The 57,671-nt window shown below is 55.7% G+C and carries 49 protein-coding genes (2 of these 49 cut by a window edge); 29 read left to right on the top strand and 20 right to left on the bottom strand.

Annotated elements, in window-relative coordinates; genetic code table 11:
- From rpsA to N7V53_RS02780, 9 genes are all read left to right on the top strand, one after another.
- Positions 1-156: the end of a 30S ribosomal protein S1 gene (rpsA, locus tag N7V53_RS02820; RefSeq protein ID WP_023481457.1), read on the top strand. It extends 1,518 nt beyond the left edge of the window; the window shows 156 of its 1,674 coding nt (coding positions 1,519-1,674); the start codon falls outside the window, past its left edge; its stop codon occupies positions 154-156.
- A gap of 179 nt (positions 157-335) precedes the next feature.
- Positions 336-620: an integration host factor subunit beta gene (gene ihfB, locus N7V53_RS02815; protein ID WP_007374142.1), complete on the top strand. Its 285-nt coding sequence runs from the start codon at positions 336-338 to the stop codon at positions 618-620.
- A gap of 215 nt (positions 621-835) precedes the next feature.
- Positions 836-3,100, top strand: a complete 2,265-nt coding sequence (locus N7V53_RS02810) for a ComEC family protein (protein ID WP_279791956.1) — start codon at positions 836-838, stop codon at positions 3,098-3,100.
- A 36-nt stretch (positions 3,101-3,136) separates the two neighbouring features.
- Positions 3,137-4,885 carry a lipid A ABC transporter ATP-binding protein/permease MsbA gene (gene msbA / locus N7V53_RS02805; protein ID WP_023481332.1) on the top strand — a complete coding sequence of 583 codons (1,749 nt, stop codon included), beginning with the start codon at positions 3,137-3,139 and terminating at the stop codon, positions 4,883-4,885.
- The gene (gene lpxK / locus N7V53_RS02800) at positions 4,882-5,859 is read left to right on the top strand and encodes a tetraacyldisaccharide 4'-kinase (protein ID WP_279791954.1); all 978 of its coding nucleotides are present in this window, start codon (positions 4,882-4,884) and stop codon (positions 5,857-5,859) included. Before msbA ends, lpxK begins: the two co-directional genes overlap by 4 nt.
- 45 nt (positions 5,860-5,904) lie before the next feature.
- Positions 5,905-7,137, top strand: coding sequence for a winged helix-turn-helix domain-containing protein (locus N7V53_RS02795; RefSeq protein WP_279791952.1), 1,233 nt, complete (start codon positions 5,905-5,907; stop codon positions 7,135-7,137).
- 50 nt (positions 7,138-7,187) lie between these two features.
- Positions 7,188-7,370: a Trm112 family protein gene (locus N7V53_RS02790; RefSeq protein ID WP_124968863.1), complete on the top strand. Its 183-nt coding sequence runs from the start codon at positions 7,188-7,190 to the stop codon at positions 7,368-7,370.
- Complete coding sequence (gene kdsB / locus N7V53_RS02785; RefSeq protein ID WP_279791948.1) at positions 7,367-8,116, top strand: 3-deoxy-manno-octulosonate cytidylyltransferase; 750 nt, start codon at positions 7,367-7,369, stop codon at positions 8,114-8,116. The genes N7V53_RS02790 and kdsB overlap by 4 nt, the downstream gene beginning before the upstream one ends.
- 133 nt (positions 8,117-8,249) lie before the next feature.
- On the top strand, positions 8,250-9,143 hold the full coding sequence (locus N7V53_RS02780) for a YcbJ family phosphotransferase (RefSeq protein WP_124968859.1): 894 nt from the start codon (positions 8,250-8,252) through the stop codon (positions 9,141-9,143).
- On the opposite strand, the gene elyC is transcribed toward N7V53_RS02780, so the two are convergent.
- Complete coding sequence (gene elyC, locus N7V53_RS02775; protein WP_279791947.1) at positions 9,120-9,899, bottom strand: envelope biogenesis factor ElyC; 780 nt, start codon at positions 9,897-9,899, stop codon at positions 9,120-9,122. The two genes, N7V53_RS02780 and elyC, sit on opposite strands and share 24 nt — an antisense overlap.
- Before the next feature lie 118 nt (positions 9,900-10,017).
- Here elyC and cmoM point away from each other — a divergent pair, with 118 nt between their 5' ends.
- From cmoM to N7V53_RS02740, 7 genes are all read left to right on the top strand, one after another.
- On the top strand, positions 10,018-10,812 hold the full coding sequence (cmoM, locus tag N7V53_RS02770; protein ID WP_023481626.1) for a tRNA uridine 5-oxyacetic acid(34) methyltransferase CmoM: 795 nt from the start codon (positions 10,018-10,020) through the stop codon (positions 10,810-10,812).
- Positions 10,805-12,127: a chromosome partition protein MukF gene (mukF, locus tag N7V53_RS02765; protein WP_023481712.1), complete on the top strand. Its 1,323-nt coding sequence runs from the start codon at positions 10,805-10,807 to the stop codon at positions 12,125-12,127. The genes cmoM and mukF overlap by 8 nt, the downstream gene beginning before the upstream one ends.
- The gene (gene mukE / locus N7V53_RS02760) at positions 12,108-12,812 is read left to right on the top strand and encodes a chromosome partition protein MukE (protein WP_023481680.1); all 705 of its coding nucleotides are present in this window, start codon (positions 12,108-12,110) and stop codon (positions 12,810-12,812) included. The genes mukF and mukE overlap by 20 nt, the downstream gene beginning before the upstream one ends.
- Positions 12,812-17,260, top strand: a complete 4,449-nt coding sequence (mukB, locus tag N7V53_RS02755; RefSeq protein WP_279791945.1) for a chromosome partition protein MukB — start codon at positions 12,812-12,814, stop codon at positions 17,258-17,260. The genes mukE and mukB overlap by 1 nt, the downstream gene beginning before the upstream one ends.
- A gap of 181 nt (positions 17,261-17,441) precedes the next feature.
- Positions 17,442-19,247 carry a L,D-transpeptidase gene (gene ldtD, locus N7V53_RS02750; RefSeq protein ID WP_279791943.1) on the top strand — a complete coding sequence of 602 codons (1,806 nt, stop codon included), beginning with the start codon at positions 17,442-17,444 and terminating at the stop codon, positions 19,245-19,247.
- Positions 19,248-19,435: 188 nt separating this feature from the next.
- Positions 19,436-19,984: a YcbK family protein gene (locus N7V53_RS02745; protein ID WP_124968849.1), complete on the top strand. Its 549-nt coding sequence runs from the start codon at positions 19,436-19,438 to the stop codon at positions 19,982-19,984.
- Between the two features lie 26 nt (positions 19,985-20,010).
- On the top strand, positions 20,011-20,658 hold the full coding sequence (locus tag N7V53_RS02740; RefSeq protein ID WP_279791942.1) for an MBL fold metallo-hydrolase: 648 nt from the start codon (positions 20,011-20,013) through the stop codon (positions 20,656-20,658).
- Positions 20,659-20,704: 46 nt separating this feature from the next.
- On the opposite strand, the gene N7V53_RS02735 is transcribed toward N7V53_RS02740, so the two are convergent.
- The 4 genes from N7V53_RS02735 to pncB all read right to left on the bottom strand — a co-directional run bounded on the left by N7V53_RS02735 (position 20,705) and on the right by pncB (position 26,557).
- Positions 20,705-21,895, bottom strand: a complete 1,191-nt coding sequence (locus N7V53_RS02735; RefSeq protein ID WP_279791940.1) for an amino acid aminotransferase — start codon at positions 21,893-21,895, stop codon at positions 20,705-20,707.
- Positions 21,896-22,081: 186 nt separating this feature from the next.
- Positions 22,082-23,188 carry a porin OmpF gene (gene ompF / locus N7V53_RS02730; RefSeq protein WP_279791938.1) on the bottom strand — a complete coding sequence of 369 codons (1,107 nt, stop codon included), beginning with the start codon at positions 23,186-23,188 and terminating at the stop codon, positions 22,082-22,084.
- A gap of 606 nt (positions 23,189-23,794) precedes the next feature.
- Positions 23,795-25,195, bottom strand: a complete 1,401-nt coding sequence (gene asnS / locus N7V53_RS02725; RefSeq protein WP_023481622.1) for an asparagine--tRNA ligase — start codon at positions 25,193-25,195, stop codon at positions 23,795-23,797.
- A 159-nt stretch (positions 25,196-25,354) separates the two neighbouring features.
- The gene (pncB, locus tag N7V53_RS02720; protein WP_023481456.1) at positions 25,355-26,557 is read right to left on the bottom strand and encodes a nicotinate phosphoribosyltransferase; all 1,203 of its coding nucleotides are present in this window, start codon (positions 26,555-26,557) and stop codon (positions 25,355-25,357) included.
- A gap of 263 nt (positions 26,558-26,820) precedes the next feature.
- Here pncB and pepN point away from each other — a divergent pair, with 263 nt between their 5' ends.
- Positions 26,821-29,433 carry an aminopeptidase N gene (gene pepN / locus N7V53_RS02715; protein ID WP_023481358.1) on the top strand — a complete coding sequence of 871 codons (2,613 nt, stop codon included), beginning with the start codon at positions 26,821-26,823 and terminating at the stop codon, positions 29,431-29,433.
- A 355-nt stretch (positions 29,434-29,788) separates the two neighbouring features.
- Here the strand turns inward: pepN and ssuB are convergent, their stop codons facing one another.
- The 5 genes from ssuB to ssuE are packed head-to-tail and all read right to left on the bottom strand — an operon-like array spanning position 29,789 to position 34,039.
- Complete coding sequence (gene ssuB / locus N7V53_RS02710) at positions 29,789-30,565, bottom strand: aliphatic sulfonates ABC transporter ATP-binding protein (protein ID WP_279791937.1); 777 nt, start codon at positions 30,563-30,565, stop codon at positions 29,789-29,791.
- Positions 30,562-31,350, bottom strand: coding sequence for an aliphatic sulfonate ABC transporter permease SsuC (gene ssuC, locus N7V53_RS02705; protein WP_279791936.1), 789 nt, complete (start codon positions 31,348-31,350; stop codon positions 30,562-30,564). Before ssuC ends, ssuB begins: the two co-directional genes overlap by 4 nt.
- A gap of 7 nt (positions 31,351-31,357) precedes the next feature.
- Positions 31,358-32,503: an FMNH2-dependent alkanesulfonate monooxygenase gene (gene ssuD, locus N7V53_RS02700; RefSeq protein WP_279791935.1), complete on the bottom strand. Its 1,146-nt coding sequence runs from the start codon at positions 32,501-32,503 to the stop codon at positions 31,358-31,360.
- Complete coding sequence (locus N7V53_RS02695) at positions 32,500-33,471, bottom strand: sulfonate ABC transporter substrate-binding protein (protein WP_279791934.1); 972 nt, start codon at positions 33,469-33,471, stop codon at positions 32,500-32,502. The genes ssuD and N7V53_RS02695 overlap by 4 nt, the downstream gene beginning before the upstream one ends.
- A complete protein-coding gene (gene ssuE, locus N7V53_RS02690; protein ID WP_279791932.1) occupies positions 33,464-34,039 on the bottom strand; it encodes an NADPH-dependent FMN reductase in 576 nt (191 codons plus the stop codon). Before ssuE ends, N7V53_RS02695 begins: the two co-directional genes overlap by 8 nt.
- A gap of 249 nt (positions 34,040-34,288) precedes the next feature.
- On the opposite strand from ssuE, the gene pyrD reads away from it, so the two are divergent.
- The gene (gene pyrD / locus N7V53_RS02685; protein WP_023481354.1) at positions 34,289-35,299 is read left to right on the top strand and encodes a quinone-dependent dihydroorotate dehydrogenase; all 1,011 of its coding nucleotides are present in this window, start codon (positions 34,289-34,291) and stop codon (positions 35,297-35,299) included.
- Between the two features lie 167 nt (positions 35,300-35,466).
- Entirely contained in the window at positions 35,467-36,009 is a 543-nt protein-coding gene (zapC, locus tag N7V53_RS02680) for a cell division protein ZapC (protein ID WP_023481804.1), read from the top strand.
- Here zapC and N7V53_RS02675 read toward each other — a convergent pair.
- Positions 36,006-37,115 carry a YcbX family protein gene (locus N7V53_RS02675; protein ID WP_279791930.1) on the bottom strand — a complete coding sequence of 370 codons (1,110 nt, stop codon included), beginning with the start codon at positions 37,113-37,115 and terminating at the stop codon, positions 36,006-36,008. The genes zapC and N7V53_RS02675 overlap by 4 nt on opposite strands.
- 100 nt (positions 37,116-37,215) lie before the next feature.
- Between N7V53_RS02675 and rlmKL the strand changes: the two genes are divergently transcribed.
- From rlmKL to rmf, 6 genes are all read left to right on the top strand, one after another.
- Complete coding sequence (rlmKL, locus tag N7V53_RS02670) at positions 37,216-39,324, top strand: bifunctional 23S rRNA (guanine(2069)-N(7))-methyltransferase RlmK/23S rRNA (guanine(2445)-N(2))-methyltransferase RlmL (RefSeq protein WP_279791929.1); 2,109 nt, start codon at positions 37,216-37,218, stop codon at positions 39,322-39,324.
- A gap of 12 nt (positions 39,325-39,336) precedes the next feature.
- The gene (locus tag N7V53_RS02665) at positions 39,337-41,244 is read left to right on the top strand and encodes an ABC transporter ATP-binding protein (protein ID WP_279791928.1); all 1,908 of its coding nucleotides are present in this window, start codon (positions 39,337-39,339) and stop codon (positions 41,242-41,244) included.
- Positions 41,245-41,255: 11 nt separating this feature from the next.
- Positions 41,256-42,527, top strand: coding sequence for a membrane integrity-associated transporter subunit PqiA (pqiA, locus tag N7V53_RS02660; protein ID WP_023481363.1), 1,272 nt, complete (start codon positions 41,256-41,258; stop codon positions 42,525-42,527).
- On the top strand, positions 42,517-44,157 hold the full coding sequence (gene pqiB, locus N7V53_RS02655; RefSeq protein WP_270220624.1) for an intermembrane transport protein PqiB: 1,641 nt from the start codon (positions 42,517-42,519) through the stop codon (positions 44,155-44,157). Before pqiA ends, pqiB begins: the two co-directional genes overlap by 11 nt.
- Entirely contained in the window at positions 44,154-44,726 is a 573-nt protein-coding gene (gene pqiC / locus N7V53_RS02650) for a membrane integrity-associated transporter subunit PqiC (protein WP_094420316.1), read from the top strand. The genes pqiB and pqiC overlap by 4 nt, the downstream gene beginning before the upstream one ends.
- Before the next feature lie 255 nt (positions 44,727-44,981).
- Positions 44,982-45,149: a ribosome modulation factor gene (gene rmf, locus N7V53_RS02645; RefSeq protein ID WP_023481470.1), complete on the top strand. Its 168-nt coding sequence runs from the start codon at positions 44,982-44,984 to the stop codon at positions 45,147-45,149.
- A gap of 69 nt (positions 45,150-45,218) precedes the next feature.
- Here the strand turns inward: rmf and fabA are convergent, their stop codons facing one another.
- A complete protein-coding gene (gene fabA, locus N7V53_RS02640) occupies positions 45,219-45,737 on the bottom strand; it encodes a bifunctional 3-hydroxydecanoyl-ACP dehydratase/trans-2-decenoyl-ACP isomerase (protein WP_023481591.1) in 519 nt (172 codons plus the stop codon).
- Positions 45,738-45,822: 85 nt separating this feature from the next.
- A complete protein-coding gene (locus N7V53_RS02635; protein ID WP_279791924.1) occupies positions 45,823-47,568 on the bottom strand; it encodes a Lon protease family protein in 1,746 nt (581 codons plus the stop codon).
- A gap of 182 nt (positions 47,569-47,750) precedes the next feature.
- Between N7V53_RS02635 and matP the strand changes: the two genes are divergently transcribed.
- Positions 47,751-48,203, top strand: coding sequence for a macrodomain Ter protein MatP (gene matP / locus N7V53_RS02630; protein WP_023481810.1), 453 nt, complete (start codon positions 47,751-47,753; stop codon positions 48,201-48,203).
- Positions 48,204-48,289: 86 nt separating this feature from the next.
- Here matP and ompA read toward each other — a convergent pair whose 3' ends face one another.
- Together ompA and sulA are read right to left on the bottom strand one after the other, a co-directional pair.
- A complete protein-coding gene (ompA, locus tag N7V53_RS02625; RefSeq protein WP_023481315.1) occupies positions 48,290-49,339 on the bottom strand; it encodes a porin OmpA in 1,050 nt (349 codons plus the stop codon).
- Positions 49,340-49,706: 367 nt separating this feature from the next.
- On the bottom strand, positions 49,707-50,216 hold the full coding sequence (gene sulA, locus N7V53_RS02620; protein ID WP_279791922.1) for an SOS-induced cell division inhibitor SulA: 510 nt from the start codon (positions 50,214-50,216) through the stop codon (positions 49,707-49,709).
- Positions 50,217-50,432: 216 nt separating this feature from the next.
- On the opposite strand from sulA, the gene N7V53_RS02615 reads away from it, so the two are divergent.
- Positions 50,433-51,053: a TfoX/Sxy family DNA transformation protein gene (locus tag N7V53_RS02615; protein WP_279791920.1), complete on the top strand. Its 621-nt coding sequence runs from the start codon at positions 50,433-50,435 to the stop codon at positions 51,051-51,053.
- On the opposite strand, the gene yccS is transcribed toward N7V53_RS02615, so the two are convergent.
- Positions 51,050-53,176 (bottom strand): YccS family putative transporter, encoded by a 2,127-nt coding sequence (yccS, locus tag N7V53_RS02610; protein WP_279791918.1) that lies wholly within the window; start codon positions 53,174-53,176, stop codon positions 51,050-51,052. The genes N7V53_RS02615 and yccS overlap by 4 nt on opposite strands.
- Before the next feature lie 14 nt (positions 53,177-53,190).
- Positions 53,191-53,637, bottom strand: a complete 447-nt coding sequence (locus N7V53_RS02605; protein ID WP_279791917.1) for a YccF domain-containing protein — start codon at positions 53,635-53,637, stop codon at positions 53,191-53,193.
- Positions 53,638-53,759: 122 nt separating this feature from the next.
- On the opposite strand from N7V53_RS02605, the gene helD reads away from it, so the two are divergent.
- The gene (gene helD / locus N7V53_RS02600; RefSeq protein WP_279791915.1) at positions 53,760-55,814 is read left to right on the top strand and encodes a DNA helicase IV; all 2,055 of its coding nucleotides are present in this window, start codon (positions 53,760-53,762) and stop codon (positions 55,812-55,814) included.
- Between the two features lie 25 nt (positions 55,815-55,839).
- On the opposite strand, the gene mgsA is transcribed toward helD, so the two are convergent.
- Entirely contained in the window at positions 55,840-56,298 is a 459-nt protein-coding gene (mgsA, locus tag N7V53_RS02595; RefSeq protein ID WP_023481788.1) for a methylglyoxal synthase, read from the bottom strand.
- 136 nt (positions 56,299-56,434) lie between these two features.
- Here mgsA and N7V53_RS02590 point away from each other — a divergent pair, with 136 nt between their 5' ends.
- Positions 56,435-56,848 (top strand): CoA-binding protein, encoded by a 414-nt coding sequence (locus N7V53_RS02590; protein ID WP_279792713.1) that lies wholly within the window; start codon positions 56,435-56,437, stop codon positions 56,846-56,848.
- A gap of 29 nt (positions 56,849-56,877) precedes the next feature.
- Here N7V53_RS02590 and hspQ read toward each other — a convergent pair whose 3' ends face one another.
- Positions 56,878-57,195, bottom strand: a complete 318-nt coding sequence (gene hspQ / locus N7V53_RS02585) for a heat shock protein HspQ (RefSeq protein WP_023481608.1) — start codon at positions 57,193-57,195, stop codon at positions 56,878-56,880.
- Between the two features lie 60 nt (positions 57,196-57,255).
- Positions 57,256-57,671, bottom strand: partial view of a 23S rRNA (cytosine(1962)-C(5))-methyltransferase RlmI gene (rlmI, locus tag N7V53_RS02580; protein WP_279791911.1) — the final stretch only. The gene runs 775 nt beyond the window's last position; the window shows 416 of its 1,191 coding nt (coding positions 776-1,191); its start codon lies beyond the right edge, outside the window; the stop codon is at positions 57,256-57,258.

Raw genomic sequence — 57,671 nt, 5'->3', positions numbered from 1 at the left:
GGCGTTGACCGTAAAAACCGCGTAGTTAGCCTGTCTGTTCGTGCGAAAGACGAAGCTGACGAGAAAGATGCAATCGCTTCTGTTAACAACAAACAGGAAGAAGGCAACTTCTCTAACGCTATGGCTGAAGCTTTCAAAGCAGCTAAAGGCGAGTAATCAAGTACGCTGTCTCATTTGCGCTGTAGCGCGACGTAAGTCGCCCGTTATAGCGCAATTGATGATGAGCAACTTGACAGATTACAAGATTCGTCCTGTAATCAATGACAAAGGGCGGCTACGGCCGCCCTTGTTCAAGCTACTAAGCTAACCTTGCGTTGAAGGAGACCGGAGCAATCATGACCAAGTCAGAATTGATCGAAAGACTTGCAAGCCAGCAATCGCATATTCCGGCTAAAGCTGTTGAAGATGCAGTGAAAGAGATGCTGGAGCATATGGCCTCTACTCTTGCCCAGGGCGAGCGCATTGAGATCCGCGGTTTCGGCAGTTTCTCCCTGCACTATCGTGCACCACGCACCGGGCGTAACCCAAAAACAGGCGACAAAGTGGATCTGGAAGGTAAATACGTTCCGCACTTTAAGCCGGGTAAAGAATTACGTGACCGCGCCAATATTTATGAATAAGCCTTAGCCAACGCTAACGTTTACTCGTCGAAAGAGCACCCTTTGGGTGCTTTTTTCGTTTTCAGCATTGCTGACTTTTTCGACCCGCCTCGCAAAAATCTGTCGCTGTAGCGTAACGCTGTAAACAACCCCCGACGCGCGCCGCAAACCGCGGAAAACGCGCCTGACATCCCTATCGCTGCGTCTCATATTGCGCCCATAACACGGAGGTGGAGATGAGACTGACCGCGCTGGCCGCCTGTATTACGCTCGGAATTTTGCCGCTTGCATGGCTGCCTGCGCTGCCGGGTATGAGAACACTCTGGTGCGTCATCATTGCAGGATCTCTGCTGGGCTGCCAACGCAGCCTCGCTTTGCGCTACGCAGGCATCACGCTGCTTGTTTTTGCGTGGGGGATCCTTGCCGCAATGCAGGCAATCTGGCCAGCTCAGCATCTGCCAGCAGCGCATCGCCAGATCGAGTTTGAAATTACCCACACTGATAACGCGACCCGTCACCAGGGGAAAATCCTGCGTCTTGATGGTAAGCGGCTTCTTGCCGCACCAGGCATTACGCTTTACGGGCAATATCTGCCCGCTCCGGCCTGTGCGGGACAACGCTGGGCAATGGCCATCCGCGCGCGGGCCGTTCACGGGCAACTGAATGAAGGGGGCTTTGATGCACAGCGCTATGCGCTGGCTTCGCATCAACCGCTCACCGGTCGCTTTATCGATGCCAGCTTACTGCAAGCGCGCTGCAGTTGGCGTGCAGACTACCTTCACTCACTGGGCGAAGTACTGGCTGAACGGCAGTGGAAAGGCGTTATTCTTGCGCTCGGTATGGGGGAGCGCGCAGCGCTTAGCCCGGAGATAAAGGAGACTTTCCGCCAGACCGGAACCGCGCATTTAATGGCGATTTCCGGCTTACACATCGCGCTGGCCGCTATGCTTGGCTGGCTCTTTGCCAGAGTGGCACAGCTTCTGTTACCTGCGCACTGGATTAACTGGCGCTTTCCACTCTTAACCGGGTTAGTTTGCGCGGTCTGCTACGCCTGGCTTACGGGGTTACAACCGCCAGCGCTGCGTACAGCAATATCGCTTTGCGTCTGGGCGCTGCTGCGTCTTTCCGGCAGGCAGTGGTCACCCTGGCAAGTATGGATATGCTGCGTGGCCGCGATTCTGTTTATCGATCCGCTTGCGGTGCTCTCCGATAGCCTCTGGCTCTCCGCTTTTGCCGTCGCAGCCTTGCTGTTCTGGTTTCAGTGGTTTCCAGTGCCGGTTAAGGTGCGCACGTGGTTCGGGCGGGGGGCGCTTAACCTGCTGCATTTGCAGGTCGGGATGCTGTTTCTTTTGCTGCCAATGCAGCTCGCTATCTTTCATGGTATGAGCCTGAGCGCGCTGGTGGCGAATCTGATTGCCGTCCCGCTGGTGACGTTTGTGACAGTGCCGCTTATTCTGGCCGGGATGCTGCTGCATCTGGCCAGCTCCACGGTTTTGCAGTCCCTCTGCTGGGCGCTGGCGGATATGAGCCTTGAGGCGCTGTTTACATTTTTACGCGGGCTGCCGTCCGGCTGGGTCAATATTGATACGCGTTGGCAATGGCTCGCCTGGGCACCGTGGCTGTTACTGGTTGCGCTACGTTTTCGCCTGTGGCGCACGCTGCCTGCTATCTCTCTGGCTTGCCTGACGCTGCTCGCTTATCCCGTCTGGCGCAGCGCGCGGCCTGATAACTGGTCAGTGCATATGCTGGATGTCGGGCAGGGCCTGGCAATCGTGATAGAGCGTCGGGGAAAAGCGCTATTGTATGACACCGGCACCGCGTGGCCGGGCGGCGACAGTGGCGCACAGTTGATCGCGCCCTGGCTGCGCTGGCATGGACTGCAGCCGGAGGGAATTATTCTCAGTCACGATCATCTCGATCATCGCGGTGGTCTGGATTCGTTGCTGAAGGTCTGGCCGCAGTTGTGGATCAGAAGCCCTCTTGGCTGGGCAGGGCATGCGCCCTGTTTTCGCGGCGAGCGTTGGCAATGGCAGGGGTTAACCTTTACCGCGCACTGGCCCCTAAAAGAGACGCGTACGCAGGGCAATAATCGCTCCTGCGTGGTGAAAGTCGAGGATGGTCGCTATAGCGTGCTGCTCACCGGAGATATCGAAGGGCAGGGGGAGATGGCGATGCTCAGCCATTACTGGGCGCGTTTGCAGGCTACACTGATGCAGGTGCCTCACCATGGAAGCCAGAGTTCGTCGATATTGCCTTTTGTACAGCGTGTCGGCGGCGCGGCGGCACTGGCGTCAGCCTCGCGTTATAACGCCTGGCGCTTGCCCTCGGCGAAGGTAAAAAAACGCTACCAGCAGCAGGGCTATCAGTGGTACGACACGCCTCACCAGGGGCAGATTACCGTCTCATTTTCGCCTCAGGGCTGGGAAATCCACAGCTTACGCGATCAACTTTTACCACGTTGGTATCATCAGTGGTTTGGCGTCCCCCAAGATAACGGGTAGAATATGCGGCTATTTCAACAAGTGCTGGTTTTTTGAATGCATAACGACAAAGATCTCTCTACATGGCAGACATTCCGCCGTCTATGGCCGACTATTGCGCCTTTTAAAGCGGGGCTGATCGTGTCGGCGATCGCGTTAATCCTCAACGCAGCCAGCGATACCTTCATGTTATCGCTCCTCAAACCGTTACTGGACGATGGTTTTGGTAAAACGGATCGCTCAGTGCTGCTATGGATGCCGCTGGTGGTAATTGGCCTGATGATCCTGCGCGGTATCACCAGCTACATTTCGAGTTACTGCATCTCCTGGGTTTCCGGCAAAGTGGTGATGACCATTCGCCGTCGCCTGTTCAGCCATATGATGGGCATGCCGGTCTCCTTCTTCGACAAGCAGTCCACCGGCACCTTGCTCTCACGCATCACTTACGACTCAGAGCAGGTGGCGTCATCTTCGTCCGGCGCGTTGATCACCGTGGTGCGCGAAGGTGCCTCAATCATCGGCCTGTTTATCATGATGTTCTGGTACAGCTGGCAGCTGTCGCTGATTCTGATCGTGCTGGCACCGATCGTGTCGATCGCCATTCGCGTCGTCTCCAAACGTTTTCGCAATATCAGTAAGAATATGCAAAACACCATGGGGCAGGTGACTACCAGCGCAGAGCAGATGCTTAAAGGGCACAAAGAGGTGCTGATGTTCGGCGGCCAGGAAGTGGAAGCAAGCCGCTTTGACAAAGTCAGCAACAGAATGCGCCTGCAGGGGATGAAAATGGTTTCGGCCTCCTCCATCTCCGACCCGATCATTCAGCTTATCGCTTCTCTGGCGCTGGCCTTTGTGCTCTACGCCGCGAGCTTCCCGAGCGTCATGGCGACGCTGACCGCCGGTACTATCACCGTGGTCTTCTCGTCAATGATTGCGCTGATGCGCCCGCTGAAATCGCTGACCAACGTCAACGCGCAGTTCCAGCGCGGAATGGCGGCCTGCCAGACGCTGTTTGCGATCCTCGATAGCGAGCAAGAGAAAGATGAAGGCACCCGCAACGTGGAACGCGCGCGTGGCGATCTTGAGTTCCGCAATGTGACCTTTACCTACCCCGGGCGTGAAACCCCGGCGCTGCGTAATATCAATCTCACTATTCCGGCCGGTAAAACCGTCGCACTGGTGGGGCGCTCTGGCTCAGGTAAAACCACTATGGCCAGCCTGATTACGCGCTTCTACGATATTGATGAGGGTGAAATCCTGCTCGATGGTCACGACCTGCGCGAGTATACGCTCTCCTCACTGCGTAATCAGGTCGCACTGGTTTCGCAAAACGTCCACCTCTTCAACGATACCGTGGCGAACAACATCGCCTATGCGCGTACGGAAGAGTACAGCCGTGAAGAGATTGAACGTGCCGCTGAGATGGCCTATGCCCTCGACTTTATCAATAAGATGGATAACGGTCTCGATACCATCATTGGCGAAAATGGTGTCCTGCTCTCCGGCGGCCAGCGTCAGCGTATCGCCATTGCGCGCGCGCTGCTGCGCGACAGCCCGATCCTGATCCTTGATGAGGCGACCTCTGCACTCGATACCGAGTCCGAGCGCGCTATTCAGGCGGCGCTGAACGAGCTGCAGAAAAACCGCACCTCGATGGTCATCGCGCACCGTTTGTCGACCATCGAACAGGCCGACGAAATTGTGGTGGTGGAAGATGGCCGCATCGTCGAGCGCGGTAGCCACACCGAGCTGCTGGCGCAGCGCGGGGCGTATGCGCAGCTTCATAAGATGCAGTTTGGCGAATGATCGCGCGCATCTGGTCCGGTGAATCCCCGCTGTGGCTGTTGCTGCTGCCGCTCTCCTGGCTCTATGGCCTGGTGAGCGGCGCGATCCGTTTTGCTTATCGTATCGGATTAAAAAAAGCCTGGCGCGCCCCGGTGCCAGTGGTTGTTGTCGGTAACCTGACGGCGGGCGGCAATGGTAAAACGCCGGTGGTTATCTGGCTGGTCGAGCAGCTACAGCAGCGCGGTGTCCGCGTTGGGGTAGTTTCGCGCGGCTACGGCGGCAAAGCCGATCGCTATCCGCTGCTGCTGACGCCTGAAACCTCAACAGAGCAGGCGGGAGATGAGCCGGTGCTGATCTATCAGCGTACCGGCGCGCCGGTAGCGGTTTCACCTGACAGATGTGAAGCGGTCAACGCTTTATTGTCGCAGCATCCGCTGCAGCTGATCGTCACCGACGATGGTTTACAGCACTATCGGCTGGCGCGTGATAAAGAGATTGTGGTAGTAGACGGCGTGCGGCGCTTCGGCAACGGCTGGTGGCTGCCGGCGGGTCCGATGCGCGAACGTGCGTCGCGCCTGAAAAGCGTCGATGCGGTGATCGCCAACGGCGGCGCGCCACAGGCAGGCGAAATCGCCATGCGTCTGCGCCCGGGTCTGGCGGTCAACCTGCTGACGGGCGAACGCCGTGCGGTAAACGAGCTTGACCAGATTGTTGCAATGGCCGGGATTGGCCATCCTCCACGCTTTTTCGCCACCCTTGCCGAGTGTGGGGCGACGCTTAAGCGCAGCGTAGCGCTGGCGGATCACCAGGCGCTGGCACAGAAGGATGTCGACGCGCTGCTTCAGCCTGGAGAAACGCTGGTGATGACGGAAAAGGATGCCGTTAAGTGTCGTCCTTTTGCCCAGCCTGACTGGTGGTATCTGCCGGTTGATGCCGAGCTTGCGGGCGACGCGGCCGAAAAATTATTGCTGGATCTGCTCACACTGGTGCGCTGAGGATAGCCGCCTCGGCTGCGCCCTGTTTGATTAACAGGAACGCCTATGTCTGTGCCGCAACTTTCGCTTACCGCCGCTCGCCATCTTCATCTCGCCGCGCAGGGCCTGCTGCGAAAACCTTCCCGACGTGCAAAACCGGAGGATATCCTCTCGACCATCCGGCGCATGTCGCTGTTGCAGATCGATACCATTAATATCGTCGCCCGAAGCCCTTATCTGGTGTTGTTCAGCCGTCTCGGCGCATTTGAGCCGCGCTGGCTGGATGATGCCCTGCGCAACGGCGAGCTGATGGAGTACTGGGCGCATGAAGCCTGCTTTCTGCCGCGCGAGGATTTTGCCCTCGTCCGTCACCGCATGCTGGCACCCGACAAAATGGGGTGGAAGTATCGCCAGGCGTGGATGCAGGAGCACGAGGCTGAGATTGAACAGCTTATCGCGCACATCGAAGAACATGGTCCGGTGCGCTCCGCTGATTTTGAACATCCGCGTAAAGGCACCAGCGGCTGGTGGGAGTGGAAACCCCATAAGCGTCATCTGGAGGGGCTGTTCACCGCCGGCAAAGTGATGGTCATCGAGCGGCGTAATTTCCAGCGCGTCTACGATCTGACGCAGCGCGTGATGCCGCAGTGGGACGATGTGCGCGATCTGCTCTCTCAGGAGCAGGCCGAAGCTATCATGCTGGAAAAGAGCGCCCGCAGCCTTGGCCTGTTTCGTGCGCAGTGGCTGGCGGATTACTATCGCCTGCGTCGCCCCGCGCTTGCTCAGGCGCTGGCGCAGATGCAAGAGGCGCAAACCATTTTACCGGTTAATGTCGAGGGGCTTGGCCCGGCGTGGCTCCACGCCTCTCTGCTGCCGCTGCTGGAACAGGCGCAGGCGGATAAACTCACCGCTACCCACAGCGCGGTGCTCTCGCCGTTTGATCCGGTGGTCTGGGATCGCAAGCGTGCAGAACAACTATTTGGCTTCAGCTATCGGCTGGAGTGCTATACCCCGGCGCCGAAGCGGCAATATGGCTATTTTGTCCTGCCTTTGCTGCACCGGGGGCAGCTGGTCGGGCGGATGGATGCGAAAATGCACCGCAAAACCGGCGTGCTGGAGGTGATTGCGCTGTTTCTCGAAGAGGGCGTTGCGCCGTCGCTTCAGCTGGAGAAGGGGTTACAGCGTGCGATTACCGACTTCGCGCGCTGGCAAGGTGCGCAGCGCATCACATTTTCCCATCTGCCCGATGGACTGTTTTCATCATCGCGTGCCGGTCTGGAGATAGACGCGGCGTCATAATTGCCTATGATAAGTTCAATCTGCTCATCATCGGTTTCTCAGGAGGAAAGATGGATCACCGTTTACTCGAAATAGTTGCCTGCCCGGTCTGCAACGGCAAACTCAATTACACCCAGGATAAGCAGGAACTGATCTGCAAAGTCGACAGCCTCGCATTCCCGGTACGCGAAGGCATTCCGGTGCTGCTGGAAAACGAAGCCCGCGCTTTAACCCCAGAAGAGAGCCGTCCATGAGCTTTGTGGTGATTATCCCCGCGCGCTACGCCTCGACGCGTCTGCCGGGTAAGCCGCTGGTCGACATCAACGGTAAACCGATGGTGGTGCACGTGCTGGAGCGTGCCCGTGAATCTGGCGCAGAGCGCATTATCGTAGCGACCGATAACGAAGAGGTGATGGCGGCGGTGCAGGCGGTGGGGGGGGAAGTGTGCATGACCCGCGCCGATCACCAGTCCGGCACCGAACGTCTTGCTGAAGTCGTAGAAAAATGCGGTTTCAGCGATGAGACGGTGATTGTTAACGTGCAGGGCGATGAGCCGATGATCCCGCCAGCGATCATTCGCCAGGTCGCAGACAATCTGGCTGCGCGCCGCGATGTCGGTATGGCGACGCTGGCTGTGCCGATTGAGAGTGCGGAAGAGGCCTTTAACCCCAATGCGGTGAAAGTGGTGATGGATGCGCAGGGCTATGCGCTCTACTTCTCGCGCGCCACCATTCCGTGGGATCGCGACCGTTTTGCCGCCTCGCGTGAGACCATCGGCGACAGCTTCCTGCGTCATATCGGCATCTACGGCTATCGTGCCGACTTTATTCGCCGCTATGTCAGCTGGCAAACCAGCCCGCTGGAGCAGATCGAAATGCTCGAGCAGTTGCGCGTGTTGTGGTACGGCGAAAAAATTCACGTCGATGTGGCAAGCGTGGTGCCCGGCACCGGTGTCGATACGCCAGAGGATCTCGAACGCGTCCGCCAGGCGATGCGTTAATCCTTTCATCCCCTCCGGCCGGAGGGGATTTTCTGTATCTCGTCAAATAATCACCCTGATTTGATCTCATTGGGGTGACATCTTCCGGTATGGCGCTCATTATAAAAGCAGTCGTTTTTGTAGGGGCATTGCTATGGAACAACTTCGCGCCGAACTCAGTCATCTGCTGGGAGAGAAATTAAGCCGCATGGAGTGCGTCAGTGAAAAACCTGATTCGGCGCTCTGGTCTCTGTATGACAGCCGGGGAAACCCGATGCCGCTGATGGCAAGAAGCTTTACCACCCCGGGGCTGGCGCAGCAGCTGGCATGGAAAATCTCGATGCTCGCCCGCAGCGGCACGGTGCGCATGCCGGTGGTGTATGGCGTGATGACCCACGAAGAGCACCCCGGGCCTGACGTGTTGCTGATTGAGCGCCTGCGCGGCGTGCCGGTTGAAGCACCTGCGCGCACGCCGGAGCGCTGGGAGCAGCTCAAAGATCAAATTGTCGAGGGGCTGCTCTCCTGGCATCGTCAGGATAGTCACGGCTGCGTGGGCACTGTCGACAGTACTCAGGAAAATATCTGGCCCTCCTGGTATCGTCAGCGCGTCGAAGTGCTCTGGACCACCCTCAATCAATATCAAAATACCGGGCTGACGATGCAGGATAAGCGCCTGCTGTTTCGCACCCGCGAATGCCTGCCGGCGCTGTTTGAAGGATTTAACGATAATTGCGTGCTGGTGCACGGCAGTTTTAACCTGCGCAGCATGCTGAAAGATGCCCGCAGCGATCAGCTACTGGCGATGGTTGGCCCCGGCATTATGCTGTGGGCACCGCGAGAGTATGAACTCTTCCGCCTGGTGGATGGCCCGCAGGCGGAAGGGTTGCTGTGGCACTATTTACAGCGCGCGCCGGTTGCCGAGTCGTTTATCTGGCGGCGCTGGCTCTATCTGCTGTGGGACGAAGTGGCGCAACTGGTAAATACCGGTCGGTTTAACCGCGCCAATGTCGATCTGGCCTCGAAATCACTGCTCCCCTGGCTGGCCTGAACTGCCTTTTAGCCACTGCCAGATGCGCCCCAGCGTCTCATATCCCACCCGGTCGCTGTGCATCAGCCACACCGGGGAAGGGATCGCACGCTCCCATGGGTTAAGCGGTGAGTCGATGGCCAGCTGGTTTGCGGGAGCGGGCAGCGGTTTTAACCCGACGTGCTGGAAGAAGATCATCGCCCGCGGCAGATGCGACGCGGAGGTGACCAGCAGGAAAGGCGCATCGCCAATCGCCTGTTTCACCGCAGCCGCTTCCTCTTCGGTATCCTTAGGCTGATCGAGGGTGATGATATCGCTACGCGGTACGCCGAGGCTCTCGGCGACTCTGGCACCCGCTTCAGCGGTGCTGACCGGGTTGGTGGTGGCCGCCGCGCCGGTAAAGATCATTTTGGCTCCGGGATTAGCCCGCCATAAGCGGATCCCTTCATTAAGCCGCGGCAAGCTGTTACTAATCAGGTTCGAACTCGGTGCCCATGCGTCATTCCACGTATAGCCACCCCCCAGCACAACGATGTACTGCACCCGCTGGCTACCGTGCCAGGTGGGGTAGCTCTCCTCAATTGGTTTCAGCAGGCGATCCGCCACCGGCTGGAGGCTTAAAAGCAGCAGTATCAGCCAGCCGACGCTGATAAAAACCTTGCCGGTTTTCTGCCAGCGACTAAACCAGACCAGCGCAATTCCTGCCCCGATAACCAAAAGTAAAAGTGGCAATGGCAGCAGCAGGCCGCCAGTGATTTTTTTTAGTATGAAAAGCACTGTATCCGTCTCCTTTTTGAGCATACAGCAGGCGATTTCCGCGGATCTTACACCAGATAGGTTCATTATCGGCACGGCTGTGACAAAATAGCGCTTTTGCCAGGAGCGTAGGGCGGCCATGCAGGATCGCAATTTCGACGATATCGCCGAGAAATTCTCGCGCAACATTTACGGCACGACAAAAGGTCTGCTGCGTCAGGCGATCCTGTGGCAGGATCTTGATATATTACTGGCAGAAATGAATGACGGCCCGTTGCACGTGCTTGACGCGGGCGGCGGCGAGGGGCAAACGGCGATCCGTATGGCGCAGCTTGGTCACCATGTGACCCTCTGCGATGTGTCCCAGGAGATGCTTAAACGCGCGCAGGCCGCGGCGGAAGAGAAAGGCGTCAGCGGTAACATGCATTTTGTACACTGCGCGGTTCAGGATATTGCTCAGCATTTGGCATCGCCGGTTGATCTGATATTGTTCCATGCGGTTCTTGAATGGGTCGCCGATCCCGTCGCCGTGCTGCAAAAATTGTGGTCGGTATTAAGGCCGGGCGGTGCGCTGTCGCTGATGTTTTACAATGCTGACGGCCTGCTGATGCATAACATGGTGGCAGGGAACTTTGACTATGTGCAGGTGGGAATGCCGAAGCGGAAGAAGCGTACGCTCTCCCCGGATCACCCGCGTGCGCCCGCCGAGGTTTACCGCTGGCTTGAGCAGATTGGCTGGCAGATAACCGGCAAAACCGGCGTGCGTGTCTTCCATGACTATCTGCGCGACAAAACTCAGCAGCAGCGCAGTTTCGAGATGCTGCTGGAGCTGGAAACCCGCTACTGCCGGCAGGAACCCTATATTAGCCTCGGCCGTTATATTCACGTGACAGCCCGTAAGCCGCAAATCGATGGAAGGACAAACGATGAGTGAATTTTCCCAGACAGTCCCCGAACTGGTTGCCTGGGCCAGAAAAAATGATTTCTCCATCTCGCTGCCGGTCGACAGGCTCTCCTTTTTGCTGGCTGTCGCCACCCTGAACGGCGAGCGTCTTGATGGCGAAATGAGTGAAGGCGAGCTGGTGGATGCCTTTCGTCATGTGAGTGAAGCGTTTGAGCAAACCAGCGAAACCGTTAACCAGCGTGCGAACAACGCGATTAACGATATGGTGCGCCAGCGTTTGTTGAACCGCTTTACCAGCGAGCAGGCAGAGGGCAACGCCATCTACCGCCTGACGCCGCTGGGCATCGGTATTACCGATTACTATATTCGCCAGCGCGAGTTCTCCACGCTGCGCCTCTCGATGCAGCTCTCTATTGTGGCGGCTGAGTTGAAGCGCGCCGCCGATGCGGCAGAAGAGGGCGGGGATGAGTTTCACTGGCACCGTAACGTGTTTGCACCGCTGAAATACTCTGTTGCAGAGATTTTCGACAGCATCGATCTCACGCAGCGCATCATGGATGAGCAGCAGCAGCAGGTGAAAGATGATATCGCTCAGTTGCTGAACAAGGACTGGCGCGCCGCTATATCCAGCTGTGAGCTACTGCTCTCTGAAACCTCCGGAACGCTGCGCGAACTGCAGGATACGCTCGAAGCGGCCGGTGATAAGTTGCAGACCAACTTGTTGAGCATCCAGGAAGCAACAATGGGACGCGACGATCTCGAGTTCCTCGATCAGCTGGTCTTTAACCTGCAAAGCAAGCTCGACCGTATTGTCAGCTGGGGGCAGCAGTCCATCGATCTGTGGATCGGTTACGACCGCCACGTGCATAAATTTATCCGTACCGCGATTGATATGGATAAAAACCGCGTCTTTGCCCAGCGTTTGCGCCAGTCGGTGCAGAGCTATTTCGATGCGCCGTGGGCATTAACCCACGCCAGCGCCGACCGCTTGCTGGATATGCGCGATGAAGAGATGGCGCTGCGCGACGAAGAGGTGACCGGTGAGCTGCCGAGCGAGATGGAGTTCGAGGAGTTTAACGAGATTCGCGAACAGCTCGCGGCGCTGATCGAACAGCAGCTGGCTATCTATAAAACCAAAGGTGTGCCGCTCGATCTCGGCCTTGTGGCCCGCGAGTATCTGGCGCAATACCCGCGCGCGCGTCATTTTGACATCGCGCGCATCGTAGTTGATCAGGCGGTACGCCTCGGCGTAGCGCAAGCAGATTTCACCGGCCTGCCACCGAAATGGCAGCCGATTAATGATTACGGAGCCAAGGTACAGGCGCATGTCATCGACAAATATTGAACAAGTGATGCCGGTTAAACTGGCACAAGCGTTGGCAAACCCGCTGTTTCCGGCGCTGGACAGCGCACTGCGCTCAGGGCGGCATATTGGCCTCGACGAGCTGGATAATCACGCCTTTTTGATGGATTTCCAGGAGTATCTTGAGGAGTTTTACGCCCGTTATAACGTGGAGCTGATTCGCGCGCCGGAAGGTTTCTTCTATCTGCGCCCGCGCTCCACCACCCTGATCCCGCGCTCGGTGCTCTCTGAGCTGGATATGATGGTTGGCAAAATTCTGTGCTACCTCTATCTCAGCCCGGAGCGTCTGGCTAACGAGGGGATTTTTACCCAGCAGGAGCTCTATGACGAACTGCTGTCGCTGGCGGATGAAAACAAGCTGTTGAAGCTGGTGAATAACCGCTCAACCGGCTCCGATCTCGACCGTCAGAAGCTGCAGGAAAAGGTGCGCTCTTCCCTTAACCGTCTGCGCCGTCTCGGCATGATCTGGTTTATGGGCAATGACAGTAGCAAGTTCCGCATCACCGAATCGGTGTTCCGCTTTGGTGCCGATGTGCGTTCGGGTGACGATGCGCGTGAAGCGCAGCTGCGCATGATCCGCGACGGTGAAGCGATGCCTGTGGAAAATCACCTGCAGCTCAATGATGAGCCTGAAGAGAACCAGCCGGATAGCTCGGAGGATGAGTAATGATTGATCGCGGTAAATTTCGTTCGCTTACGCTGATTAACTGGAACGGCTTTTTTGCCCGCACCTTTGATCTCGATGAGCTGGTTACCACCCTTTCAGGCGGTAACGGAGCCGGGAAATCGACCACCATGGCGGCGTTTGTCACAGCGCTGATCCCGGATCTGACGCTGCTGCACTTCCGTAACACCACCGAAGCGGGCGCAACGTCCGGCTCACGCGATAAGGGTCTGCACGGCAAACTGAAAGCCGGGGTCTGTTATTCAGTGCTGGATGTGATCAACTCCCGCAACCAGCGCGTGCTGGTTGGCGTGCGTTTGCAGCAGGTCGCCGGTCGCGATCGCAAAGTGGATATTAAACCCTTTGCGATTCAGGGCTTACCGACCGCTGTGCTGCCAACGCAGCTGCTGACGGAAACCCTGAATGAGCGCCAGGCCCGTGTCCTGACGTTGCAGGAAGTGAAAGATAAACTCGACGCGATGGAAGGGGTGCAGTTTAAGCAGTTCAACTCCATCACCGATTACCACTCGCTGATGTTCGATCTGGGGATCGTGGCGCGTCGTCTGCGCTCCGCCTCCGATCGCAGCAAGTTCTACCGCCTGATTGAAGCCTCGCTCTATGGCGGGATCTCCAGCGCCATTACCCGCTCCCTGCGCGACTACCTGCTGCCGGAAAACAGCGGCGTGCGTAAAGCGTTCCAGGATATGGAAGCGGCGCTGCGCGAAAACCGCATGACGCTGGAGGCGATCCGCGTTACCCAGTCCGACCGCGATCTGTTTAAACACCTGATCAGCGAAGCCACCGACTATGTGGCGGCGGACTATATGCGCCACGCCAACGAACGCCGGGTGCATCTGGATAAAGCGCTGGAGTATCGCCGCGATCTCTTTACCTCGCGCAAGCAGCTGGCCGCCGAGCAGTATAAGCATGTCGATATGGCGCGCGAGCTGGCGGAACACAGCGGTGCGGAAGGGGATCTGGAGGCCGATTACCAGGCCGCCAGCGATCACCTGAACCTCGTGCAGACCGCGCTGCGTCAGCAGGAAAAAATTGAGCGCTACGAAGCCGATCTGGAAGAGTTGCAGATCCGCCTCGAAGAGCAGCAGGAAGTGGTGGCGGAAGCCGCCGAGCGGCAGGAAGATAACGAAGCCCGCGCCGAAGCGGCCGAGCTGGAAGTTGATGAGCTGAAAAACCAGCTCGCGGATTACCAGCAGGCGCTGGACGTTCAGCAGACCCGCGCGATCCAGTACAACCAGGCTCTGCAGGCGCTGGAGCGGGCGAAAACGCTCTGCCATCTGCCGGATCTGACCATTGACAGTGCCGATGAGTGGCTGGAGACCTTCCAGGCGAAAGAGCAGGAAGCAACCGAGAAACTGCTGTCGCTGGATCAAAAAATCAGCGTCGCGCAAACGGCGCACAGCCAGTTTGAGCAGGCGTATCAGCTGGTGGCTGCCATTAATGGCCCGCTGGCGCGTAATGAAGCCTGGAGCGTAGCGCGTGAATTGCTGCGCGATGCGGTCAACCAGCGCCATCTGGCAGAGCAGGTTCAGCCGCTGCGCATGCGCCTGACGGAGCTGGAGCAGCGCCTGCGCGAGCAGCAGGATGCCGAGCGCTTGCTGGCGGAGTTCTGCAAACGCCAGGGCAAACAGATTGATGCCGATGAGCTGGAAGCGTTGCATCAACAGCTGGAAGCGCAGATTGCCGCGCTCTCAGACAACGTTTCTGCCGCCGGTGAGCAGCGTATGGCGCTGCGCCAGGAGCTGGAGCAGTTGCAGTCGCGCATTCAGACCCTTACCAAACGTGCGCCGATCTGGCTGGCGGCGCAGAACAGCCTGTCGCAACTGTGTGAACAGAGCGGCGAGCAGTTTGAATCGAGCCAGGACGTTACCGAGTATCTGCAACAGCTGCTGGAGCGCGAGCGCGAAGCTATCGTTGAGCGCGATGAGATTGGCGCACGTAAGCGTGCGGTCGATGATGAGATCGAGCGTTTAAGCCAGCCGGGCGGTGCGGAAGATCAGCGCCTCAATGCGCTGGCCGAACGCTTTGGCGGCGTCCTGCTTTCGGAAATTTATGATGACGTTAGCCTCGAAGATGCCCCTTACTACTCGGCGCTGTATGGCCCGTCGCGTCACGCTATCGTGGTGCCGGATCTCTCGCTGGTCGCCGGGATGCTCGAAGGGCTGGAGGATTGCCCGGAAGATCTCTACCTGATCGAAGGGGATCCGCAATCCTTCGATGACAGCGTGTTCAGCGTGGATGAGCTGGAAAAAGCGGTGGTGGTGAAAATTGCCGACCGCCAGTGGCGCTACTCCCGCTTCCCGACGCTGCCGATCTTTGGCCGTGCCGCGCGTGAAAGCCGGATTGAAAGCCTGCACGCCGAGCGGGAAACGCTGGCGGAACGTTTCGCCACCCTGTCGTTTGACGTGCAGAAAACCCAGCGTCTGCATCAGGCCTTCAGCCGCTTTATCGGCAGCCATATTGGCGTGGCGTTTGACGACGATCCGGAAGCCGAGATCCGCAGCCTCAACAGCCGCCGCGGCGAGCTTGAGCGTGCCATCAGCAATCATGAAAATGATAACCAGCAGAATCGCGTTCAGTTCGAGCAGGCGAAAGAGGGCGTGGCCCAGCTTAACCGCCTGCTGCCGCGCCTGAGCCTGCTGGCGGATGAGACCCTCGCCGATCGCGTTGATGAGATCCAGGAGCGGCTGGATGAAGCGCAGGAAGCCGCGCGCTTTATTCAGCAGTTCGGCAATCAGCTGGCGAAGCTTGAGCCGATGGTCTCTGTGTTGCAGAGCGACCCCGAGCAGTTTGAACAGCTTAAAGCCGATTACGCCGCCTCGCAGCAGGTGCAGCGTGATGCGCGCCAGCAGGCCTTCGCGCTGGCGGAAGTGGTTCAACGCCGGGCGCACTTCAGCTACTCCGACTCCGCCGAGATGTTTAACGGCAATAACGATCTCAACGAGAAGCTGCGCCAGCGCCTGGAGCAGGCTGAAGCGGAGCGTACCCGTGCGCGCGAAGCGATGCGCAGCCATGCCGCGCAGTACGGCCAGTACAACCAGGTACTCGCCTCGCTGAAGAGTTCGTTTGATACCAAAAAAGAGCTGCTTAACGACCTGCAAAAAGAGTTACAGGATATCGGCGTGCGCGCCGACAGCGGGGCAGAGGAGCGCGCGCGTCAGCGTCGTGACGAACTGCATGCCCAGCTCTCCGGCAACCGCTCGCGCCGCAATCAGCTGGAAAAAGCGCTCACCTTCTGCGAAGCCGAGATGGATAACCTGACGCGCAAGTTACGCCGTCTGGAGCGCGATTATCACGAAATGCGTGAGCAGGTGGTGAGTGCGAAAGCGGGCTGGTGCGCGGTGATGCGCATGGTGAAAGATAACGGCGTTGAGCGTCGTCTCCACCGCCGCGAGCTGGCCTACCTCTCTGCGGACGAGCTGCGCTCCATGTCGGATAAGGCCCTTGGTGCGCTGCGCCTGGCGGTGTCGGATAATGAACACCTGCGCGATGTGCTGCGCATGTCGGAAGATCCGAAACGCCCGGAGCGTAAAATCCAGTTCTTTGTCGCGGTCTACCAGCATCTGCGCGAGCGTATCCGTCAGGATATTATTCGCACCGACGATCCGGTAGAGGCGATTGAGCAGATGGAGATTGAGCTGAGCCGCCTGACGGAAGAGCTCACCTCCCGCGAGCAGAAGCTGGCGATCAGCTCCCGCAGCGTGGCGAATATTATTCGCAAAACCATTCAGCGCGAGCAGAACCGTATCCGCATGCTCAACCAGGGGTTGCAGAGCGTCTCGTTCGGCCAGGTTAACAGCGTGCGCTTAAACGTGAATGTGCGGGAAACCCACGCCACGCTGCTGAATGTGCTTTCAGAGCAGCACGAGCAGCATCAGGATCTGTTTAACAGCAGCCGCCTGACCTTCTCGGAAGCGCTGGCGAAGCTCTATCAGCGCCTCAACCCGCAAATCGATATGGGTCAGCGTACGCCGCAGACCATTGGCGAAGAGCTGCTCGACTACCGCAACTATCTGGAGATGGAAGTGGAAGTTAACCGTGGCTCCGACGGCTGGCTGCGCGCCGAGTCGGGTGCGCTATCGACCGGGGAAGCGATCGGTACCGGGATGTCCATTCTGGTGATGGTGGTGCAGAGCTGGGAAGATGAAGCCCGCCGCCTGCGCGGCAAGGATATCTCGCCGTGTCGCCTGCTGTTCCTTGATGAAGCGGCGCGTCTTGATGCCCGCTCTATCGCCACACTGTTCGAGCTGTGTGAGCGTCTGGAGATGCAGCTGATTATCGCCGCGCCAGAGAACATCAGCCCGGAGAAAGGGACCACCTACAAGCTGGTGCGTAAAGTGGTGCAGAATCAGGAACATGTGCATGTTGTTGGCCTGCGTGGCTTTGCTCCGCAGCTGCCGGAAACGCTCCCCGGGACGGCGGACGTTTCGTAATCGCAGCACAATATATAAAGAGCGGCCTCAGTGCCGCTCTTTTTGTTTTCTGAAAAAGATTGCCAGTCGGCGTTTAATCTTTAAACTTCTTTACAGTAGGTCAGACAAATGTTTTTTTGTCTTTATATACTGAGAAAAAGGTGACATTTAGTCACATGCAAGGTGAGAACAGGGGGCAGGGATGTTGCTTTTGAAGTCGTATGGTCGTCGAATGTCGGCGTTGAGTTTGTGCCTGGCATTCGCATTCGCTCCGCTGTTTAATGCGCAGGCCGATGAGCCTGAAGTTGTACCGGTTGATACCTCGGCGACGCCAGGCGATCAACCCACCCTATTACCGCAGCCGCTGGAGCAATCTCCGGCGACGGCGATGATGATCGGTGTGAAACCCTATCCGAATGGTGTCTCGGTTGCCGATGTGCGGGCACAGCTGCAATCTCAGCTGCCGGCAAACTGGACGCCTGCCTATATGGATCAGCTCGCAGCACTCTATGCCGCGCGCGGTCAGAAGCCGATGTGGGAGAACCGCGAGGCGGTTCAGGCTTTCCAGCAGCAGCTGGCGGAAGTGGCCATTGGCGGCTTTCAGCCGCAGTTCACTACCTGGGTCGAACTGCTGACCAATCCGGATGTGACCGGCATGGCGCGGGATGTCGTCCTCTCTGACGCGATGATGGGTTACCTGCAATTTGTGGCCGGTATCCAGGCGAAAGGCCAGCGCTGGCTCTACAGCGATAAACCTTATGCGCTCGCGACGCCCGCTATTTCAGTTATCAACCAGTGGCAATCCGCGCTGGATAACGGCTCGCTGCCAGCTTTTATTGCCACGCTGGCCCCGCATCACCCGCAATATGCGGCGATGCATCAATCCTTGCTGACGCTGGTGGCGGATTCACGCCCGTGGCCGGAGATGACCGGTACAGCATCGCTGCGCCCGGGGCAGTGGAGCAATGACGTTCCGGCGCTGCGTGAGATTTTGCAGCGCAACGGCATGCTGGAGAGCGGCGCGGAGATTGCGCTGCCGGATGGCAATGCTGCGGTCAGCCCGTCGGCAGAACCGGCCCCTAAGAAAAAGCCCGCCGCGCGCGAGGCTTATGACCGCACGCTGGTTGAGGCGGTAAAACGTTTTCAGGCCTGGCAGGGTTTGCATGCTGATGGCGTGATCGGTAAAAGCACGCGCGACTGGCTGAACGTTACGCCTGCGCAGCGCGCCGGTCTGCTGGCGCTCAATATCCAGCGTCTGCGCCTGCTGCCCTCGACGCTCTCGACCGGCATTATGGTCAACATTCCGGAGTATTCGCTGGTCTACTACCTCAACGGCAATGAAGTGCTGTCGTCGAGAGTGATTGTTGGCCGCCCGGACCGCAAAACGCCGATGATGAGCAGCGCGCTTAACAACGTAGTGGTTAACCCGCCGTGGAACGTGCCGCCGACGCTGGCGCGCAAAGATATCCTGCCGAAGCTGTGGAACGATCCCACTTACCTTGAACGCCATGGCTACACCGTGCTGCGCGGCTGGAACAGCAAAGAGCCGATCGATCCGACCATGGTCGACTGGGCGACGATTACGCCATCCAACTTGCCTTTCCGCTTCCAGCAGGCACCAGGCGTGACCAACTCGCTTGGGCGTTATAAGTTCAATATGCCGAGTTCTGACGCGATTTACCTGCATGACACGCCGAACCACGCTCTGTTCCAGAAACAGGCCCGTGCGCTCAGCTCCGGCTGCGTGAGGGTGAATAAATCCTCTGAGCTTGCCAATATGCTGTTGCAGGATGCGGGCTGGAGCGATACGCGTATTTCGGATGCGTTAAAGCAGGGCGATACGCGTTACGTGAATATTCGCCACGATATTCCGGTCAATCTTTACTATTTGACCGCGTTTGTTGGGGCTGATGGACGCACGCAATACCGCACAGATATTTACAATTATGATCTGACAGCGCGCACCGGTGCGCTTGTTCTGGCGAAAGCTGAAAAATTAATCAGGTAAATGAAGCAGTTTGCGATTTTCCGTTGTCATAGTGACAGGCAATTCCCGGGTAGTTCAGGCTACAGAGCCCGGGATTGCTGGGGAGAGGCCGCCTTGACGCGGCGTTTGTTGCCCGGTAAGGTGCCTCTCGTGCGCTAAAGCAGTGCATAAAAATCGTTCAATGCACTTTTTCTGTAGATCTGATTATCATGGATAAATTTGACGCTAATCGCCGCAAATTGCTGGCATTGGGTGGAGCCACACTCGGTGTTGCTCTGTTACCCACTCCCGCTTTTGCAACGCTCTCCACGCCGCGCCCGCGTATTTTAAGACTTAATAATCTTAATACCGGGGAGTCTATTAAAGCTGAGTTCTTTGATGGTAGAGGCTATATTCAGGATGAATTAGCAAAACTCAACCATTTCTTCCGTGATTACCGCGCAAATAAAATTACGCGCATGGATCCTCAGCTATTTGATCACCTGTTCCGTCTGCAAGGCCTGTTAGGCACGAATAAACCTGTCCAACTGATCTCCGGTTATCGCTCTGTTGATACTAACAATGAGCTGCGCGCTCATAGCCGTGGTGTAGCGAAAAAAAGCTATCACACCAAAGGCCAGGCGATGGATTTCCATATTGAAGGGATTTCCCTGAGTAATATTCGCAAAGCTGCGTTATCTCTGCGCGCGGGTGGTGTAGGATACTACCCCAAAAGCAATTTTGTGCATATTGACACCGGGCCGGTAAGGCACTGGTAAAACTCAGTCTGAGCTACAGGAGCAGTATGAACTATCGTATTATTCCGGTTACCGCGTTCTCCCAGAATTGTTCGTTAATCTGGTGTGAACAGACACAAGTCGCGGCCGTGGTCGATCCCGGCGGAGACGCAGAGCGCATTGTTCAGGAAGTGGATGCGTGTGGTGTGACGGTGACGCAAATCCTGCTGACGCATGGTCATCTCGATCATGTTGGTGCGGCGGCGGAACTGGCGCAGCATTATGGTGTGCCAATTATTGGCCCGGAAAAAGAAGATGAGTTCTGGCTACAGGGATTACCGGCGCAGAGCCGCATGTTTGGCCTCGAAGATTGCCAGCCGCTGACGCCCGATCGTTGGTTAAATGAAGGCGACAGCGTAGCCGTAGGCAATATCAGCCTGCAGGTGCTGCACTGTCCGGGACATACACCGGGGCATATCGTCTTTTTTGACGCGCAGTCACGTTTGCTGATCTCCGGCGACGTGGTCTTTAAAGGCGGCGTAGGACGCAGCGATTTCCCGAAAGGGGATCATGCGCAACTGATTCACTCCATCAAGCATAAGCTGTTGCCGCTTGGTGATGACGTGACCTTTATTCCGGGTCATGGGCCACTCTCGACATTGGGGAATGAGCGGTTGCACAACCCGTTCCTGCAGGATGAACAACCGGTGTGGTAAATAAAAAAGGGTCGCGTAAGCGACCCTTTTTACTTTCCTGTCTGGCTTACAGGACGGCGACAATCGCCTCGCACAGCGGGGCCATATTGTCCGGCGTCATGCCGGCGACGTTGATACGCCCGGAAGCCACGGCATAGATGCCGAACTCTTCACGAAGACGCAGCACCTGCTCTTTGGTCAGGCCGCTGAATGAGAACATGCCATTCTGGCGGGTGATAAAGCTAAAGTCGCGGTTCGCGCCTTTCTCCTGCAACGTATTCACAAACAGCAGACGCATACGCTGGATGCGCTGGCGCATATCGGTCAGCTCCTGCTCCCAGATCGCGCGCAGAGCGGTATTGCTGAGGATGGTGGCAACTACCGACGCGCCGTGCGCTGGCGGGTTGGAGTAGTTTGCGCGGATCACCGATTTCATCTGGCTGAATGCGCGATCGGCGGTATCTGCATCGGCGCAGACCAGCGTACAGGCACCTACACGCTCGTTGTAGAGGCCGAAGTTTTTCGAGTAGGAACTGGCGACCAGCAGCTCTTTATGCAGCGCAGCGAAGGCACGCAGCCCCTCAGCATCCTCTTCCAGACCGCGAGCGAAGCCCTGATAGGCGAAGTCGAACAGCGGTAGCCAACCTTTCTCTACAGAGCGCTTCGCCAGCGTCTGCCACTGCTCCAGCGTCGGATCGATACCGGTCGGGTTGTGGCAGCAGCCGTGGAACAGCACCACGTCACCCGCCTGCGCCTGCTCAAGGCTGGCCAGCAGGCCTTCAAAATCGAGGGTATGGTTCTGTGCATCGTAGTAAGCGTATTCGCACACTTCCAGGCCGGCAGAGTTAAACACGCCTTTGTGGTTCGGCCAGCTCGGGTTGCTGACCCAGACGCGTTTTACGCTGGTGTTTTTGGCAAGGAAATCTGCGGCAACGCGCAGACCGCCGGTGCCGCCTGGGGTTTGTGCCGTCCGTGCGCGTTTGTCATTGATAATGGCGCTGCCTTTGCCGAAGAGTAACTCCTGGGTGCAGCGGCCAAATTCTGGAATGCCGTCGATGCCGAGGTAGTTTTTGGTGGCTTCGTTTTCCAGCAGATAGAGCTCTGCTTTCTTCACGCTGGTCAACACCGGCGTCTTACCGGTTTCATCTTTATAGACACCGATGCCTAAGTTAATTTTGTGCGGGCGTTCATCGGCGCGAAACAGATCGGCCAGGCCCAGAATAGGGTCGGCAGGGGCAGCGGTAATATTCTCAAACATGACGAGGTTCCATTTTGATGACAGAAGGGAATTCCGTTATCAGGTTAACGGCTGGCAGGGGAATTGCCAACCGTTTGCAATAAAAAGCGCGACGCTTTTCAAAAGTCGTCGCGCTTTTTGCCGCAGGCATAAAAAAACAGGGCCGAAGCCCTGTTTTAAATGCTTATAACAGTCGAGGGTGACTGATTAGAACTGGTAAACGAGACCCACTGCTACGGTGTCGTCAGAACCTACGCCCAGTTTGTTGTTTTTATCAATCTGGTTGATAGCGTAGTCAACATAGGTGGACATGTTTTTGTTGAAGTAGTAGGTCGCGCCAACTTCGATATAGTTAATGAATTCTTCGCTACCAATGTTAGCAACGTCTTTCGCTTTAGATTTGTAGTAAGCGATGGATGGACGCAGACCAAAGTCGAACTGGTACTGTGCAACAACGGAGAAGTCCTGAGTTTTGTTCAGGAAACCGTTCAGCTCGCTGCCGCCCGGAGGCGTAGTTTTCAGGCGAGTTGCGTTGCGGCTTTCACCGTACAGAGCTGCCAGGTAGATATTGTTCGCGTCATATTTCAGACCAGTCGCCCACTGCTCGGCTTTCTCACCAGAGGTACCGTAAGCTGTCAGACCTTGTTGATCGTTGGTACGATCTGCTGCGCCGTATGCGCCAACGATGCCGAAGCCGTCAAAGTCATAGCTCAGAGAAGTTGCCCAGCCGTCACCATTAGAGCGGGTCGGGTTGTCAGTACGCTCGTTTTTGCCCAGGTACTGAACGCCAAAGTTCAGGCCGTCGACCAGACCGAAGAAGTTGCTGTTACGGTAAGTCGCCAGACCACCAGTACGACCAGAGAAGAAGTTGTCGCTGTTGCTGGTGTCGCCACCGAATTCCGGCAGCATGTCGGTTACGCCGATTGCATCGTATACCAGACCGTAGTTACGACCGTAGTCGAAAGAGCCTGCATCGCCGAATTTCAGACCTGCAAACGCCAGACGGGTTTTGTTATCAGTCTGAGCATCGCTGCCTTCGGAGTTATTACCCTGGAAGTTATATTCCCACTGGCCGTAACCGGTCAGTTGGTCGTTAATTTTGGTTTCGCCTTTGAAGCCCAGACGAGCGTAAGTTTTGTCACCGTTAGGGCCATAGCCCTTAGCGCCATTGTCTTTGGTGAAGTAGTGCAGACCAACTGCTTTACCGTAGATATCAACTTTGTTGCCATCTTTGTTATAGATCTCAGCAGCGTTAGCTGCGCCCGCTACGAGCAGGGCAGGGATAACCACTGCCAGGATATTGCGCTTCATCATTATTTATTACCCTCATTGGTTTTTTTTGGACACCTGCCACTGCCGCCGTGTAAATCCGTCAAAAAAAATTTACGGAACTACAGATGAGAGTTTGGTGTCTTTCTGTGTCTGAGAGGCATCTTTCCAAACAAGTAAACGTTTCGCTAGCGTGAAAGTGCTACAAATGTCTTAAAGAAGTAACAAGAAGAAATATTGTGTAATAATTTGTGTATTTAACGGAACTTTGTGAACCATCTCTAACTTCCGCATCTGCCGCTTAAAAAAACAGCGCTACCTTTCCTATTTATTTGAATTACTTATGTTTAATTGAGATAAAGGCATACCTTATGCACAAAAGAGGCAGATAAGGCTTTTTCTTATATTTGAGTTTAGACGTCCAGATAGCTGTGCTAATTTTAACCAAATGTGCTGATCATCCTAATGAAACATTTTGAAATATTCACGGTCGTGATTTTTGTTGCGAAGGAATTCAGGCGTAAAAAAACGCAAAGAAACGTATAACGGGCGATTTTTCTGGCGGGATAAAGTGTGATCGTGTTAACAAAAGTTGACAGCGGATAATAAAAAGGCCAGCAAATATGCTGGCCTTGTTTGACATTCTTAAAATCAGAAGGTCGCGTTGCGCGGCGTACGCGGGAACGGGATGACGTCGCGAACGTTCTGCACGCCAGTGACGTAGGCGATCAGACGCTCAAAGCCGAGACCAAAACCGGCGTGCGGTACGGTGCCGTAGCGGCGCAGATCGCGATACCACCAGTAGTCCTCTTTATTGAGGCCCATTTCAGCCATACGCGCGTCCAGCACGTCGAGACGCTCTTCACGCTGCGAGCCACCGATGATTTCGCCAATGCCCGGTGCCAGCACGTCCATCGCCGCCACGGTTTTACCGTCATCATTAAGGCGCATATAGAACGCTTTAATCTCTTTCGGGTAGTTTTTAACAACGACAGGCGCTTTGAAGTGCTTCTCAGCCAGATAGCGTTCGTGTTCGGACGCGAGATCGACACCCCAGTAAACCGGGTTTTCGAACTTCTCACCGCACTTCTCAAGGATGGCTACCGCATCGGTGTAATCGACCTGCGCGAAGTCAGCCGCGATAAAGCGCTCCAGACGACCGATTGCATCTTTATCAACGCGTTCAGCGAAGAATTGCAGATCGTCCAGACGCTCTTCCAGCACTGCTTTAAAGGCATACTTCAGCATCGCTTCAGCCAGACGGGCGTTATCGTCGAGGTTAGCAAAGGCGATTTCCGGCTCCAGCATCCAGAACTCCGCCAGGTGGCGGCTGGTGTTGGAGTTTTCCGCGCGGAAAGTCGGGCCAAAGGTATAAACCTTTGAGAGCGCGCAGGCATAAGTCTCTGCGTTCAACTGACCGGAAACCGTCAGGAACGCCTCTTTACCGAAGAAGTCTTTATCGTAATCAACTTTGCCTTCAGCGTTACGCGGCAGGTTTTCCATATCCAGCGTCGAGACGCGGAACATTTCGCCAGCGCCTTCGGTATCGGAGGCGGTGATCAGCGGAGAAGAGACCCAGAAGAAGCCCTGCTCGTCAAAGAAGCGGTGCAGCGCCTGCGCCAGCGTATGACGAACGCGCGCGACGGCACCGATCAGGTTGGTGCGCGGGCGCAGGTGTGCGACTTCACGCAGATATTCGATGCTGTGACGTTTTGCCGCCATCGGGTAGGTATCCGGATCTTCAACCCAGCCGGTCACTTCTACGGATGTTGCCTGGATCTCCAGGCTCTGACCTTCGCCCGGCGAGGCCACAACTTTGCCGGTAACCACAACCGAGCAGCCGGTAGTCAGATGCAAAACATCATCATTGTAATTGGGCAGAGAATTATTAATAACGGCCTGTACAGGATTAAAGCAGGAGCCGTCATAAACGGCGAGGAAGGAGATACCAGCTTTAGAATCTCGGCGGGTGCGCACCCATCCGCGAACCGTCACTTCACTGTCAACGGCAACGCGACCATGGAATACGTCGGCTACAGGCACAACGCTCATAATATTCTCTCTATTAATAGTCGGAAAAAATAAACACTTGTCCACCCGAAATGGGCGGGATCACCTATGTTACCTGGCGAGCGCCATCAGACAAGCAGAATTCGCAGGCAGCATTAATAATTTGTCATGAAAAAAGGGAGCCGACTGGCTCCCTGATGATTAACTCGCCTTTCGCACCTGCGGCAGGTCGAAGGCCTCGCGCAGCGCGCGGACGAACGCTTTGTCGTGGCAAATCGTTTTGCCGGGGCTATCGGATAATTTCGCCACCGGTTTACCGTTACACTCCACCAGCTTAATGACGATATTGAGCGGCTTAACGCCCGGAATATCGCAGGTAAGTCGCGTGCCGATGCCGAAGCCAAGCTGGATACGCGAGGCGAAATGGCGGTAGAGATCCAGCGCTTTATTGAGATCGAGGTTATCGGAGAAGACCAGCGTTTTCGACAGCGGGTCGATTCCGAGCTTTTCATAATGAGCAATCGCTTTCTCGCCCCACTCAACGGGATCGCCAGAATCATGGCGCAGCCCCTGATAGCGGGTCGCGAACTCCGGGCCGAAATCGCGCAGGAAAGCATCCATGGTGATGCAATCCGTCAGGGCGATGCCCAGTTTATCCGGGTATTCAGCAAGCCAGGCAGCCAGCGCGGCACGCTGGCTGGTCGCCAGATCGGGGCTAATCTGCTGATGCGCCTGGAACCACTCATGGGCCTGCGTACCCATCGGCGTCAGCGACAGGCGACGGGCGAGATCGTAATTACTGGTGCCAACGAACCATGGCTCCTGTTTAAGCCGCTCAACAATCGCCTGCTGAACATCGGCAGAGAAGCGGCGGCGGGTGCCGAAGTCCATCAGCCGGAAACCGGACATATCCAGCGACGCGGTGCGCGCAGCGAAATCTTCCAGTTTACTCTCCAGATGCAGCAGGGCCTGCTGGACGCCCGCTTCAGGCGAGCGGCAGCGGTGCACCACTTCGCTGATCAGCGCCAGCAGCGGCACTTCCCACATAATCACCTCGCGCCACGGGCCGGAGAGGCGAATCGAGAGCTTGCCATTATCGTTGCTGATGGTGACCTGCTGCGGATCGTAACGGAAGTTACGCAGCCAGGCGAGGTAGTCGGGTTTGAAGAAGGGCAGGCCGGAGAGCCAGAGGAATTCGTCATCCTGCAAGCGCAGATGGCGCATCGCATCAACCTGCTCGCGGATCGCGTCGGCATAAATGCCCAGCAGGTCGTCGCCACGACAGCGAAATTCCGCCGAGACATGCACATCATAGTAGTGATGGAACACCGCTTGCTGCATGTGCAGTTTGTAGGCATCGGTATCCAGCAGCGTTTGCAGACCAGAAAAAGCGAGTTGAGTCATGGCGCGCAGTAGCATCCTCTTACAGGAGCGTTTAGTAGATTAAACAAAGCAAGTAAGTCGCTGGAGTATACCTTGTTTACTCATTTAGTGAACCCCATCACACCATATCGTCGGAAAAGGGTCGATGGCTTTTCGTGCCCACTGTTATAAAAATGTAGCAGACAGAGCTTTTCCCTCTGAAAAGATAAACATTCTGCGTGGCGCGTTTGTAGCAACCGGAATAGACTGGAACCGTAACCAACAGAAGATGCTAAAGGTTTTTTATGACACAACAGCCACAAGCCAAATACCGCCACGACTACCGTGCGCCGGACTACCTGATTAGTGATATTGACTTGACCTTCGACCTTGACGCCGCGAAAACCGTCGTCACCGCGCTGAGCAACGTGTCACGCCAAAGCGCATCTGCTGCGCCGCTGCGCCTTGATGGCGGCGATCTGACCCTGATTTCCCTGCATATTAATGACCAACCCTGGACGAACTATAAAGAAGAGGGCGGTCAGCTGGTGATCGACGGTCTGCCGGACCGTTTTACCTTACGCATCGTTAACGAGATCAGCCCGGCGGCGAACACCGCGCTCGAAGGACTCTATCAATCCGGTGAAGCGCTCTGTACCCAGTGTGAAGCGGAAGGGTTCCGTCATATCACCTGGTATCTTGATCGCCCGGACGTGCTGGCGCGCTTTACCACCAAACTGATTGCCGATAAAACCCGCTACCCGTTCCTGCTCTCTAACGGCAACCGTGTCGATCAGGGCGAGCTGGAAAATGGCCGCCACTGGGTGCAGTGGCAGGATCCGTTCCCGAAACCTTGCTACCTCTTTGCGCTGGTGGCCGGTGATTTTGACGTGCTGCGCGATACCTTTACTACCCGTTCCGGTCGTGAAGTGGCGCTGGAGCTCTATGTCGATCGCGGGAATCTCGATCGCGCGCCGTGGGCAATGACCTCGCTGAAAAACTCAATGAAGTGGGACGAGCAGCGTTTCGGTCTGGAGTACGATCTCGATATCTATATGATCGTGGCCGTCGACTTCTTCAATATGGGCGCGATGGAGAACAAAGGGTTAAACATCTTCAACTCCAAATATGTTCTCGCCCGCACTGATACCGCGACCGATAAAGACTATCTCGATATTGAGCGCGTGATTGGGCATGAATATTTCCATAACTGGACCGGTAACCGCGTTACCTGCCGTGACTGGTTCCAGCTGAGCCTGAAAGAGGGGCTGACAGTGTTCCGCGATCAGGAGTTCAGCTCCGATCTCGGCTCCCGCGCCGTTAACCGCATTAATAATGTGCGCACTATGCGCGGCATGCAGTTCGCCGAAGATGCCAGCCCGATGGCGCATCCGATTCGCCCTGAAAAAGTTATTGAGATGAATAACTTCTACACCCTGACGGTGTACGAAAAAGGGGCGGAAGTGATCCGTATGCTGCACACCCTGCTGGGGGAAGAGAATTTCCAGAAAGGGATGCAGCTCTATTTTGAGCGTCATGACGGCAGTGCGGCGACCTGCGATGATTTTGTGCAGGCGATGGAAGATGCGTCCAATATCGACCTCTCCCATTTCCGCCGCTGGTACAGCCAGGCCGGCACGCCGATTGTTTCGGTGCAGGATGATTACAACCCGAATACCGAGCAGTATACGCTGACCATCAGCCAGCGCACGCCGCCAACGGCGGAGCAGCAGGAGAAGCTGCCGCTGCATATTCCGTTTGATATCGAACTTTACGATAACGAAGGGAAGGTGATCCCGCTGCAGAAAGAGGGCCATCCGGTACACAACGTGCTGAACGTGACGCAGACGGAGCAGACCTTCGTGTTTGATAACGTCTACTTCCAGCCTGTCCCGTCGCTGCTGCGTGACTTCTCGGCACCGGTGAAGCTGGAGTATAAATGGAGCGATCAGCAACTGACGTTCCTGATGCGCCATGCGAAGAACGACTTCTCGCGCTGGGATGCGGCACAAAGCCTGCTGGCGACGCATATCAAGCTGAACGTTGCACGTCATCAGCAGGGGCTGGCGCTCTCGCTGCCGCTGCATGTTGCCGATGCGTTCCGCGCCATCCTGCTTGATGCGCAGATCGATCCGGCGCTCGCCGCTGAGATCCTGACCCTGCCGTCGGTAAATGAGATTGCTGAACTGTTCGACATCATCGATCCGGTGGCTATCGCTACCGTTCGTGAAGCGCTGACCCGCACGCTGGCCACTGAACTGGCTGATGAATTCCTCGCGGTCTACAACGCCAACAAACTCGACAGCTACCGCGTGGAACATGAGGATATTGGTAAGCGCTCCCTGCGCAATACCTGCCTGCGTTATCTCGCCTTTGGCGATGCGCAGCTGGCAGATAAACTGGTCAGCCAGCAGTATCACGAGGCGGATAATATGACCGATGCGCTGGCTGCGCTCGCGGCGGCGGTTGCCGCCCAGTTGCCTGGCCGCGATGTGCTGATGCAGGAGTATGATGACAAGTGGCATCAGGACGGTCTGGTGATGGATAAGTGGTTTATTCTGCAGGCCACCAGCCCGGCGGCGAACGCGCTGGAGACGGTGCGCGGCTTGCTGCAACACCGCTCTTTCACCCTCAGCAACCCGAACCGTATCCGCTCGTTGATTGGCGCCTTTGCCAGCAGCAACCCGGCGGCGTTCCATGCTGAAGATGGCAGCGGATATCGCTTCCTGGCCGAAATGCTGACGGAGCTTAACAGCCGTAACCCGCAGGTTGCGTCGCGTCTGATTGAGCCGCTGATCCGCTTCAAGCGTTACGATGAAGGTCGTCAGGCGTTGATGCGTAAAGCGCTGGAACAGCTGAAAGCGTTGCCGAATCTCTCCGGCGATCTCTACGAGAAAGTCAGCAAAGCGCTGGCGTAATTGTATGGAGCACCTTACCCGGCCTACGGTTACGTACGGCATTGCGGGAAAGGGTGCATGGGCTCGGTTGTAGGCCGGATAAGGCGTCAGCCGCCATCCGGCAGTGATGCCCGATTGCGCTGCGCTTATCGGGCCTACGGAAAGCGTGCATGGGTTCGATTGTAGGCCGGATAAGGCGTCAGCCGCCATCCGGCAGTAATGCCCGATGGTGCTACGCTTATCGGGTCTACGGAAAGCGTGCATGGGCTTAATTGTAGGCTGGACAAGGCGTCAGCCGCCATCCGGCAATGATGCCCGATGGCGCTGCGCTTATCGGGCCTACGGTCTGGTGTGCGTTAACTTAATACACATAACATCATGCGTGGCGGGTTCGGGGCACAACGCTGTTTTCGGACTCGCCGCGCTGCATCACGCGGTTCAACACCTGCTCTTCCAGTTCGGCCAGCCTGACCGAGCCGAGGCGGCGTGGGCGCGGCAAATCGACACTCACATCGAGGCCAATTTTCCCCTCCTCAATCAGCAACACGCGGTCTGCCATCGCCACCGCTTCACTGACATCGTGCGTCACCAACACCACCGTAAATCCCCGCTCCTGCCACAATTGCGTGATCAGCGCCTGCATCTCCAGCCGGGTGAGGGCATCCAGCGCGCCTAACGGTTCATCAAGCAGCAGCAATCCCGGTTTATGTACCAGCGCGCGCGCCAGCGCAACACGCTGTTTTTGCCCGCCGGAGAGCGCCGCCGGCCACTCTGCCGCACGCTGCTCCAGCCCCACCGAGCGTAACGCGGTTTCTGCTGCCTCGCGCCAGCGGCCTTTCAGCCCGAGCCCGACATTATCGATTACCGATTTCCACGGCAGTAGCCGTGAATCCTGAAACATCATGCGCGTATCGTGTTGAATGCTGGCAAGGGGCGTCGTGCCTGCCAGCAGCTCACCGCTGTTTGGCGTCTCCAGCCCGGCTAACAGGCGCAGCAGCGTGCTTTTCCCGCCGCCGCTGCGGCCCACCACCGCGATAAACTGCCCGGCGGCAATATGTAGATCGAGCCCGTTTAACACCGTATTGGCGCCATAACGTTTAGTGACGCCATTTAACAGCAGCGGGATGCCTTGATTCAGTCGGGCAGTATTCATGCTGTTGCCTCCTTCGTATGGTATGCGGGGTGCCAGCGCAGCCACAGACGCTCCAGCGCCAGTGCGCTGATATCGGCCAGCTTGCCGAGCAGGGCGTAGAGAATGATGGCCACCACCACCACATCGGTTTGCAGAAACTCGCGCGCGTTCATCGCCAGATAACCGATACCGGCATTCGCTGAGATGGTTTCGGCGACAATCAGCGTCAGCCACATCAGGCCGAGCGCAAAACGCACGCCAACCATAATCGACGGCAGGGCACCAGGCAGGATCACATGGGCGAAGAGCGCAAAGCCGGAGAGGCCATAGCTGCGCGCCATCTCCACCAGTCCGCGGTCGATATTACGGATCCCGTGCCAGGTGTTGATATAGATCGGAAAGAGCGTCCCGAGCGCGACGAGAAAGATCTTCGCCGTCTCATCAATACCGAACCACAAGATCACCAGCGGGATCAGCGCCAGATGCGGCACGTTACGCAGCATCTGAATCGAAGTATCCAGCAGGCGCTCTCCCCAGCGTGAGAGGCCGCTAATCAGCCCGAGCGTCAGGCCAATGCTGCCGCCGATGGAGAAACCAATCACCGCGCGCCAGGCGCTGATCGCCAGATGCTGCCACAACTCACCGCTGGCGCTCAGCGTCCAGAACGCTTCCACCACCCCTTCCGGCGACGGAAAGATACGGCTTGAGAGCCAGCCGAAGGTCGAGGCGAGTTGCCAGACCGCGACAATCAGCGCCGGCAGCAGCCAGGGAGCCAGGCGCAATAACCACTTATTCTCTTTCGCCATCACGACCTCAGCTTTGCGCCACGTTACGCGGAATAAACTCGTTGGCCACCGTTTCACCCTGCGGCTGTAACGGCTGCGGTTGCGGGATCTCGGGGATAGCCACATCCAGATGCGGGAAGAGCAGTTCGCCGACGCGATACGCCTCTTCCAGATGCGGATAGCCGGAGAGGATAAAGCTGTCGATACCGAGAGCGGCATATTCGTTGATGCGCGCTGCAACCGTCGGGCCATCGCCCACTAATGCGGTGCCCGCGCCGCCGCGCACCAGACCGACACCGGCCCACAAGTTGGGGCTGATTTCGAGTTTGTCGCGACGGCCGTTGTGTAAGGCGGCCATACGCTGCTGACCAATCGAGTCCTGACGGGCAAAGGCTGCCTGCGCTTTTTCAATCGTTGCATCATCAAGGTGTGAGATAAGCCGGTCTGCCGCCTGCCACGCCTCGGCATTGGTTTCGCGCACAATCACATGCAGACGGATACCGAAGCGCACTTTTCGCCCGTGGGCAGCGGCTTTGGCGCGCACCTGCGCAATCTTCTCTTTTACCTGCTCCGGCGGCTCGCCCCAGGTGAGATAGAGATCGACCTGCTCTGCCGCCAGATCCTGCGCCACATCGGACGATCCGCCGAAGTAGAGGGGCGGGCGCGGCTGCTGTACCGGCGGGAAGAGTAGCTTCGCGCCGCGTACCTGCAAATGCTTTCCGGTGAAATCGACGGTGTCGCCTTCCAGCAAACGACGCCAGATATGGGTAAATTCTGACGACACCTCATAGCGTTCACTGTGATCGAGGAACACACCATCGGCCGCCAGTTCCTGCGGATCGCTGCCGGTCACCAGATTAAACAGCGCCCGTCCATTGGAGAGCCTGTCGAGCGTCGCCGCCTGGCGGGCGGCTACCGTCGGTGAGATCACGCTCGGGCGCAGGGCAACCAGAAACTTAAGGCGCTGGGTGACCGGAATCAACGAAGCGGCGACCAGCCAGGCATCTTCACAGGATCGCCCGGTGGGGATCAGCACGCCGCTAAAGCCGAGCCTGTCGGCTGCCTGGGCGATCTGCTGCAAATAGCCATAATCAACTGGCCGCGCGCCGTGGTCAGTGCCAAGGTAGTGACCATCACCGTGGGTCGGTAAAAACCAGAACAGATTCAGACTCATGATTTTGCTCCTTCTTGGGTCGGCTGCCAGATACGGCTACGGATATCGACTTTTTTCGGTACCAGATGGTTTTCATAGAAAAGATCGGCGGTCTGCTGCTGCAGTGCGGCCGTTGCCTCATTCACCGGGGTGATTTTGGTCGGCGGGCGATGATCGAAATAGGTGGCGATCACCGGCTGCGGCAGCCCCATGGTTTTGGCAAACAGGGCAATACTCTCGTCACGCTGGCTAATCGTTAATGCATCCGCTGCGCTGAAGGTATCGAGTACGCCCTGGATAAAGGCACCGTTCTTCTCGGCATAGGGGCGCGCGGCTAAGTAAAACGAACCGGTCTGTTTGAGGGTGGTGCCATCCTTCAGCACCCGTACACCGCCTTGTAACAGGGCGGCAGAGTAGTAGGGATCCCAGATAGCCCAGGCATCGACATTGTGTTGCTGGAACGCGGCACGGGCATCTGCCGGGCTGAGGAACACCGGCTGGATATCGCTGAATTTAAGCCCGGCCTGTTGCAGCGCCCGCAATAGCAAGTTATGGGAGCTGGAACCCTTCTGGAACGCGACTTTATGGCCCTTCAAATCCGCCACGCTTTTGATCGGGCTATCTTCAGCCACGAGGATCACTTCCGCTTTTGGTTTCGGCGGCTCGACGCCGACATACACCAGGTCTGCGCCCGCAGCCTGGGCGAAAATCGGAGGGATATCGCCCGTGCTGCCGAGATCGATACTGCCGACATTGAGCGCTTCAAGCATTTGCGGCCCGGCCGGGAACTCAATCCAGGATATTTTGGTATGCGGATAGCGCTTCTCCAGCAGGCCGTGGCTTTTCGCCAGCACCATGCTGACGCTCCCTTTTTGATAACCAATACGCAACGCCTCCGGTGCGGGCTCGGCGGCCTGCGCCCAGACAGAGAGGGTTAGCAGCCCGCCAAGCAGCAGCCCGGTGGCAGAAAACGAGAGGCGGTTAAACATGAGCAACTCCTTGCGGGGCGTGGAAATCCGGGGCTTTAATGTCGCGGCGATGCAGCGCCTGCCAGAAGGTCTCCAGCGCGCTGTCCAGCCGGCCTTGCAGATTAGGTGTCAGGCTCGGTTTATGCTGATAATCGAGCACCTGGCTGTCATCGGCGAAAACACCGTGGAGGATCTCCTGTGCCTTGAGGGCACTCAGCACCGGTTTCAGGGCGTAATCCACCGCCAGCAGATGCGCTACCGTGCCGCCCGTTGCCAGCGGCAAGACCACTTTGTCTGCCAGCGCGCGCTCAGGAAGCAGGTCGAGCAGCGTTTTTAAGGCGCCGGAATAGGCTGCTTTATAAACCGGTGTGGCGACAATCAGCCCGTCGGCCGTGCTGAGTTGCTCAATAAAGGTTTGCAGTGCCGGGCTGTCGAAGCGGGCATAGAGCAGGTCTTCAGGATCAAAGTTATGGAGATGCCAGTGATTTACCTCAACGCCCTGCGCGGTAAGGCGATCGCGGGCATACTCCAGAAGTGCGCTGGAGCGCGAGGGAAAGCGGGGACTGCCGGCCAGAGTGACAACGCGCATGCTTACTCCTTATAACCAAATGTTTGCTTTTAGATAACATTGATAACAATTTCAGGCAGTGTGACAGAGGCGGTTTATTCCCCTAAATGATTTATTCGGGGAAAAGTTGCTGAAATTTGCATAAAGAGAGGGCATGAGAGGAAAACGATTGCGCGGAATGGGCTTTTTTTGCCACAGGTCAATTCCCTTTCGCTGCGCTTTCCCTGATAATACGCCCCCGGTTTGCACACCGGGAATCCAGGAGAGTTCATGTACTACCCCTTCGTTCGTAAAGCCCTTTTCCAGTTCGATCCAGAACGCGCGCATGAATTAACGTTTCAGCAGCTGCGCCGTATTACCGGCACGCCGCTGGAAGCGCTTGTCCGCCAGCGTGTACCGGCAAAACCGGTGCAGTGCATGGGACTGACCTTTAAAAACCCGCTCGGTCTGGCCGCTGGTCTGGATAAAAACGGTGAGTGCATTGATGCGCTGGGCGCGATGGGGTTTGGCTCAATCGAGATTGGCACCGTGACGCCGCGCCCGCAGCCGGGAAATGATAAACCTAGGATCTTCCGCCTGGTGGAGGCTGAAGGGCTGATTAACCGCATGGGTTTTAACAATCTTGGCGTCGACAACCTGGTTGAGAATGTCAAAAAGGCGCATTTTGACGGCGTGCTCGGCATTAATATTGGCAAAAATAAAGATACGCCCGTTGAGCAGGGTAAAGATGACTACTTGATCTGCATGGAGAAAATTTACCCCTATGCCGGTTATATCGCCATCAATATCTCTTCGCCAAACACTCCCGGATTGCGCACCTTGCAATATGGCGAAGCGCTGGATGATTTACTCAGCGCCATTAAAATTAAGCAGAATGATCTGCAAGCTCGCCACCATAAATATGTTCCGGTGGCGGTGAAAATTGCGCCCGATCTTTCTGAAGAAGAGCTAATCCAGGTCGCTGACAGTTTAGTTCGCCACAATATTGATGGCGTTATTGCCACCAATACCACCCTCGACCGGGCATTGGTTCAGGGAATGAAGCACTGTGATGAAACCGGTGGTTTAAGTGGACGCCCTCTGCAATTAAAAAGTACGCAAATTATCCGACGTCTGTCACAAGAATTATCCGGGCGTTTACCGATTATTGGCGTCGGTGGAATCGACTCGGTGATCGCCGCGCGCGAGAAGATGGAAGCGGGCGCTTCGCTGGTACAAATTTATTCCGGTTTTATTTTTAAAGGCCCACCGCTGGTAAAAGAGATCGTCACTCACCTCTGATCTTTTTCCCCTCCTGCGCAACCAGGGCTTTATTTCCGGCCCTGGTTGTTTTATATTCCGTCACTGTTGCTAATTTAAACATTTCAGTCTTCAATTATTAAGTTAATAAGCGAGGCGGCACAACGGATGAAAAAACAACAGGATGTTTAGGGGGAAAGGGGGAAACAATGCGAATTAAACCTGACGATAATTGGCGCTGGTATTTTGATGAAGAGCACGATCGTATGATGCTCGATTTAGCCAATGGCATGTTATTTCGCTCCCGCTTTGCCCGTAAAATGCTGACGCCTGATGCCTTTTCCCCGTCTGGTTTTTGTGTTGATGACGCTGCGCTTTATTTCTCCTTCGATGAAAAATGCCGCGATTTAGAATTATCTAATGAGCAACGCGCCGAGCTGGTGCTCAACGCGCTGGTGGCAATCCGCTTTCTTAAACCGCAAATGCCGAAAAGCTGGCACTTTTTAAGCCACAACTCCCCCTGGACGCCCGGCACTGGCGACGGAGCCTGCGTCTGGTTAAGCGATACGCAGGAGTGCGTGAATTTGCTGGTGGTTGAGCCGGGAGAGAACGCGACGCTCTGCCTGCTGGCGCAGCCCGGCGTGGTGATTGCCGGGCGCACGATGCAGCTGGGCGATGCGATAAAAATCATGAACGATCGCCTGAAGCCGCAGCTTAATGCCGCGAGCCTCGCCCTTGAGCAGGCCGTTTAAGGTTCCAGCCGCAGCGATGTTTTCGGTACGCAGCTGCAACTGAGGATGGTGCCATCTTCGCCCAGGGCTGATTGTTTCAGCGCGCTCACTTCCCCTTCCACTAAACGTATCCGGCAACAGCCACAGATGCCTGCGCGACACGAGTAGGGCACGCGGATCCCCTGGTTTTCCAGCTGCTCCAGCAGCACCTGCTGATTGTTACCGCGAAAGGTCTGCCCCTGCCACTCAATGTCCACCGTGCCTGCGGGCTGCACGTCCGGCTCGAGCGATTCCACGACGGCACCCGCGCCGTAAACTTTGGCCGGGCCGGTGGCCAGTACCGCAACCTCATCGCCGGTACGAATCACGCCGCTATTGCGGGCGATCAAGTTCTGACCGAAATCGACGTCGCCATTATCCTGCGCCGTGCGGAATTTTTGCAGCGTAGCGAGCGGCTCACCGGCAGGGTGTTTCTGACCGCGCTCGGGGCTGACGGTGGTAAAGATGCAGCGGCTGCACGGTTTAACCACGTCAAACACCACGTCGCCAATGCGCACCACTTTCCAGCTATCCTCCTCCCACGCCTGCGCCCCGGTCACCACCAGATTGGGGCGAAACTGCTCCATCTGCACGCTGGCAGGGCACCGTTTTTGCAGATCGCGCAGCGAGGCTTCATTGGTTAACAGATAGGGAAAGCCATCGGCAAAGGAGAGGGGAACCTCTTCGTGGCGCTTAACGCGGCGGGTCGGATTTGTGCCCACCCAGCGCAGCTGCACCTCGCGGTCGAAAAAGCCGCTCAGCCACTGGTTGATGGCCGCAGGGGCAATCAGCGCGGTGAAGTGATTACCCCACACCTCAGTTGGCGCGGCGTCAGGGGCAAAATCTGCAAAGCGGATCACCGCACTACTGCCGTCGGGCGCGGTCAGATGCAGACCATCCGTTAAAGGCGAGGGCAGAAAACGCACCATCTGCGGAAACTGACGCGCAGTAATAAAGGTGCCATCAGGTTGCGTGACCATAAAAACCCGGTCAAACGCGAGGCCGCTGGCATCGGCGAGGGCATGCGTCAGGCCAATGCCGCGCATGGATTTCACCGGATGGATATAAAGACGTGAAAGCGTAGGCACGTCTTCCTCCCTGTTAGACGAAAATAAGCCCTCAACTTTATGACATGAGGGCGAGATTAGCTATAATGCGCAACAATTTTCGTAGAGTGTAAGTGACATTATGATTTCTCTGTTTGCCAGTACGGCCCGTGGGCTGGAAGAGCTGTTAAAAACTGAACTTGAAAAACTCGGTGCTATGGAGTGCCGCGTGGTTCAGGGTGGTGTCCATTTTGAAGGCGACACGCGGCTCCTGTACCAAAGCCTGATGTGGAGCCGCCTGGCCTCGCGCATTATGATGCCGTTGGGAGAGTGCAAGGTTTATAGCGACCTTGATCTCTATCTCGGCGTACAGGCGATCAACTGGACAGAGATTTTCAACCCGGGCGCGACCTTCGCCGTGCACTTCAGCGGGCTGAACGATGAGATCCGCAACAGCCAGTACGGCGCGCTGAAAGTGAAAGATGCGATTGTCGACAGCTTTACGCGCAAAAACCTGCCGCGCCCGAACGTCGAACGTGAAATGCCGGATCTGCGCATTAACGTCTGGCTGAACCAGGAAACGGCGCATATCTCTCTCGATCTGAGCGGCGAAGGCCTGCACCTGCGCGGCTACCGCGATCGTACCGGCATTGCGCCTATCAAAGAGAACCTGGCCGCAGCCATTGTGATGCGCTCCGGCTGGCAGCCGGGCACGCCGCTGCTCGATCCGATGTGCGGCTCCGGCACGCTGCTGATTGAAGCTGCCATGGCGGCAACCGATCGCGCACCTGGCCTGCACCGCGGTCACTGGGGTTTTAGCGGCTGGGCGCAGCATGACGATGCCATCTGGGGTGAAGTGAAAGCCGATGCGCAAAACCGCGCACGCGAGGGGTTGGCGGCGTATGAGTCCCGTTTTTATGGCTCCGACAGCGATGCCCGTGTCATCGAAAATGCCCGTAAAAACGCCCGTCGCGCCGGGATTGGCGAGCTGATTACCTTTGAAGCCAAAGATGTCGCGCAGCTCAGCAACCCATTGCCGCAAGGCCCGTACGGCACGGTTATCAGTAACCCACCTTACGGCGAGCGTCTGGAGAGCGAACCGGCGCTGATTGCCCTGCACAGCCTGCTGGGCCGTCTGCTGAAGGCGCAGTTTGGCGGCTGGAACCTGTCGCTGTTTAGCGCCTCGGTCGATCTGCTCAACTGCCTGCAGCTGCGCGCCGATCGTCAGTTCAAAGCCAAAAATGGCCCGCTCGACTGCGTACAGAAAAACTACCATCTGGCGGAAAACACCGGCGAAGCGAAAGCGCCAGCGATGGCGGAAGATTACGCTAACCGTCTGCGTAAAAACGTTAAGAAGCTGGAGAAGTGGGCGCGTCAGGAGGGGATTGAGTGTTATCGCCTGTATGATGCCGATCTGCCGGACTACAACGTTGCCGTCGACCGCTATGCTGACTGGGTGGTGGTGCAGGAGTACGCCGCGCCGAAAACCATCGATGCACAAAAAGCGCGTCAACGCCTGTTCGATATTATTGCCGCCACCATTCACGTGCTCGGTATTGCGCCTAACAAACTGGTGCTGAAAACCCGTGAGCGCCAGAAGGGCAATAATCAGTACCAGAAGATGAATGAGAAGGGCGACTTTATCGAGGTGAGCGAATATAACGCCCGCCTGTGGGTCAACCTGACGGATTATCTGGATACCGGCTTGTTCCTCGATCACCGTATTGCCCGCCGCATGCTGGGCCAGATGAGCAAAGGCAAAGATTTCCTCAACCTCTTCGCTTACACCGGCAGCGCCAGCGTTCATGCGGGTCTGGGCGGCGCGCGCTCGACCACCACCGTCGATATGTCCCGCACCTATCTCGAGTGGGCGGAGCGTAACCTGCGCCTCAATGGCTTAAGCGGTCGCGCGCATCGCCTGATCCAGGCCGATTGCCTCGGCTGGCTGCAGGAGACCGATGAGCAGTTCGATCTTATCTTTATCGATCCGCCAACCTTCTCCAACTCTAAGCGTATGGAAGAGTCTTTCGATGTGCAGCGCGATCATATGCGCCTGCTGGAAGACCTGAAACGCTTGATGCGTAAAGGGGGCACCATTATGTTCTCCAATAACAAACGCGGTTTCCGTATGGATCTCGACGGGCTGGCGAAGCTGGGGCTTAAAGCACAAGAAATTACCCAAAAAACGCAGTCGCAGGATTTTGCCCGCAACCGTCAAATCCACAACTGCTGGCTGATTACCGCAGCCTGAGAGGATAAATAGATGTCATTAATTAGTATGCACGGCGCGTGGCTCTCATTCAGCGACGCACCGCTTCTCGATAATGCGGAACTGCATATCGAAGAGAATGAGCGCGTCTGTCTGGTGGGCCGTAACGGCGCAGGCAAATCGACGCTGATGAAGATCCTCAACCGGGAAGTGAATCTTGATGATGGTCGCATTGTTTATGAACAGGATTTAGTTGTTGCACGTTTGCAGCAGGATCCGCCGCGCAATGTCAGCGGCAGCGTCTACGATTTCGTTGCCGAAGGTATCGAAGAGCAGGCAGAGTATCTCAAGCGTTATCACGAGGTCTCTCACCTGGTGATGACCGATCCGAGCGACAGAAACCTCGCTGAGCTGGCGCGCGTGCAGGAGATGCTGGATCACCACGGCCTGTGGCAGCTGGAGAACCGCATCAATGAAGTGCTGGCGCAGCTTGGCCTGACGGCTGATATGTCGCTCTCAGCACTCTCCGGCGGCTGGTTGCGTAAGGCGGCGCTGGGGCGTGCGCTGGTCAGCGGGCCGCGCGTGCTGCTGCTGGATGAGCCAACCAACCACCTCGATATTGAAACCATCGACTGGCTGGAAGGGTTCCTGAAGTCTTTCGGCGGCACCATTATCTTTATTTCCCATGACCGTTCGTTTATCCGCAATATGGCGACGCGCATTGTCGATCTCGATCGCGGCAAGCTGGTCTCCTATCCGGGCAATTACGACCAGTATCTGCTGGAGAAAGAGGAAGCGCTGCGCGTAGAGGATCTGCAAAACGCTGAGTTCGATCGCAAGCTGGCGCAGGAAGAGGTGTGGATCCGTCAGGGCATCAAGGCGCGTCGTACCCGTAACGAAGGGCGCGTGCGTGCACTGAAAGCGATGCGCCGCGAGCGCAGCGAACGCCGTGAGGTGATGGGCAGCGCAAAAATGCAGGTCGAAGAGGCATCCCGCTCAGGCAAGATCGTCTTCGAGCTGGAGCATGTTAATTACGGCATCGATGGTAAAGCGCTGGTGCGCGACTTCTCCACCCAGGTGCAGCGCGGCGATAAAATTGCGCTGATTGGCCCGAACGGCTGCGGTAAAACGACCCTGCTGAAGCTGATGCTTGAACAGTTGAAAGCCGATAGCGGCCGCGTTCACATTGGTACCAAGCTTGAAGTAGCCTATTTCGACCAGCATCGTGCTGAGCTTGATCCCGACAGAACCGTAATGGATAACCTGGCGGAAGGTAAACAAGAAGTGATGGTCAACGGCAAGCCGCGCCATATCCTTGGCTATCTGCAGGACTTCCTGTTCCATCCGAAGCGGGCAATGACGCCGGTACGCGCACTATCAGGCGGGGAGCGTAACCGTCTGTTGCTGGCGCGTCTGTTCCTGAAACCCAGCAACTTGCTGATTCTCGATGAACCGACCAACGACCTGGACGTGGAAACCCTCGAACTGCTGGAGGAGCTGATTGATAGCTACCAGGGCACGGTTCTGCTGGTGAGCCATGACCGTCAGTTTGTTGACAACACAGTGACCGAATGCTGGATCTTCGAAGGGGAAGGGCGCATTGGACAGTATGTTGGCGGCTATCATGATGCGCGCGGCCAGCAGGCTGCCTCGCAGGCGTTTAAACACTCTGCGGCGCAGAAAAGTGCCGAGGCGCCTGCCGCCAAAGCAGAAACTGTTAAACGCAGCGCCAACAAATTAAGCTATAACCTGCAGCGTGAGCTGGAACAGCTGCCGCAAAAGCTGGAACAGCTGGAAGCCGAGCTGGAAACCTTGCAGGCGCAGGTAGCCGATGCGAGTTTCTTCAGCCAGCCGCACGATCATACGCAAAAAGTCCTCGCTGACATGGCGTCAGCCGAGCAAGCACTGGAAGCGGCGTTTGAACGCTGGGAGTATCTGGAGGCGCTGAAAAACGGCGCATAGAGGAAAGCGGTATGTGTGAACACCACCACCATGGCACGCGCCACATTCTCTGCTCGCAATGTGACATGCTGGTGGCGTTACCGACGCTGCAACATGGACACCGGGCGGCGTGCCCGCGCTGCGGCACAACTCTGACGACCGAATGGCAGGAGCCGCGGCAGCGCCCGACGGCGTACGCCCTCGTCGCTCTGTTTATGCTGCTGCTCTCCAATCTTTTCCCCTTCGTCAATATGCAGGTGGCGGGTATTAGTAGCGAGGTGACGCTGCTTGAGATCCCAAGCGTCATGTTCTCAGAAGATTACGCCAGCCTCGGCACGCTCTTCCTGCTTTTCGTCCAGCTGGTGCCTGCCTTCTGCCTTATTACTATCCTGCTGCTGGTAAACCGGGTACGGATGGATTTTCGCCTCAAAATTGCGCTGGCGCGGGTGCTGTTTCAGTTAAAAAGCTGGGGCATGGCGGAGATTTTTCTTGCCGGGGTGCTGGTGAGCTTCGTTAAGCTGATGGCCTATGGCGATATCGGCATTGGCAGCAGTTTTATTCCGTGGTGCCTCTTCTGCCTGCTGCAACTGCGCGCGTTTCAGTGCGTCGATCGCCACTGGCTGTGGGATGACATCGCGCCTGCGCCTGTACTTGAGCAACCTCTGCGTGTGGGCATCACCGGCATCCGTCAGGGGCTGCGCTCGTGTCCCTGCTGTACGGCAATCGTACCGATGGATAATCCAGTTTGTCCGCGCTGTCATACGCGTGGTTATGCCCGGCGACGCCACAGCATTCAGTGGACGCTGGCGCTGCTCGTCACGGCGATCATGCTCTATCTGCCGGCTAATATTTTGCCGATCATGATAACGGATCTGCTGGGCGATCCGACGCCATCGACCATACTGGCGGGGGTGGTGTTGTTATGGAGCGAAGGCTCCTATCCCGTGGCGCTGGTGATTTTTATTGCCAGCATTATGGTGCCGACGCTGAAAATGATCGGCATTGCCTGGCTCTGTATTGATGCGAAGGGTTATGGCAGACGTGACAGCGAACGGATGCATTTTATTTATGAAGTGGTCGAGTTTGTCGGCCGCTGGTCAATGATTGATGTCTTTGTTATTGCAGTGCTATCTGCGTTAGTTCGCATTGGCGGGCTGATGAATATCTATCCTGCAATGGGTGCGCTAATGTTTGCGCTGGTCGTTATTATCACGATGTTTGCGGCGATGACTTTCGACCCGCGTCTCAGTTGGGATCGGGAGCCACAAACGCACCATGAGGAGTTGTCAGAGCATGGAGAATAAACAGGGCGAAGCCCAGGTGCAAAAAGTAAGGAACTGGTCGCCGGTCTGGATTTTCCCGATCGTGACCGCGCTGATTGGCGCCTGGATCCTCTTTTATCACTACAGCCATCAGGGTCCGGAAGTGACGCTGATCACCACTAATGCTGAGGGCATTGTCGGCGGGAAAACGACGATCAAGAGCCGCAGCGTAGATGTCGGCGTCGTAGAGAGTACAACGCTGACCGATGATTTAACCCATGTGGAGATCAAAGCACGGCTCAACTCCGGCATGGAAAAACTGCTGCATAACGACTCAGTATTCTGGGTGGTAAAACCGCAGGTCGGTCGGGAAGGTGTCAGCGGCCTCGGAACGCTGCTCTCGGGTGCCTATATTGAACTTCAGCCGGGTGCTAAAGGCAGCGTGCCCGATCAATATACCCTGCTGGATGCCCCTCCGCTGGCGCCGCCGGATGCTAAAGGCATCCGCGTGATCCTCGACAGCAACAAGGCGGGACAACTCTCACCCGGCGATCCGGTGCTTTTCCGTGGCTATCGTGTCGGTTCGGTTGAAACCAGTAACTTTGATACGCAAAAACGGACCATGACCTACCAGCTCTTTATCAATGCCCCGAACGATCGGCTGGTGACCAGCAATGTCCGTTTCTGGAAAGATAGCGGTATCGCTGTCGATCTCACCTCTGCCGGCATGCGTGTCGAAATGGGATCGCTGGCGACGCTGTTTGGCGGCGGCGTTAGTTTTGATATCCCGGATGGGCTGGACTTAGGACAGCCGGTGGCGGAGAAGAGCGCCTTTAAACTGTATGACGATCAGCGCAGTATTCAGGACTCGCTCTACACCGATCATGTCGACTACCTGATGTTCTTTAAAGATTCGATTCGCGGCCTGCAGCCGGGTGCGCCGGTGGAGTTCCGCGGTATTCGCCTTGGAACCGTGAGCAAGGTGCCGTTCTTTAACCCGGGCATGCGCCAGGCGCTGAACGATGATTACCGCATTCCGGTGCTGATCCGCATTGAGCCTGAGCGGCTGGCGAATCAGCTGGGACAGGATGCGGATATGACTGCGCACATGAAAGAGCTGCTTAATCGTGGCCTGCGCGCTTCCCTGAAGACCGGTAATATCGTCACCGGTGCGCTGTATGTCGATCTCGACTTCTACAACAACGCGCCGCCGATGAAAGAGTTTACTGAGTTTGAGGGCTACCCCATCATCCCAACGATGAGTGGCGGCCTGGCGCAGATCCAGCAGCGCCTGATGGATACGCTGGATAAGATTAACAACCTGCCGCTCAATCCGATGATTCAGCAGGCAACAAACACGCTGACGGAGAGCCAGCAAACTCTTAAACGTCTGCAAACGACGCTGGATAACCTGAATAAATTGACTGCCAGCCAGTCGATGCAGCAGCTTCCGGCGGACATGCAGTCCACGCTGCGCGAGCTTAATCGCAGTATGCAGGGCTTCCAGCCGGGCTCGGCCGCCTACAACAAGATGGTGGCGGATATGCAGCGTCTGGATCAGGTGTTACGGGAGCTTCAGCCGGTGCTGAAAACGCTGAACGATAAGAGCAATGCGCTGGTATTCGAAGCGAAAGGGAAAGACGATCCGCAGCCGAAGAGGGCGAAACAATGAGAAAGAGCGCACTGGCGATGCTTGTCCTGTTATTAGCCGCCTGCAGCAGCGGCGGCGATAACAAAAGTTACTACCAGCTACCTTCGCCGTCGGTAACCACGACGCAGTCGATGACCGGCCAAACCCAGGGCAACCGCCAGCTCTGGGTTGAGCAGGTCTCTGTGCCGGACTACCTGGCGGGAAATGGCGTGGTGTATCAAACCAGCGATGTTCAATACGTTATTGCCAATAACAACCTCTGGGCCAGCCCGCTCGATCAGCAGTTACGTAATACGCTGGTGGCGAATCTGGGCAACGCCTTACCCGGCTGGGTTGTGGCATCGCAGCCGCTGGGCAGCGAGCAGGATACGCTGAATGTGACGGTAACCGGTTTTCACGGCCGTTATGACGGGCGCGTTATTGTCAGCGGCGAATGGCTGCTTAAGCATCAGGGCAGTTTGATTAAGCGACCTTTCCACATCGAGCTTAAACAGCAAGAAGATGGTTACGATGCGATGGTGAAAACGCTGGCTCAGGGCTGGCAGCAGGAAGCTGCCAGTATCGCCGCGGAGCTGAATCGTCTGCCATAAGTAGATTTAATGATAAACGAGCCGCAACGGGACTTCACCTGTTGCGGCTTTTTTTTGTTTTTGAGCTCAGAAACTTAGTCAGGGAAACGTGCGTTTGTTGTACAAATGAAGTTTTGTCCAGGTCACATTTATGACACTGGCGTGAATTTTGCGCATTGACGACGCGGCCCATTCAGGGTATTTGTGACCTGTGGTTGCACATTAAGTGACCACTGTTTTCTTTTCCACCAGATAAAAGAATGAGGGAAACGAGGCATGAAGAGACAAAAACGCGATCGCCTGGAACGGGCACATCAACGTGGTTATCAGGCTGGTATTACGGGACGCTCTAAAGAGATGTGTCCGTACCAAACCCTGAATCAAAGGTCCGAGTGGCTTGGAGGCTGGCGACAGGCCATGGAGGACAGGGCAGTGACTGCCTGATTCTGTCTCTTTAGAAAAAGAAACCTCCGCAATGCGGAGGTTTCGCGTTTTGGCAGGGTAGCGCTGCTATCAGAAAGCAGAGGTGTCCTGGAACAGACCGACCTTCAGATCGGATGCTGTGTAGATAAGACGATCGTCAACCAGCACTTCACCATCAGCCAGACCCATGATCAAACGACGGTTTACGATGCGTTTGAAATGGATGCGGTAGGTGACTTTTTTCGCTGTTGGCAGAACCTGACCGGTAAATTTCACTTCACCTACGCCAAGCGCACGGCCTTTGCCTTCACCGCCCAGCCAGCCCAGGTAAAAACCAACCAGCTGCCACATAGCATCAAGACCGAGGCAGCCCGGCATAACCGGATCGCCGATAAAGTGGCAACCGAAGAACCACAGGTCCGGATTGATATCCAGTTCAGCTTCTACGTAGCCTTTATCGAAGTTACCGCCGGTCTCAGACATTTTGACCACACGGTCCATCATCAGCATATTCGGAGCCGGTAATTGCGGGCCTTTTTCGCCAAACAGTTCGCCGCGACCAGAGGCAAGAAGATCTTCTTTTGTATAGGATTCGCGTTTATCTACCATGTTCTTAATAAGCCTTATTTGTAATTTCGCACGCAGGATAGCTAACACGTGTACGCTGAACAAGTCCGATCAGTTAACAGTGAACTTAGTTAAGCCAGCGTAACGGCCAGGGAAAGCGATGGCGAGCCTCTTGTTGGGTTGCCTGCGCGATGCGTTCGAGAATGATTTGCTTGAGGTTAGTTTGCCCTTCAGCGTCCCATGCCAGACCCATTAATAAGGGTAGCGCATCTGTCACATCATCTACTGCCCAGATGGAAAATTGCTTCGCCTCAATGGCATCCAGCAGCTCCTGGCGTAAACATAAATGCCGCACATTCGCTGAAGGGATGATGACCCCTTGCTCGCCGGTCAGTTCACGCTGCTGGCAGATGGCAAAAAAGCCTTCAATCTTTTCATTTAAACCGCCAACGGGCTGGCAACGGCCGAACTGATCGACAGATCCTGTGATAGCAAGACGTTGATTAACCGGCACCTCTGCCAGCGCACTGATAAGTGCGCAGAGCTCAGCCATTGAAGCGCTGTCGCCATCCACTTCACTGTAAGACTGCTCAAAGGTGAGTGAGGCAGAGAAGGGTATTTGTTGCTCAAGATCCAGCTCTGAGATTAGAAACGCCTGCATGATCATCATCCCTTTCGCATGGATGTTCCCGCCGAGTTCTGCTTTGCGCTCAATATCATTGAATTCACCGTCACCGATATGCACAACGCAGCTGATGCGCGAGGGCTCGCCAAACGCGCGCGGATGGCCCGGGAATTCAATTACTGAAAGGGCATTAACCTGGCCGATACGTTCACCTTCGGTTTCGATAAGGATTTGCTCGAGCAGGATCTCATCCTGCATCCGCTCGGCAAGGAAACCCTCTCGCCACTCACGCTGAGCAAGCATCGAGGTCAGGGCATCGTTATCAAAGGTGTCGTCAGCCGTTAATGCCGCAACTTCGCGCAGTTGGCGCGAGAGCCACAAAGGGCAGAGCGGTAACGTTTCTTGATCGCCGGTATAACGCACGGCTTCACGAATTAACGTGGCCCAGGCATCCGCTGCCGGCGTCGGTAACTGTGCGGCGCTGGCCGTTTGTTCCACCCACTGACGCCATACGCGCAGCGTGTCGCTATCTGTAACCTGCAAGGTCTCTTCGTATTCGCTGTAAATCGCCTGGGCAGCGAGTTCCGGCTCCATCTCCTGGAACTCTGCCAGCGAGTCGCGCTCGCCGACCAGCACCACTTTCAGATCCAGCGGCATGGGCGGCACCGACACCGGAAGCGGGCGCGACTCGTCAAATGACACCCAGTCGAAACGGCGCTGCGTAACCATGGTTTTCAGGCGCATCCAGAGGAGTGGCTGGGCTAAAAGAGCACGCAACGAAATCAGCAATACGCCGCCGTTTGCCTGATGAACCAGGCCTGGCTGGAGGGTAATCTCTTGATTAAACTGACGCAGACAGCCGAAAAGCTGCTCGGCTTCAACCCAGTCGGCAACCACAACAGGTTGCTTACCGACGAAATTACTCGCGGGATCGGTAGTGGGTTCGAAACGCACAGTTGAGCCGTTAATATCGTACTGTCCGCCTAAAGGGGTGTGCGTGGCAGGCAGAAGCGAGGTGAGCGTTTCACCAATAAGCGTGAGATATTCGGCTTCTTCTGGCGCTTTTGTCAGTAAAAAGCGCGATGTTGCGCGCGGGTAGAGCAACTGCTCAAGCGCATAGTGCAATCGGGGCTGAGTATCGGCCAGTGAGAAGTCCGTTTCGCTCGCTAATGCGGACGATTCAAACACGTCCTGATAGCTATCTGTATCAGGAACCAGGTCGTTCCATTCAAGTTTTGTAGTGGTCAAAGTCGTTTTTTTAGTTAGCTGTAAAAGGCGGGATTATACCGTAAACGCTGGCGCATCACACAATGATTACAACTTTCAGCCAGCCTGACCCGGCAGATCGACTCTTCCTGGTGATTTCTTCTGAGCAGAGTCTTAAAAAACTGATATTCTGGACTCAGTTACGCGGTTACGTTGAGAGAGAAATGAAATATCAACAACTGGAAAATCTCGAAAGCGGCTGGAAATGGAAGTATCTGGTTAAAAAGCACCGTGAAGGGGAGTTAATCACCCGCTATGTGGAAGCCAGCGCGGCTAAAGAGGCCGTCGATAATTTATTGACCCTCGAAAATGAGCCCGTGCGCGTTAACGCCTGGATAGAGCAGCATATTAATCCGGCGTTGATCAACCGAATGAAGCAGACTATTCGTGCGCGTCGTAAGCGGCATTTCAATGCCGAGCATCAGCATACGCGTAAAAAATCAATCGACCTGGAGTTTGTTGTCTGGCAACGACTAGCGGGGCTGGCACAGCGCCGCGGGAAGACGCTTTCCGAAACGATTGTCCAGTTGATTGAGGATGCAGAGCATAAAGAGAAGTATGCGTCGAAAATGTCGACCATAAAGCACGACCTGCAGGCGCTGCTCGGAAAAGAGTAGTCACCGGGCTTCCTGACTCTTCCCATATCCAGACGCTACATAATAAAAAACCCCGCACAATGGCGGGGTTTTTTCTGACGGAGAACTTAAGCCTGCGGCTGAGTTACAACGTCTTTGATACCTTTAACTTCGATCTCAACGCGACGATCCGGACCCAGGCAATCGATCAGAGCAGCGCGTGCTTTGACGTTGTCACAGGTGTTGCCGGTAACCGGGTTGGATTCACCCATGCCACGTGCGGAGATTTTGTTAGCCGGGATACCTTTAGAAACCAGGTAATCAACAACGGACTGAGCACGTTTCTCAGACAGACCCTGGTTGTAAGAGTCAGAACCGATGCGGTCGGTGAAGCCCAGAACCACTACGGAACCGTCTTTCGGATCCAGGTTGCTCAGCTGGCTGTACAGCTGATCCAGTGCCTGCTGACCTTCCGGTTTCAGGGTTGCTTTGTTGAAAGTGAACAGAACGTCAGACTTCAGAGTGAAGTGCTTGGTCTGTACTTCCGGAGCCGGAGCCGGAGTCGGAGCAACTACCGGTGCGGAATCTTCCTGCTGACCGAAACGGTAAGAAACACCCAGGCTCAGCAGACCGTTGTCCGGACGACCACCAACGGTGTTCGCGTCACCAATGTTGTTGGTCCATTGGTATTCCAGACGGGTAGCGATATCACGGGTAACTGCCCACTCAACACCACCAGCGAAGACCGGAGAAACGCCGGTATCGTGATCTTTGAAGCCCTGGTTGTTTTTAGCGTCTGCACGCCAAACCATACCACCCAGACGGGTGTACAGATCAACGTCATCAGCAATCGGGTAACCCAGTTTAGCGGTCAGCTGAACGCCCTGAGCTTTGAATGCGCCGTTTACATCGCTGCCTTTGTACGGCATGCGACCCAGCCAGTCATAGCCCATTTCAAAGCCAACGTACGGGTTAACCTGATAACCACCGAACGCACCAGCGCCTAACTGGCTCTCGTGAGTCGGGCCATTGTTAGGGATCTGGTTGTTACCAACATCGTGGAACTGAGACCAGCCCAGTTTAGCACCGGTGTACCAGGTGTTATCTTTCGGAGCGGCCTGCGCTACGGTAGCGAAGCCAGCCAGTGCCACTGCAATCGCGATAGCTGTCTTTTTCATTTTTTGCGCCTCGTTATCATCCAAAAATCGCCATGGAAATCTCGTCGAGAAGTCACGGTTAAATCCTTCACCGGGGGCATTGCTCACTGACAACTCTGCAGATATCTTTACCGATATCTTTGGCTTATGCCGAGCACCCCTGGCGATGTAAAGTCTACAACGTAGTTGGAAACTTACAAGTGTGAAGTCCGTCAGGCATATGAAAAAAAAGGCTTTGTGTACACAAAATTTAACATTTGTGCTCAAATATCGTTCATCATTGATGAGTGGCAAACCACGCCGCACAAGCTTTGCGGCTCTATTTAGCTAATAAATAGGGGATGCTGGCCGAGGCGAAAAATAATCCCAGGAAAACTCCTAAATTTACTCAATGATACAAAATTGAGTGAATTTTTATCCCGGAAAGCTGTCTCGCAGCGAGGGGATTGCGACGAATTGGACGCATAACAAAGCCAATCGCATTGCCCTCTTCGGCTGCCGATGCCAGGCGGCGATGCTCATCTTCCGTCAACTCCTCAGTATGCCAGCCGATGACAACGCTGAAATTACCGGTACGTAACGCGCGGATCATGGAGTCCAGCGTGACCCCGGGAGAGAGTTGATTAATCTGCATCACTTTAGTCAACGGCAAGCCCGCAGATTGAACCCATTCACGGCTTAATTTCTGTTGCGGTGTTAACCACAGCTGCCAGCGTGACTGCTGACCAAGCTGCTGCAGCAATGGCAGCAGTAATAACTGAGTCATCATGGGCTGGTCTTCATGGTAAACCACTTCGCTAATCAGCCCGGTAGCGAGAGTAGTCGATTCGCTCTGGTTCAATGTATTAATCGCGGAAGCGGATGTTTTAGAACGATTTGCATAGCCTGAAGTGTGCATAAGCAATCCAGCCCTCTGAGTTACTGTATAAACATACAGTACCCGTACAGTGTTTAAAGATCAACCTCAATTTCTGAAAGCATCTCGCATTTTTGTTTTGTGAATGCGGCTCAATACAAAATTTGCTTGCCGTCGCGCGCACAGTTGCCTATGTTCCTGATTACTGGATCCGCTCACGGAAAAACGCATTACCAGGTGATTTATAAAGGAAAAATCATGGAAGACTTATCTTATCAACGGATATATCAATCGCGCGAATATCTCACTTCACTCGGTCAAATTAGCCATCGCGCCCACTTTGGTGGTTATAGCCTTGCAGTGGATAACATCGTTTTTGCGATGATAGCCGAGGGGGAACTTTACTTACGCGCCTGTGATGAAAGCGCACAGTATGATGTAGTCCGGCGTGCACCACTTTTAAGTCTCAACAAGCGGGGGCGTCAGATATCGTTAAATTATTTTTATGTCAGCGATAGTGTATGGGGTGACCGCGGCTTGCTGCTGAAGCTTTCTACGCTTGCGCTTGATGCGGCAAAACGGGAGAAAGCGCAGCGCGCAAAACTTTTTCGTCTGCGCGATCTACCCAATATCTCCAGTCAACTCGAGTTTCAATTGCAGCAGGCCGGCATCAAAGATGCGCAAATCCTGCGGCTACTTGGTGCAAAAGTTTGCTGGCTCCGACTTCGGAAAATGAACAAACAGCTCAGTGTAAAAGTGTTATTTGCACTGGAAGGGGCCATTGTAGGCATTCATGAAGCAGCGCTTCCGGCAAGTCGACGGCAGGCGCTGCTTGAGTGGTCTAATGATGTGATGAATAAAGGAGCAAACCCTCTCTAAACTATTTGGTTTTTTAAACGAGAAACCTCCGGCAATAACGCTATCAACAGGCCAACCTGTTGTAATACCAGCGGCTCTTTGCTGTCAGGGCGCGGATCCAGTTGCTTGATGCGCTGCGATAAATCAGCAAGCGCATCCTGCACCCGCCCCTGATCGGCAGGCGAATGGTGGAGGGCATCATCTACATAACACACCGCGTCATCCAATAGACGCAACGCTTCAGGTTGGGTTAATTGCTCGCGATGAGCTCCCAGCGCAGAAATGTAGCTTATAAAGGTCTGATTAAGGCAAAGCAATCTGAACGCCACTTCACGCAGTTCAGGTGAGGTGCCAGGTTCTGAAGACATATTCGACACGACTGAAGCCAGTTCGGCATCGCGGTTGTAAGCGTTACGCCTGGCGATGCGATAGGCAAGCCGGTTATCACGCCCCTGATGATACTGCTCGAGAATCGCGTCAAGATAACGGCAGTTAGCGTTAAACGCCTTCTCCGTGACGCTCGCAAGGTTTCTGAAGCGCCAGTCCGGCCAAATAAAACTTACTGCCGCCCAGGCGATAGCGCAGCCAATTAACGTATCAATGATGCGCGGGATAGCCACTTCGAATCCCTCGCCGAGCAGGTTGAAACAGAGTAATACCAGCAGCGTGATGAACATTGTGGCATGGGCATATTGCACCGTGCGGAATGAGAAAAAGAGCACGCCGGTAATAACAATCAGCAGCAACTGCCCCTCTTGCGAAGGAACAAAATAGAGCACCGGCAAACCTATCGCCACGCCAACCAGCGTGCCGATGACGCGCAAGCTCAGACGATGGCGCGTCGCATTGTAGTTCGGCTGACAAACGAACAGGCTGGTTAACAGGATCCAGTAGCCATGTTGTAAACCGGTGAGATGGATAAAGGCGTAGCCGATACAGAGCACGACCGACATACGCACCGCATGGCGAAACAGGGCAGATTCAGGTGTCAGGTTTTGGCGCAGGCGTAACCAGACGTCGTTTAAGCCGTTCAGGCTGTCGTCTGCGAGCTGATTTTCCGTCTCGCCATGCGCCTGAGGATGAGGCTGTCCTGATTCAATCGCTGCCAGTTGTGCGTCGATGGCGCGTAGATTATCCAGTAAAAAACCGAGCGCTTTGACATGTTCGGGAGTCGTTTCCCCGCTGCTTTTTATCCGCGCCAGCGCGGCGTCAAGGTGAAGGAATACCCGCTCAAAACGGCTGTCATGCTGATAGGGTTCACGCAGCAAAATAGCGCGGGAGAGCTGTGCGCAGGCCTGAGATTGCATCGAAAGGAGGCGTTGAAAGCGGAACATAACGTCGCTATAGCGAAAATGCTCGCGCAGGGTTTGATACTGAATGTGCGATGAGCTCGCGCGTTCATGGATATCTTGTGCCGCAAAGTAGTAATGCAGCGCCTGGCGCGTGCTTCGCTGTCCACGATCGCCTCGTAAACGCGTGAGCATTGTGCCCTTCGTCTGATTAAGCGTAGTGACCAGTTGGCTATTTGATAAGGCGAGTTCATATAAAGGTGCCTGACTGGGTTCCTCAATATCAGGATCGAAAAGGCGTGATTTCAACTCCAGATAGTGGGCAAGCTGCTCATAGCACCGCGCCAGATTGTCCTGTAGCGCGCGAACGGGGAAAACCAGATGCCCGATCAGCGTCAGTAGGTTGAACCACACGGCGCCAGCCAGCAACAGCAAGGGTTGCTGGTACCAGTGCTCGAAAAGCGAGACGCCCAGCATGGTGTAAACAGCAATCAGCAGCGCACCAAAGGCAATAGTGGCATATCGTTGACCTAACCCACCCAGCAAGATAAAGCCGATAGTTGAGCTTACCAGGCCAAGCGCGAATAGCCATGGCCAGGGGAATAGCAACTCCACCGATGCCGAAGCGATAAAAAAGGAGACCAGCGTGATGACCAGGTTTTTTAACCGCCCGGTAAGGCGGTCATCGAGGTCGGCCAGCGCCGCGGCAACCACGCCAAGAGTTAATGGAATGGTCAGTTTAACTTCGCCAAGGTGCCACGGTAACGCAGCGGTGCCGCAAAGGGCGATAAAGATCCTGACGTTATACAGCCAGGCGCTGTTCCATGTGTAACGGCGAAGCAAGGGGCTCAACATAGGATGGGATCCGATTACTGAAAACGACGACGCGCGTTGGCTTCACGTGCAGCCCGTGCCGTTTCAACGGAAACAACACGACGCCCTACTGGCCATAACGCGATAGCGGCGATTTTAAAATTCGCCACACCAACCGGGATGCCAATAATTGTCAGGCATTGAGTCACGCCGGCAATGATATGCATCAAGCAAAGCCACCAGCCGAACAGGATAAACCAGACAACATTCAGTAAGGTTCCCCCCGCGTTCAGCAGACCATTCTTACCGTCTGGAGAGAGTTCATCGACATGAACCGCCTCATTTCCCCACGGAATCAGGGAGAGCTTGGTGATCTCCCAGCATGAACGCGTGAGCGGAAGGGTCACGATTAACAGCACGCTAACAACAGTTGCCACCAGCCAGCCCAGTGTCGTGGCAAAACCACCGAGGACAAAATTCAGGATATTCAAAATGGTACGCATAAAACCTCATTTGAGTTCCGGGTACTGATCATTGCGGCAATTGTAACGATTTTTTGGACTGGAGCACCAATTCTCTGACAGGTAAACTGGCAATAATTGTCACAAGCTGAGATCACCAAGAGATGGAACTGAAAGCGACTTCCCTGGGAAAACGCCTGGCGCAGCACCCTTACGATCGCGCGACCATCCTGCATGCAGGTATAAAAGTAGCGGGCGACCGCCATGAATACCTCATTCCCTTCAACCAATTATTGGCGATTGAATGTAAGCGGGGCCTGGTTTGGGGAGAGATGGAGTTTCAGCTGGCTGATAACAAAGTGGTGCGCTTGCATGGCACCGAGTGGAGTGACACGCAGCGTTTTTACCACCTTCTGAACGAACGCTGGCGCAGCTGGAGCGCGGAGATGAGCGAGGTAGCGGCAGAACTCCTGTCGGGACAGCTGGCGCTTATCTCTGAACGTATCGATCCGTCCAGATGGTTGACGCGTAGCCAGTTGACCGGCGTACAGCATCAGCTGCAGGAGGCTTTTTCTGCGCTTCCGATACCCACCAGCCGTCTGTCTGAGTTTGATAATTGCCGCACGCTCTGGCAACAGTGCCAGGCATGGTTGCTGGATGTTGAAGGACGTCGGGCGGAACATAATCACGCCTTTACCGAAACGATGTTGAAGCAGTATGCGAGCTTTTTTGAACAGGTTGAAAGCTCGCCTCTGAATCCGGCGCAAGCGAGAGCCGTGGTCAATGGCGAGCACTCTCTTCTGGTATTGGCTGGGGCTGGCAGCGGCAAAACCTCGGTGCTGGTGGCGCGCGCCGGTTGGCTACTGGCACGCGGCGAGGCATCTGCCGATCAAATTCTTCTGCTCGCTTTTGGCCGTAAAGCAGCCCAGGAGATGGATGAGCGCATTCGCGAGCGGTTGCATAGCGATGAGATCACCGCGCGAACTTTTCATGCGCTGGCTCTCTATATCATTCAGCAAGGCAGCAAGAAAGTGCCTGCACTGAGCGAGCTGGAAAACGACACTAACGCACGATTGGCGCTGTTAACCCAAACCTGGGTGCAGCAGTGCAGCGAGAAAAAAGCGCAGGCTAAAGGGTGGCGGCAGTGGCTGGAAGAGGAGCTGGGCTGGCATATTCCTGAAGGGAATTACTGGGATGACGAGGCGTTACAGCGGCGAGTTGCACCACGTTTGGACCGCTGGATAAGTTTGATGCGCATGCATGGTGGCGCTCAGGCGGAAATGATTGCCAGCGCGCCGGAAGAGATACGCGATCTCTTTGCCAAACGCATCAAATTAATGGCTCCATTGCTAAAAGCATGGAAGAGCGCGCTTAAGGAAGAGAACGCCGTCGACTTTTCGGGTCTTATTCATCAGGCCATTAACGTGCTGGAAAAAGGACGCTTTATCAGCCCGTGGAAGCATATTCTGGTGGATGAGTTCCAGGATATTTCACCCCAGCGCGCTGCTCTGCTGGCGGCGTTACGCAAACAGAATACGCAAACAACGCTTTTTGCAGTCGGCGATGACTGGCAGGCCATCTACCGCTTCAGCGGCGCGCAACTTTCGCTTACCACCGCTTTTCATCACTATTTTGGTGAAGGCGATCTCTGTGCCCTTGATACAACGTATCGCTTTAATTCCCGCATCGGTGAAGTGGCGAACCGCTTTATTCAGCAAAACCCCGCGCAGCTTGCCAAGCCGCTTAACAGCTTGCTGGCAGGTGATAAAAAATCCGTGACGCTGCTGGCAGAGGATCAACTTGATGCGCTGCTTGATAAGCTAAGCGGCTTCGCGAAGCCGGAGGAGCGGATCCTGCTGCTGGCCCGCTATCATCACGCCAGGCCGAAAAGCCTCGACAAAGCGGTTACGCGATGGCCGAAACTGCAACTGGATTTTATGACTGTCCATGCCAGCAAAGGGCAGCAGGCGGACTATGTCATTATTGTTGGGTTAAAAGAGGGGCCGGACGGGTTCCCTGCTCCAGCGCGGGAATCAATTATGGAACAGGCGCTTTTGCCTGAGGAAGAGGAATTTCCTGACGCGGAAGAGCGTCGTCTGCTCTATGTTGCACTGACGCGAGCACGTAAACGCGTATGGTTACTCTTCAATAAGGATGAACCATCACGCTTTGTTGAAATACTCAAATCGCTGGATGTACCCGTTGCCAGGAAGCCCTGAACGCAGGCGGCTTTGCCGCCTGACGTTACTTCAACCGCTCAGCCAGATAGCGCTGATAGTCTGGAATCAAAATATCAACGCTGTGGTTAAATTGCGGGGATTCGATAATAAAATCGGCGGTTGAGAGGTTGGTTGCCACTGGAATATTCCATACCGTTGCCAGGCGAAGCAGGGCTTTTACATCAGGATCGTGAGGTACCGCATTTAGTGGATCCCAGAAGAAAATAAGTACGTCGATTTTACCTTCGGAGATGAGTGCGCCGACCTGCTGATCGCCACCCATCGGGCCGCTTAACATCGCATTCACTTCCAGCCCGGTTGCACGTTGAATCAAATTGCCGGTAGTGCCGGTTGCATACAGTTGATGTGCTGCCAGCACGGGCTGGTGCCGCTCAACCCATTTCATTAATAACTGCTTGCAGTGATCGTGCGCGACAAGGGCGATGTTCTTGCGTACGGGTAGCGTACGAGTGGTTGATTCCATGATCTATTTCCGTCAGTGATGTTTGCTACAGATTACTGGAAGCACTTGATGCTGCAAGAGAAGCGAATAAAAAAAACAGAAAATGGTTGAGTTACCCCGATTGATTTACACTTTGTGAAATCAAGCGGAGGAAATGATGAAAGAGACCGATATTGCCGAGATTTTACGCGCTACGCACACCATCGCTCTGGTTGGCGCAAGCGACAAACCCGATCGTCCCAGCTACCGCGTCATGAAGTACCTGTTAGATCAGGGCTATCATGTGATCCCAGTCTCACCAAAAGTGGCGGGAACGACGCTATTGGGGCAGCAGGGGTATGCCACGCTGGCAGAAGTGCCAGAAAAAATTGATATGGTGGATGTGTTCCGCAACTCTGAAGCCGCATGGGACGTTGCGCAAGAGGCCATCGCCGTGGGGGCGAAAACGTTATGGATGCAGCTGGGCGTGATTAACGAGCAGGCTGCTGTGCTGGCGCAGGAAGCGGGGTTAAACGTAGTGATGGATCGCTGCCCGGCGATTGAAATCCCACGGCTGGGTTTGGCTAAATAAAAAAATACCCCGCCGGTTGCGGGGTACGATCAGTTTCGCAGCCTTGGTGCCTGTAACTGACGCCGAATGGTGCGCGCCAGTTCATCCATTGAAGGCTGTTCAGGATGCTCATCCGTTATTTCGCTGGTGAGCTGCGCTTCGGCCAGATAGGTGTGGACGGGTTGACCGTCGTCATCTTCCATCACTACGTGGTACCAGGGCAGTATGCGTAACTCGTCATTGACCGCCAGCTCGTCAGCTGACGGCTCATCAAGCGAGTACTCTGGGTCGATATCGACCACTACGCCAAGATACCCCAGCAGTGAGTGGCGAACCTGCTGACCGATACCGAATTTGCTGGCTATCATTGTCACCTCCCGGGAACCTTAGATAACCCCAAATATGGGGGCGCGGCTCCAGATTTCAACTTACATGACGCGACAGGCAAACCCTTTCAGATAAAGCCCTTCCGGGTAGGTTGCGATCACCGGGTGATCGGCGGCCTGACGGAACTGGTCTATAAATTGTATATCACGCCCGGCATCTAAGGCGGCATCAGCGATGATTTTCTGAAATAAATCGGTGGTCATCAAACCAGAGCAGGAAAAAGTAAGCAGCACGCCGCCGGGGTTGAGCAACTGAATAGCCAGCATGTTGATATCTTTGTAGCCGCGGCACGCACCCATTAGCTGGCTTTTGTTTTCAACGAATTTCGGCGGATCCATCACAATCACGTCGAAGGTTTCGCCCCGATCGCGATATTTACGCAGCAGTTTAAACACATCATCGCGTACAAATTCCGCTTTACTCAGATCCAGCTTATTCAGGGAGACGTTCTGCTTCG

The sequence above is a fragment of the Kosakonia sp. HypNH10 genome, from assembly GCF_029850615.1.
Classification (GTDB): domain Bacteria; phylum Pseudomonadota; class Gammaproteobacteria; order Enterobacterales; family Enterobacteriaceae; genus Kosakonia; species Kosakonia cowanii.
Note: the sequence above shows the minus strand (reverse complement) of the source record. Positions and strands in the feature narration are given on the sequence as shown.

Excerpts from the sequence above, each read along its gene's own strand:
- ihfB (WP_007374142.1), top strand. The coding sequence starts at position 336 with ATGACCAAGTCAGAATTGATCGAAAGACTTGCAAGCCAGCAATCGCAT.
- N7V53_RS02810 (WP_279791956.1), top strand. The coding sequence starts at position 836 with ATGAGACTGACCGCGCTGGCCGCCTGTATTACGCTCGGAATTTTGCCG.
- msbA (WP_023481332.1), top strand. The coding sequence starts at position 3,137 with ATGCATAACGACAAAGATCTCTCTACATGGCAGACATTCCGCCGTCTA.
- lpxK (WP_279791954.1), top strand. The coding sequence starts at position 4,882 with ATGATCGCGCGCATCTGGTCCGGTGAATCCCCGCTGTGGCTGTTGCTG.
- N7V53_RS02795 (WP_279791952.1), top strand. The coding sequence starts at position 5,905 with ATGTCTGTGCCGCAACTTTCGCTTACCGCCGCTCGCCATCTTCATCTC.
- N7V53_RS02790 (WP_124968863.1), top strand. The coding sequence starts at position 7,188 with ATGGATCACCGTTTACTCGAAATAGTTGCCTGCCCGGTCTGCAACGGC.
- kdsB (WP_279791948.1), top strand. The coding sequence starts at position 7,367 with ATGAGCTTTGTGGTGATTATCCCCGCGCGCTACGCCTCGACGCGTCTG.
- N7V53_RS02780 (WP_124968859.1), top strand. The coding sequence starts at position 8,250 with ATGGAACAACTTCGCGCCGAACTCAGTCATCTGCTGGGAGAGAAATTA.
- cmoM (WP_023481626.1), top strand. The coding sequence starts at position 10,018 with ATGCAGGATCGCAATTTCGACGATATCGCCGAGAAATTCTCGCGCAAC.
- mukF (WP_023481712.1), top strand. The coding sequence starts at position 10,805 with ATGAGTGAATTTTCCCAGACAGTCCCCGAACTGGTTGCCTGGGCCAGA.
- mukE (WP_023481680.1), top strand. The coding sequence starts at position 12,108 with ATGTCATCGACAAATATTGAACAAGTGATGCCGGTTAAACTGGCACAA.
- mukB (WP_279791945.1), top strand. The coding sequence starts at position 12,812 with ATGATTGATCGCGGTAAATTTCGTTCGCTTACGCTGATTAACTGGAAC.
- ldtD (WP_279791943.1), top strand. The coding sequence starts at position 17,442 with ATGTTGCTTTTGAAGTCGTATGGTCGTCGAATGTCGGCGTTGAGTTTG.
- N7V53_RS02745 (WP_124968849.1), top strand. The coding sequence starts at position 19,436 with ATGGATAAATTTGACGCTAATCGCCGCAAATTGCTGGCATTGGGTGGA.
- N7V53_RS02740 (WP_279791942.1), top strand. The coding sequence starts at position 20,011 with ATGAACTATCGTATTATTCCGGTTACCGCGTTCTCCCAGAATTGTTCG.
- N7V53_RS02735 (WP_279791940.1), bottom strand. The coding sequence starts at position 21,895 with ATGTTTGAGAATATTACCGCTGCCCCTGCCGACCCTATTCTGGGCCTG.
- ompF (WP_279791938.1), bottom strand. The coding sequence starts at position 23,188 with ATGATGAAGCGCAATATCCTGGCAGTGGTTATCCCTGCCCTGCTCGTA.
- asnS (WP_023481622.1), bottom strand. The coding sequence starts at position 25,195 with ATGAGCGTTGTGCCTGTAGCCGACGTATTCCATGGTCGCGTTGCCGTT.
- pncB (WP_023481456.1), bottom strand. The coding sequence starts at position 26,557 with ATGACTCAACTCGCTTTTTCTGGTCTGCAAACGCTGCTGGATACCGAT.
- pepN (WP_023481358.1), top strand. The coding sequence starts at position 26,821 with ATGACACAACAGCCACAAGCCAAATACCGCCACGACTACCGTGCGCCG.
- ssuB (WP_279791937.1), bottom strand. The coding sequence starts at position 30,565 with ATGAATACTGCCCGACTGAATCAAGGCATCCCGCTGCTGTTAAATGGC.
- ssuC (WP_279791936.1), bottom strand. The coding sequence starts at position 31,350 with ATGGCGAAAGAGAATAAGTGGTTATTGCGCCTGGCTCCCTGGCTGCTG.
- ssuD (WP_279791935.1), bottom strand. The coding sequence starts at position 32,503 with ATGAGTCTGAATCTGTTCTGGTTTTTACCGACCCACGGTGATGGTCAC.
- N7V53_RS02695 (WP_279791934.1), bottom strand. The coding sequence starts at position 33,471 with ATGTTTAACCGCCTCTCGTTTTCTGCCACCGGGCTGCTGCTTGGCGGG.
- ssuE (WP_279791932.1), bottom strand. The coding sequence starts at position 34,039 with ATGCGCGTTGTCACTCTGGCCGGCAGTCCCCGCTTTCCCTCGCGCTCC.
- pyrD (WP_023481354.1), top strand. The coding sequence starts at position 34,289 with ATGTACTACCCCTTCGTTCGTAAAGCCCTTTTCCAGTTCGATCCAGAA.
- zapC (WP_023481804.1), top strand. The coding sequence starts at position 35,467 with ATGCGAATTAAACCTGACGATAATTGGCGCTGGTATTTTGATGAAGAG.
- rlmKL (WP_279791929.1), top strand. The coding sequence starts at position 37,216 with ATGATTTCTCTGTTTGCCAGTACGGCCCGTGGGCTGGAAGAGCTGTTA.
- N7V53_RS02665 (WP_279791928.1), top strand. The coding sequence starts at position 39,337 with ATGTCATTAATTAGTATGCACGGCGCGTGGCTCTCATTCAGCGACGCA.
- pqiA (WP_023481363.1), top strand. The coding sequence starts at position 41,256 with ATGTGTGAACACCACCACCATGGCACGCGCCACATTCTCTGCTCGCAA.
- pqiB (WP_270220624.1), top strand. The coding sequence starts at position 42,517 with ATGGAGAATAAACAGGGCGAAGCCCAGGTGCAAAAAGTAAGGAACTGG.
- pqiC (WP_094420316.1), top strand. The coding sequence starts at position 44,154 with ATGAGAAAGAGCGCACTGGCGATGCTTGTCCTGTTATTAGCCGCCTGC.
- rmf (WP_023481470.1), top strand. The coding sequence starts at position 44,982 with ATGAAGAGACAAAAACGCGATCGCCTGGAACGGGCACATCAACGTGGT.
- fabA (WP_023481591.1), bottom strand. The coding sequence starts at position 45,737 with ATGGTAGATAAACGCGAATCCTATACAAAAGAAGATCTTCTTGCCTCT.
- matP (WP_023481810.1), top strand. The coding sequence starts at position 47,751 with ATGAAATATCAACAACTGGAAAATCTCGAAAGCGGCTGGAAATGGAAG.
- ompA (WP_023481315.1), bottom strand. The coding sequence starts at position 49,339 with ATGAAAAAGACAGCTATCGCGATTGCAGTGGCACTGGCTGGCTTCGCT.
- sulA (WP_279791922.1), bottom strand. The coding sequence starts at position 50,216 with ATGCACACTTCAGGCTATGCAAATCGTTCTAAAACATCCGCTTCCGCG.
- N7V53_RS02615 (WP_279791920.1), top strand. The coding sequence starts at position 50,433 with ATGGAAGACTTATCTTATCAACGGATATATCAATCGCGCGAATATCTC.
- yccS (WP_279791918.1), bottom strand. The coding sequence starts at position 53,176 with ATGTTGAGCCCCTTGCTTCGCCGTTACACATGGAACAGCGCCTGGCTG.
- N7V53_RS02605 (WP_279791917.1), bottom strand. The coding sequence starts at position 53,637 with ATGCGTACCATTTTGAATATCCTGAATTTTGTCCTCGGTGGTTTTGCC.
- helD (WP_279791915.1), top strand. The coding sequence starts at position 53,760 with ATGGAACTGAAAGCGACTTCCCTGGGAAAACGCCTGGCGCAGCACCCT.
- mgsA (WP_023481788.1), bottom strand. The coding sequence starts at position 56,298 with ATGGAATCAACCACTCGTACGCTACCCGTACGCAAGAACATCGCCCTT.
- N7V53_RS02590 (WP_279792713.1), top strand. The coding sequence starts at position 56,435 with ATGAAAGAGACCGATATTGCCGAGATTTTACGCGCTACGCACACCATC.
- hspQ (WP_023481608.1), bottom strand. The coding sequence starts at position 57,195 with ATGATAGCCAGCAAATTCGGTATCGGTCAGCAGGTTCGCCACTCACTG.